Origin of the sequence: Calditerrivibrio sp. (genome assembly GCF_049968475.1) — a bacterium.
GTDB lineage: Bacteria > Chrysiogenota > Deferribacteres > Deferribacterales > Calditerrivibrionaceae > Calditerrivibrio > Calditerrivibrio nitroreducens_A.
Window position 1 is genome coordinate 1 of record NZ_JBMFQS010000009.1, and the last position, 57,671, is coordinate 57,671.

General features: G+C 35.8%; 58 protein-coding genes, 1 tRNA gene and 1 pseudogene (1 of these 60 running past the window's edge). 20 read left to right on the plus strand and 40 right to left on the minus strand.

What is annotated here, in order from left to right; genetic code table 11:
* From ACP5Q2_RS07915 to ACP5Q2_RS07965, 11 genes are all read right to left on the minus strand, one after another.
* Window positions 1-343: GTP-binding protein (locus ACP5Q2_RS07915; protein WP_428098960.1), on the minus strand; the 343-nt coding region annotated here is incomplete at its 3' end.
* A gap of 28 nt (window positions 344-371) precedes the next feature.
* Window positions 372-445, minus strand: a tRNA-Thr gene (locus ACP5Q2_RS07920).
* Window positions 446-584: 139 nt separating this feature from the next.
* A complete protein-coding gene (locus ACP5Q2_RS07925) occupies window positions 585-959 on the minus strand; it encodes a response regulator (RefSeq protein WP_428098963.1) in 375 nt (124 codons plus the stop codon).
* A 5-nt stretch (window positions 960-964) separates the two neighbouring features.
* Complete coding sequence (gene hfq, locus ACP5Q2_RS07930) at window positions 965-1,465, minus strand: RNA chaperone Hfq (protein ID WP_428098966.1); 501 nt, start codon at window positions 1,463-1,465, stop codon at window positions 965-967.
* A 60-nt stretch (window positions 1,466-1,525) separates the two neighbouring features.
* A complete protein-coding gene (locus ACP5Q2_RS07935; RefSeq protein WP_428098969.1) occupies window positions 1,526-1,819 on the minus strand; it encodes an ArsR/SmtB family transcription factor in 294 nt (97 codons plus the stop codon).
* An 8-nt stretch (window positions 1,820-1,827) separates the two neighbouring features.
* Window positions 1,828-2,616, minus strand: coding sequence for an SDR family NAD(P)-dependent oxidoreductase (locus ACP5Q2_RS07940; RefSeq protein WP_424605756.1), 789 nt, complete (start codon window positions 2,614-2,616; stop codon window positions 1,828-1,830).
* Between the two features lie 16 nt (window positions 2,617-2,632).
* On the minus strand, window positions 2,633-2,896 hold the full coding sequence (locus ACP5Q2_RS07945; protein ID WP_428098972.1) for an EscU/YscU/HrcU family type III secretion system export apparatus switch protein: 264 nt from the start codon (window positions 2,894-2,896) through the stop codon (window positions 2,633-2,635).
* Entirely contained in the window at window positions 2,889-4,160 is a 1,272-nt protein-coding gene (locus ACP5Q2_RS07950) for an aspartate aminotransferase family protein (RefSeq protein ID WP_424605758.1), read from the minus strand. The genes ACP5Q2_RS07945 and ACP5Q2_RS07950 overlap by 8 nt, the downstream gene beginning before the upstream one ends.
* Window positions 4,160-4,930 carry a DUF72 domain-containing protein gene (locus ACP5Q2_RS07955; protein ID WP_424605759.1) on the minus strand — a complete coding sequence of 257 codons (771 nt, stop codon included), beginning with the start codon at window positions 4,928-4,930 and terminating at the stop codon, window positions 4,160-4,162. Before ACP5Q2_RS07955 ends, ACP5Q2_RS07950 begins: the two co-directional genes overlap by 1 nt.
* Window positions 4,931-5,009: 79 nt before the next feature.
* Window positions 5,010-8,354, minus strand: coding sequence for a sensor domain-containing protein (locus tag ACP5Q2_RS07960; protein ID WP_428098976.1), 3,345 nt, complete (start codon window positions 8,352-8,354; stop codon window positions 5,010-5,012).
* Window positions 8,335-9,180, minus strand: coding sequence for a phosphate/phosphite/phosphonate ABC transporter substrate-binding protein (locus tag ACP5Q2_RS07965; protein ID WP_428098979.1), 846 nt, complete (start codon window positions 9,178-9,180; stop codon window positions 8,335-8,337). Before ACP5Q2_RS07965 ends, ACP5Q2_RS07960 begins: the two co-directional genes overlap by 20 nt.
* Window positions 9,181-9,333: 153 nt before the next feature.
* On the opposite strand from ACP5Q2_RS07965, the gene ACP5Q2_RS07970 reads away from it, so the two are divergent.
* The 8 genes and pseudogenes from ACP5Q2_RS07970 to ACP5Q2_RS08005 all read left to right on the plus strand — a co-directional run bounded on the left by ACP5Q2_RS07970 (window position 9,334) and on the right by ACP5Q2_RS08005 (window position 18,684).
* Window positions 9,334-10,149, plus strand: a complete 816-nt coding sequence (locus ACP5Q2_RS07970; RefSeq protein ID WP_428098982.1) for a PhnD/SsuA/transferrin family substrate-binding protein — start codon at window positions 9,334-9,336, stop codon at window positions 10,147-10,149.
* Complete coding sequence (locus ACP5Q2_RS07975) at window positions 10,142-13,447, plus strand: ATP-binding protein (RefSeq protein ID WP_428098985.1); 3,306 nt, start codon at window positions 10,142-10,144, stop codon at window positions 13,445-13,447. The genes ACP5Q2_RS07970 and ACP5Q2_RS07975 overlap by 8 nt, the downstream gene beginning before the upstream one ends.
* A 70-nt stretch (window positions 13,448-13,517) precedes the next feature.
* The gene (gene hoxE, locus ACP5Q2_RS07980; protein WP_424605763.1) at window positions 13,518-14,012 is read left to right on the plus strand and encodes a bidirectional hydrogenase complex protein HoxE; all 495 of its coding nucleotides are present in this window, start codon (window positions 13,518-13,520) and stop codon (window positions 14,010-14,012) included.
* Window positions 14,002-15,611 (plus strand): annotated as a pseudogene (locus tag ACP5Q2_RS07985) (NuoF family protein). The gene hoxE and the pseudogene ACP5Q2_RS07985 overlap by 11 nt, the downstream one beginning before the upstream one ends.
* Window positions 15,608-16,303, plus strand: a complete 696-nt coding sequence (gene hoxU / locus ACP5Q2_RS07990; protein ID WP_428098988.1) for a bidirectional hydrogenase complex protein HoxU — start codon at window positions 15,608-15,610, stop codon at window positions 16,301-16,303. Before ACP5Q2_RS07985 ends, hoxU begins: the two are co-directional and overlap by 4 nt.
* Window positions 16,300-16,833, plus strand: coding sequence for an NADP oxidoreductase (locus ACP5Q2_RS07995; protein WP_428098991.1), 534 nt, complete (start codon window positions 16,300-16,302; stop codon window positions 16,831-16,833). The genes hoxU and ACP5Q2_RS07995 overlap by 4 nt, the downstream gene beginning before the upstream one ends.
* A gap of 7 nt (window positions 16,834-16,840) precedes the next feature.
* On the plus strand, window positions 16,841-18,253 hold the full coding sequence (locus ACP5Q2_RS08000; RefSeq protein WP_428098994.1) for a Ni/Fe hydrogenase subunit alpha: 1,413 nt from the start codon (window positions 16,841-16,843) through the stop codon (window positions 18,251-18,253).
* Window positions 18,157-18,684 carry a hydrogenase maturation protease gene (locus tag ACP5Q2_RS08005; protein ID WP_428098996.1) on the plus strand — a complete coding sequence of 176 codons (528 nt, stop codon included), beginning with the start codon at window positions 18,157-18,159 and terminating at the stop codon, window positions 18,682-18,684. The genes ACP5Q2_RS08000 and ACP5Q2_RS08005 overlap by 97 nt, the downstream gene beginning before the upstream one ends.
* Here ACP5Q2_RS08005 and recO read toward each other — a convergent pair.
* Complete coding sequence (recO, locus tag ACP5Q2_RS08010) at window positions 18,673-19,338, minus strand: DNA repair protein RecO (protein ID WP_428098999.1); 666 nt, start codon at window positions 19,336-19,338, stop codon at window positions 18,673-18,675. The genes ACP5Q2_RS08005 and recO overlap by 12 nt on opposite strands.
* A 10-nt stretch (window positions 19,339-19,348) precedes the next feature.
* Window positions 19,349-20,305, minus strand: a complete 957-nt coding sequence (gene corA / locus ACP5Q2_RS08015) for a magnesium/cobalt transporter CorA (RefSeq protein WP_428099002.1) — start codon at window positions 20,303-20,305, stop codon at window positions 19,349-19,351.
* Between the two features lie 128 nt (window positions 20,306-20,433).
* Here corA and ACP5Q2_RS08020 point away from each other — a divergent pair, with 128 nt between their 5' ends.
* The gene (locus tag ACP5Q2_RS08020) at window positions 20,434-20,772 is read left to right on the plus strand and encodes a cytochrome c3 family protein (protein ID WP_424605771.1); all 339 of its coding nucleotides are present in this window, start codon (window positions 20,434-20,436) and stop codon (window positions 20,770-20,772) included.
* Window positions 20,773-20,792: 20 nt separating this feature from the next.
* On the opposite strand, the gene ACP5Q2_RS08025 is transcribed toward ACP5Q2_RS08020, so the two are convergent.
* From ACP5Q2_RS08025 to ACP5Q2_RS08080, 12 genes are read right to left on the minus strand one after another with little or no spacing between them, the layout of a single operon-like run.
* Entirely contained in the window at window positions 20,793-21,284 is a 492-nt protein-coding gene (locus ACP5Q2_RS08025; RefSeq protein ID WP_428099004.1) for a hypothetical protein, read from the minus strand.
* Window positions 21,274-22,650, minus strand: coding sequence for a sigma-54-dependent transcriptional regulator (locus ACP5Q2_RS08030; RefSeq protein ID WP_428099007.1), 1,377 nt, complete (start codon window positions 22,648-22,650; stop codon window positions 21,274-21,276). The genes ACP5Q2_RS08025 and ACP5Q2_RS08030 overlap by 11 nt, the downstream gene beginning before the upstream one ends.
* The gene (locus tag ACP5Q2_RS08035; RefSeq protein WP_428099009.1) at window positions 22,631-24,784 is read right to left on the minus strand and encodes an ATP-binding protein; all 2,154 of its coding nucleotides are present in this window, start codon (window positions 24,782-24,784) and stop codon (window positions 22,631-22,633) included. The genes ACP5Q2_RS08030 and ACP5Q2_RS08035 overlap by 20 nt, the downstream gene beginning before the upstream one ends.
* Window positions 24,781-25,596 (minus strand): ExeA family protein, encoded by an 816-nt coding sequence (locus ACP5Q2_RS08040; RefSeq protein ID WP_428099012.1) that lies wholly within the window; start codon window positions 25,594-25,596, stop codon window positions 24,781-24,783. Before ACP5Q2_RS08040 ends, ACP5Q2_RS08035 begins: the two co-directional genes overlap by 4 nt.
* A gap of 9 nt (window positions 25,597-25,605) precedes the next feature.
* Entirely contained in the window at window positions 25,606-27,801 is a 2,196-nt protein-coding gene (locus tag ACP5Q2_RS08045; protein ID WP_428099015.1) for a tetratricopeptide repeat protein, read from the minus strand.
* Window positions 27,798-28,511, minus strand: a complete 714-nt coding sequence (locus tag ACP5Q2_RS08050) for a 7-carboxy-7-deazaguanine synthase QueE (protein ID WP_428099017.1) — start codon at window positions 28,509-28,511, stop codon at window positions 27,798-27,800. The genes ACP5Q2_RS08045 and ACP5Q2_RS08050 overlap by 4 nt, the downstream gene beginning before the upstream one ends.
* A complete protein-coding gene (gene queD / locus ACP5Q2_RS08055) occupies window positions 28,486-28,845 on the minus strand; it encodes a 6-carboxytetrahydropterin synthase QueD (protein ID WP_424605778.1) in 360 nt (119 codons plus the stop codon). Before queD ends, ACP5Q2_RS08050 begins: the two co-directional genes overlap by 26 nt.
* Window positions 28,827-29,528 (minus strand): pseudouridine synthase, encoded by a 702-nt coding sequence (locus tag ACP5Q2_RS08060; RefSeq protein ID WP_428099020.1) that lies wholly within the window; start codon window positions 29,526-29,528, stop codon window positions 28,827-28,829. The genes queD and ACP5Q2_RS08060 overlap by 19 nt, the downstream gene beginning before the upstream one ends.
* A gap of 51 nt (window positions 29,529-29,579) precedes the next feature.
* The gene (gene scpB, locus ACP5Q2_RS08065) at window positions 29,580-30,092 is read right to left on the minus strand and encodes an SMC-Scp complex subunit ScpB (protein ID WP_424605780.1); all 513 of its coding nucleotides are present in this window, start codon (window positions 30,090-30,092) and stop codon (window positions 29,580-29,582) included.
* Window positions 30,085-30,786 carry a segregation and condensation protein A gene (locus ACP5Q2_RS08070; RefSeq protein WP_424605781.1) on the minus strand — a complete coding sequence of 234 codons (702 nt, stop codon included), beginning with the start codon at window positions 30,784-30,786 and terminating at the stop codon, window positions 30,085-30,087. The genes scpB and ACP5Q2_RS08070 overlap by 8 nt, the downstream gene beginning before the upstream one ends.
* Window position 30,787: 1 nt before the next feature.
* Window positions 30,788-31,768 (minus strand): tryptophan--tRNA ligase, encoded by a 981-nt coding sequence (gene trpS / locus ACP5Q2_RS08075; RefSeq protein WP_424605782.1) that lies wholly within the window; start codon window positions 31,766-31,768, stop codon window positions 30,788-30,790.
* Between the two features lie 7 nt (window positions 31,769-31,775).
* A complete protein-coding gene (locus ACP5Q2_RS08080) occupies window positions 31,776-32,405 on the minus strand; it encodes a site-2 protease family protein (RefSeq protein WP_424605783.1) in 630 nt (209 codons plus the stop codon).
* Window positions 32,406-32,576: 171 nt separating this feature from the next.
* Here ACP5Q2_RS08080 and phoU point away from each other — a divergent pair, with 171 nt between their 5' ends.
* The 3 genes from phoU to ACP5Q2_RS08095 are packed head-to-tail and all read left to right on the plus strand — an operon-like array spanning window position 32,577 to window position 35,598.
* Window positions 32,577-33,257 carry a phosphate signaling complex protein PhoU gene (phoU, locus tag ACP5Q2_RS08085; protein ID WP_424605784.1) on the plus strand — a complete coding sequence of 227 codons (681 nt, stop codon included), beginning with the start codon at window positions 32,577-32,579 and terminating at the stop codon, window positions 33,255-33,257.
* Window positions 33,250-33,918 carry a response regulator gene (locus ACP5Q2_RS08090; protein WP_424605785.1) on the plus strand — a complete coding sequence of 223 codons (669 nt, stop codon included), beginning with the start codon at window positions 33,250-33,252 and terminating at the stop codon, window positions 33,916-33,918. Before phoU ends, ACP5Q2_RS08090 begins: the two co-directional genes overlap by 8 nt.
* A gap of 3 nt (window positions 33,919-33,921) precedes the next feature.
* Window positions 33,922-35,598: an ATP-binding protein gene (locus tag ACP5Q2_RS08095; protein WP_428099026.1), complete on the plus strand. Its 1,677-nt coding sequence runs from the start codon at window positions 33,922-33,924 to the stop codon at window positions 35,596-35,598.
* 270 nt (window positions 35,599-35,868) lie between these two features.
* On the opposite strand, the gene ACP5Q2_RS08100 is transcribed toward ACP5Q2_RS08095, so the two are convergent.
* From ACP5Q2_RS08100 to ACP5Q2_RS08125, 6 genes are all read right to left on the minus strand, one after another.
* A complete protein-coding gene (locus ACP5Q2_RS08100; protein ID WP_428099028.1) occupies window positions 35,869-36,444 on the minus strand; it encodes a hypothetical protein in 576 nt (191 codons plus the stop codon).
* A gap of 21 nt (window positions 36,445-36,465) precedes the next feature.
* Window positions 36,466-37,290, minus strand: a complete 825-nt coding sequence (pstB, locus tag ACP5Q2_RS08105) for a phosphate ABC transporter ATP-binding protein PstB (RefSeq protein ID WP_424605788.1) — start codon at window positions 37,288-37,290, stop codon at window positions 36,466-36,468.
* Window positions 37,291-37,300: 10 nt separating this feature from the next.
* Window positions 37,301-39,037, minus strand: coding sequence for a phosphate ABC transporter permease PstA (gene pstA / locus ACP5Q2_RS08110; RefSeq protein ID WP_428099030.1), 1,737 nt, complete (start codon window positions 39,035-39,037; stop codon window positions 37,301-37,303).
* Between the two features lie 10 nt (window positions 39,038-39,047).
* Window positions 39,048-41,585, minus strand: coding sequence for an ABC transporter permease subunit (locus tag ACP5Q2_RS08115; protein ID WP_428099033.1), 2,538 nt, complete (start codon window positions 41,583-41,585; stop codon window positions 39,048-39,050).
* 53 nt (window positions 41,586-41,638) lie between these two features.
* Window positions 41,639-42,607 carry a PstS family phosphate ABC transporter substrate-binding protein gene (locus tag ACP5Q2_RS08120; RefSeq protein ID WP_428099036.1) on the minus strand — a complete coding sequence of 323 codons (969 nt, stop codon included), beginning with the start codon at window positions 42,605-42,607 and terminating at the stop codon, window positions 41,639-41,641.
* A 92-nt stretch (window positions 42,608-42,699) separates the two neighbouring features.
* Complete coding sequence (locus ACP5Q2_RS08125) at window positions 42,700-42,954, minus strand: DUF167 domain-containing protein (RefSeq protein ID WP_424605792.1); 255 nt, start codon at window positions 42,952-42,954, stop codon at window positions 42,700-42,702.
* A gap of 81 nt (window positions 42,955-43,035) precedes the next feature.
* Here ACP5Q2_RS08125 and argC point away from each other — a divergent pair, with 81 nt between their 5' ends.
* From argC to glnA, 8 genes are all read left to right on the plus strand, one after another.
* Window positions 43,036-44,037 (plus strand): N-acetyl-gamma-glutamyl-phosphate reductase, encoded by a 1,002-nt coding sequence (gene argC, locus ACP5Q2_RS08130; protein ID WP_424605793.1) that lies wholly within the window; start codon window positions 43,036-43,038, stop codon window positions 44,035-44,037.
* 7 nt (window positions 44,038-44,044) lie between these two features.
* Window positions 44,045-45,253 (plus strand): bifunctional glutamate N-acetyltransferase/amino-acid acetyltransferase ArgJ, encoded by a 1,209-nt coding sequence (argJ, locus tag ACP5Q2_RS08135; RefSeq protein WP_428099039.1) that lies wholly within the window; start codon window positions 44,045-44,047, stop codon window positions 45,251-45,253.
* On the plus strand, window positions 45,253-46,029 hold the full coding sequence (locus ACP5Q2_RS08140) for an ABC transporter permease (RefSeq protein WP_428099041.1): 777 nt from the start codon (window positions 45,253-45,255) through the stop codon (window positions 46,027-46,029). Before argJ ends, ACP5Q2_RS08140 begins: the two co-directional genes overlap by 1 nt.
* Window positions 46,026-46,535, plus strand: a complete 510-nt coding sequence (locus ACP5Q2_RS08145) for a hypothetical protein (protein ID WP_428099044.1) — start codon at window positions 46,026-46,028, stop codon at window positions 46,533-46,535. Before ACP5Q2_RS08140 ends, ACP5Q2_RS08145 begins: the two co-directional genes overlap by 4 nt.
* On the plus strand, window positions 46,508-47,503 hold the full coding sequence (locus tag ACP5Q2_RS08150) for an MlaD family protein (RefSeq protein WP_428099047.1): 996 nt from the start codon (window positions 46,508-46,510) through the stop codon (window positions 47,501-47,503). The genes ACP5Q2_RS08145 and ACP5Q2_RS08150 overlap by 28 nt, the downstream gene beginning before the upstream one ends.
* A gap of 10 nt (window positions 47,504-47,513) precedes the next feature.
* Entirely contained in the window at window positions 47,514-48,185 is a 672-nt protein-coding gene (locus ACP5Q2_RS08155; protein ID WP_428099050.1) for a hypothetical protein, read from the plus strand.
* 78 nt (window positions 48,186-48,263) lie between these two features.
* Window positions 48,264-48,602, plus strand: a complete 339-nt coding sequence (locus ACP5Q2_RS08160) for a P-II family nitrogen regulator (protein WP_428099053.1) — start codon at window positions 48,264-48,266, stop codon at window positions 48,600-48,602.
* Between the two features lie 23 nt (window positions 48,603-48,625).
* Window positions 48,626-50,038 (plus strand): type I glutamate--ammonia ligase, encoded by a 1,413-nt coding sequence (glnA, locus tag ACP5Q2_RS08165; RefSeq protein ID WP_424605800.1) that lies wholly within the window; start codon window positions 48,626-48,628, stop codon window positions 50,036-50,038.
* Window positions 50,039-50,117: 79 nt separating this feature from the next.
* On the opposite strand, the gene ACP5Q2_RS08170 is transcribed toward glnA, so the two are convergent.
* From ACP5Q2_RS08170 to gap, 9 genes are all read right to left on the minus strand, one after another.
* Window positions 50,118-50,534: a F0F1 ATP synthase subunit epsilon gene (locus ACP5Q2_RS08170; RefSeq protein WP_424605801.1), complete on the minus strand. Its 417-nt coding sequence runs from the start codon at window positions 50,532-50,534 to the stop codon at window positions 50,118-50,120.
* Between the two features lie 2 nt (window positions 50,535-50,536).
* Window positions 50,537-51,943, minus strand: a complete 1,407-nt coding sequence (atpD, locus tag ACP5Q2_RS08175) for a F0F1 ATP synthase subunit beta (RefSeq protein ID WP_428099057.1) — start codon at window positions 51,941-51,943, stop codon at window positions 50,537-50,539.
* 25 nt (window positions 51,944-51,968) lie between these two features.
* Window positions 51,969-52,826 (minus strand): ATP synthase F1 subunit gamma, encoded by an 858-nt coding sequence (atpG, locus tag ACP5Q2_RS08180; protein WP_428099060.1) that lies wholly within the window; start codon window positions 52,824-52,826, stop codon window positions 51,969-51,971.
* Window positions 52,827-52,839: 13 nt separating this feature from the next.
* Entirely contained in the window at window positions 52,840-54,348 is a 1,509-nt protein-coding gene (gene atpA / locus ACP5Q2_RS08185; RefSeq protein WP_424605804.1) for a F0F1 ATP synthase subunit alpha, read from the minus strand.
* 25 nt (window positions 54,349-54,373) lie between these two features.
* The gene (atpH, locus tag ACP5Q2_RS08190) at window positions 54,374-54,916 is read right to left on the minus strand and encodes an ATP synthase F1 subunit delta (RefSeq protein WP_424605805.1); all 543 of its coding nucleotides are present in this window, start codon (window positions 54,914-54,916) and stop codon (window positions 54,374-54,376) included.
* Complete coding sequence (locus ACP5Q2_RS08195) at window positions 54,913-55,470, minus strand: hypothetical protein (RefSeq protein WP_424605806.1); 558 nt, start codon at window positions 55,468-55,470, stop codon at window positions 54,913-54,915. Before ACP5Q2_RS08195 ends, atpH begins: the two co-directional genes overlap by 4 nt.
* A 10-nt stretch (window positions 55,471-55,480) precedes the next feature.
* Window positions 55,481-55,906, minus strand: coding sequence for an ATP synthase F0 subunit B (locus ACP5Q2_RS08200; RefSeq protein ID WP_424605807.1), 426 nt, complete (start codon window positions 55,904-55,906; stop codon window positions 55,481-55,483).
* Between the two features lie 167 nt (window positions 55,907-56,073).
* Window positions 56,074-57,240: a phosphoglycerate kinase gene (locus ACP5Q2_RS08205; protein ID WP_428099064.1), complete on the minus strand. Its 1,167-nt coding sequence runs from the start codon at window positions 57,238-57,240 to the stop codon at window positions 56,074-56,076.
* Between the two features lie 49 nt (window positions 57,241-57,289).
* Window positions 57,290-57,671: the final stretch of a type I glyceraldehyde-3-phosphate dehydrogenase gene (gene gap, locus ACP5Q2_RS08210; RefSeq protein WP_424605809.1), read on the minus strand. 617 nt of this gene lie beyond the right edge of the window; only the last 382 of its 999 coding nucleotides appear in the window; its start codon lies beyond the right edge, outside the window — the gene reads right to left on this strand; it ends in the stop codon at window positions 57,290-57,292.

The following is a 57,671-nucleotide window of genomic DNA, read 5'->3' on the forward strand; positions in this document are numbered from 1 at the left end:
GAGGCATAGGACCATCTGCAGCACTTACAACAAGTATAGCCCCATCCATCTGGGCTGCACCTGTGATCATGTTCTTTACATAGTCTGCGTGACCAGGACAATCCACATGTGCATAGTGCCTTGTGGGGCTCTCATACTCTACGTGGGCTGTGGCTATCGTAATACCTCGCTCCCTCTCTTCCGGAGCCTTGTCAATATTGGAATAATCCACAAAATCTGCCAAACCCTTAGTCGACAATACTCTGGTAATAGCAGCTGTCAAAGTAGTCTTACCATGGTCTACGTGACCTATCGTACCTACGTTAACGTGAGGTTTCTTCCTCTCGAACTTCTGTTTTCCCATAAAAGTTCTCCCTCTTTTTTTTATATTAAGCCCATGACCGGAATCGAACCGGTGACCTCGTCCTTACCAAGGACGCGCTCTAACCGACTGAGCCACATGGGCTATTTTCCATACATATCTACAATACAAAATGAACTGTATAAATATAATTAAATTAGAGCTATGTCAAGTATTTTTTTTGCATAATACGATTTTCCCTTCTTCACACAATAAAACTAAAAAAATATTCAATATGGAATATTTACTGTTTCTTTAATATCTGAATTATTGCCTCTTTTAAATCCTTAGCCCTCACTGGCTTATTCAAAAACATTGTTATACCTGCATCTTTTGCCTGCTTGTAGGTTTTGAATGTACCAAATGCAGTGATAATTATGATTTTCTGATTTTCTTTTAACTGCCTGATCCGATCGATCAGCCCCATACCATCAAGCTCCGGCATTCTAAGGTCTGTGACCACAACATCAAAATCCATTTCTTGAAGCTTAAAAAATGCTTCTCTACCATTTTCCGCCGTATCCACAACATAGCCTTCAAGCCTCAATACCTCAGCATAACCCAATCTTGTATGTTCTTCATCATCCACAATCAATATTTTGATTTCTGAATTTTCCATAATCTCTATTCCCCATCATATTTTATAATTTCTCCATCCTGATAAATAGGATGGACAGTAGAAACAGAAGATTTATAAACCAACTGTTGTTTATCTTCGTAAGAAAGCAGAATAGTATAATCATCAAAACCTATAAGATTACCTTTTATTTTTACACCATTGCGGAGATAAATCGTGACAGGTGACTTAGACTTTCTCACTTCGTTCAGAAATATATCCTGCATCGGTGGCTTTAAATGTTTAGGCCTTTTCCCAAGATTAGACTGATAATAAATTTTGCTGATATATTCTATATCTATAATATTCTTCACTGATGCGATAGTGGCAATATCCTTTTTACTATGAGAAAGCTTATAACCAAGGTCATCAGAGATAATAGTGTACTGGTCAAAATCCACAATTTTACCTCTGAACCTCTCTTTGTTGTTCATAATAAACAGCAGAGGTACTGATTTAATGGATGCATTTTGCAAATAAACAAACTCTAACTGAGCATATAAGGACATATTTCCCCCATTATTTTAGAATCTATACTAAAATTATCTTTTAAAGTCAAGGTATTTGTTTTAGCATTCAAATTTTGTGTTTGTGACCTCAAGCAGTCTCCTTAAAATCTCCTTTATGGCTTCATCCTTTACTCTATAGCATACTGTGGTACCATCCCTCACACTTTCCAATATACCTTTATTTTTTAAAATTGCAAGATGCTGACTGGTTGTAGCCTGTGGAATCTTTAAACCATCACATATTTTTGTTACATTACACTCATTATGCATCAGTCCAAGCACAATTTTAAGCCTTATTGGATGTCCCAGAGCTTTCAATTTTTCAGAATATTCATCCAACCATGCACTGTCCATTTTATACCTCACTCATTTTCTCTAAAAATCACCATAGAATTCGATTGATGAAGGGGGGTCACGGTAAGCTCTCCAATCTGGACATGCTCCGGCAATTTTGCCGTAAAAAGTACTATCTCTGCGATATCCTCCGCTGAAAGAGGTTTAATCCCTTTATAAACCTTCTTAGCCCTATCATTATCACCGTGGAATCTCGTATTACTGAAGTTTGTTTCCGTCATACCCGGAGCAATATTTGAAACTTTTATCGGCTTATCAACCAGATCGATCCTCATACCATCTGTCAAAATCCTAACGGCTGCCTTTGTGGCACAGTAGACTGCTCCCCCAGGATAGGCCCCCTGCCCAGCGATGGATCCAATATTTATTATGTGTCCATGTGTGTTATTTTTTAGCATAATATTAGCTACATTTTTTGAAAAATAGAGCAACCCTTTTATGTTGGTATCAATCATTGTATCCCAATCCTCCACATCTCCTTCATAAAACTTTTCAAGCCCAAGGGCAAGTCCGGCATTATTTACAAGGATATCGATTTTAGACAATTCATCCGGAATAGAAGATAGAAAATAATTCACATGCTCCAGCAAACGAACATCCACTTTTCCAATAAAAGTTTTTACACGGTATGTCTCTTTTATTTCATTTTCTAAATATTTTAATTTTTCAATATTTCGGGCACAAAAAATAAGATTTGCACCTTCCCGAGCAAAAGCCTTTACACAGGCTTCCCCTATACCACTTGATGCCCCTGTAACCAAAACATTTTTCCCTCTCAAGCTTCTGAAATAATCCATATATCCCCCATTTTAACTAAGAAAGTTTCTTATTAATCCTGTATACCTCACTTAAGATTTCCGCCACTACACGATACAAATTTTCCGGTATCTCCTGGTATATATCCAATCTATAAAGAGCCTCCAACAGATCTGGATCCTCTTTTATCAATACATTGTACTCTTTTGCTTTTTCTAAAATCTTTTCGGCAATTATCCCTCTACCCTTTGCAACCACCTTTGGTGCAGAATCTTTTTCATGATCGTACCTGAGAACCGTTACCTTCTTAGCCTTATCCATTATACAACTGCTCTAACGATTTTTTGTACGCAGCTAAAATATTTCTAAAATCTTCATCACTATGTGCAAAAGTGAGGCATCCACCCGAATGCATCGTAAATACACCATTTAATATCATCAATATCTTAAAAAGGCTCTCCCTATCTGAGTCAATTTTTGTCAAAAAAGTTGAAGGTCTTTTGCTATCCACATCATCAAAGGATTTATGAAAATGCAATGCTGTCATAGATCCAAATCCACTTACTATAATATTAGAATCCTCGTTTAAAAGAGATGAGATATTTTCTCTTAATTTTTCACCCATTAGATTAAGATGATTATAGTCATGCTTTTCAAGTAATTCAAGTGTTTTCAACCCTGCAGCCATTGTAACCGGATGCTCTGAAAAGGTACCCCCACCGGTGATTATATCCCCCTTTTCTATGATCTGCATAACATCTTTTCTTCCACCGTAAACCCCTATAGCAAAACCACCACCGATTATCTTCCCCATTGTAAACAGATCCGGCTTTACACCAAAAATCGGCCATGTACTACCAAATCTGAACCTAAAACCTGTAATGGTTTCATCAAATATCAAAAGAGAACCATCTTCATCGCAAAATCTTCTTATACCCCTTAAAAAATCAACTTCCGCCGCCACTCCTCCTCCGGCACCTAATACAGGCTCAAGAATAACCGCAGCCACTTTATCTTTGTGGGAATGCAAAATTTCAAGCGAAGTTTCAAGATCGTTATAAGGTATTGACAAAACATCATTTTTAATTCTACTATATGGTGGTTTCACATCGAAGGATAGGTCTGTATTGCCACCATGCCATCCCCCTTCTATCTTGGCAATTACTCCTCTACGGGTAAACTTTTTTGAGATCCTTGTGGCATACATCGTAGCTTCTGTGCCGGATGTACAAAACCTCATCATCTCCATCTCAGGCACAGCATCCCTGATCTTTTCCGCCAATTGCAATTGATATCTGTTTAAAATACCGATCTGCACACCTTCTTTTGATACTCTATAGATCTCCTCCACAATATCTCTATTGGTATGTCCTAATATATTGGCATAATGCCCCATCCACATATCGATAAGCTCAATACCATCGATTGTGAGTATTTTAGACCCATAAGCCCTTTCCACCACAAATGGAAAAGGTGCAAAAAAACGGATGTCGTGGCTTACACCTTTGGGAAAGGAATTTTTAAAGCGATCAAATATATCACCTGAGCTTTTAAACCTCTTGCTGTAAATATCAAAATAGTTCATTAATTACCCAGAATATCTCTTAGCTTCAGAGCATTTTTCGGTGCATATCCATCTATTACATTACAAAAGGAGACCGCCAGATTTGATCCCTCACTGATACGCCTGATTTCTATGGATAGTTCTTTAAGCTCTTCTAAAGAATAGTTATAGTTTAACTCTTTAGTTTCCGGCGTAAGCCAGAGCTTACTTCTGCCATATAATCTAATGTAAGATTTCCCCTCAATTGGTGAAAGGTAAAAAGGGGCAAAACCTGAAACCATAGGAAGATCAAGGGCAATCAAGCCGATTTTATTGTTTTTTAATTCAGTAAGATACCTCTCTTTGTACCATGTCCTATTTGGAAGCTCCACAAAAAGAGTATTATCTTTAAAAATAGTTTTAAGATAGATAAGATATTCAAGATTTTTTTTACATGCGGAAAACCTATAATTAAAATCCACAAATAGGGCATAGAGTCTACCTGATTCCTGTATTGGAGATAATGCAATAAAAAGGTTTTTAACATCATCCTCATTAAATTTATTTTTCTGGAAAAAATGTGGTAACCTTACGGTAAAAACTGTATTCCCGCCACTTCTATCGAAAATATTTTTTATCTCTCCGTAAGAGGGTAGCTTATAATAAGTATAAGTCAACTCCAATAGGTTAAAATGCTGAACATAATACTCAAGCATCTCCATCTTTTTCACATTTGATGGATAAAAGCTTCCAACCCAATCATCGAACTTGTATCCACTGGTACCTAAATAAACTGAAAAATCTTTCCCCATAAAGCCTCTCTGTATTCATTATGATGAATAGTATGTTTTGGAAAATAAATCAACTAAAAAATAGTTAATCGTTTATCTATTATGTTTGCTCATTACATATCTTCTTATAAGTTCCTTTTAATTTTTCCATAAGCTTGTTTAACTCCTGTATAAAATCGTAGAGCATATCTTTTGGATAATTATTTTTTAAAACTTTTTCAATATGATCTTTTATATTCAACATCTCATCTATGATCTGAACGAACATCTCTTTCTTCTTGTAATAGGATACACCTTTGTTTCTAAGCCAAGACATAAGATTGAAATACAACCTATCGAAACTATTTTGATCAAAATCGTGACTTCCATAATTGATTAATAAATCTATTATTCTTGAAAAAGCGTTTACAGCAGAATAAATTTCGATTTCTTCTTTAGTTTTAAAATGGGTATCAATAAGTTGTGAAATAGATATATCATTAAACCTATGATACATATTTACAAATTCCTCTATCGGAAGTGGTTTTGAAATTAAATACCCCTGAAATATATTGCAACCCAATTTGTATAAAGCAGATGCAGTTTCTACGGTCTCCACCCCTTCCGCAACAATCTCTTTGTTAAAAGCCTTTGCAAGCAATATGATCACTTCTGTAATATTAAGATTCGTTGGATCAGATAACATATCCACCACAAATGTCCTATCTATCTTAACCGTGTCTATGGGAAGGGCTTTAATATAATCCAATGAGGCATAGCCTGTTCCAAAATCATCCACAGAGATGCCGAAACCGATTTTGCTAAATTCATTTAAGATCTCAGATGCTTTATCGAGATTTGTTATCGATGTGGATTCAATAATCTCTATTTCTATTATACTACTTTTTTCTTTCACATCAGTTAATAGAGTTTCCCTGATGAAATCAATCAATTCTTCATTGAGTAATGCATTAGGGGAAACATTTATACTCAGCTTAACTTTCAGCCCTCTACTATAAAGATAATCTATGCACTCAAAAGCTCTTGACACAATATACTTATCAAACTCCACCTCAATATCAGAATTGCTGATATATGGTATAAATTCAGATGGTGGTATCAACCCGTGTAGGGGATGTACCCATCTTACCAGCACCTCAGCCCCAACCACCTCTTTCTTTTCTACATTGAATTTTGGCTGCAAATACAAGATAAATTCCTTATTTTTGAGTCCCCTTTCAATCATGGCCAGTTTTTCTTTTTTTATGGCCAATTGTTTACTCATAATTGGATCAAAAAATAATATGCGATTTTTACCTCTACTCTTAGCCTGAAACATAGCCTGTTGGGCATGTCTCACAAGCTCAGAGGGGATCTCATTGTCCTCTGGATATATAGTAACACCTACAGAGCAGGTGAATTTCCAGACAACACCATCCACAGTAATCGGCCTGTATATGGCAAACTGGATCTTTTCAAGATAATCTTCAAGCTCTTTCGTATCATCAACAATTGTGGCAATTACAAATATATCTTCATCAAAATGAGCTATGATATCATTTTTTTTAAGAATCGGCATTATCCTATTTGATATCTGATTGATAACTTTGTTTGAAACTTCAAGACCATACTTATCTAAAAATTGTTTAAAGCCATCTAAGTCAAGATAACATACAGCCACATCTTTACCTGGATTATCATGAATAAATTTTCTAACTTTTTCAATGAAAAACCTTTTATTAGGTAATTTTGTGACTTCATTGTAATACGCCAGAAATTCGAGCTTTTCTTCATATCTTTTTATTTCTGATATCTCTATGAAACTACCAACATAATATTTCGGTCTTCCTTGTTCATCATTTATTGTAAATATCGAAAGGTATTCTGGATATATCTCGTTGTTTTTTCTTTTGTTCCATATTTCACCTTCCCAAACCCCACGTTTAGATAAATTTTCCCAAATATTTTCATAAAATTTTTCATCGTGAATACCTGATTTTAAAATAGATGGTTTTTTACCGATCACGTCATCTCTATCATAACCAGTGATCCTTAAAAATGCATCATTTACATCTATTATTATGCCGTTGATATCTGTAATTACTATACCACTTAAATTGTGCTTTACAATTTCGTAAGCCAATTTAAACTTCTCCGAAAGAGTTATCTTTTCAGTAATATCAAATAACAAAACAACCGTAGCCTCTTTTTTACCTGATACGATCACGTCATTTTTATGCACATAAAAAATTTTACTTTCTCCATCCAGTTCTATGGTTATTTGCTGATCGTTGGAGGATAAAATATATTCAATTTTTTTAGTAAGATTAGCGATGTCTCTAAAGAATTTTATTACCGATGGATTGTAATATATGATTTTGCCATTGTTATCTAAAATGACAAGGGAATCTTTTAGTGATTGGCTGATCTCTCGTGTAAGCTTTTCTGTTTTTGTCATTTTTTCGTAAAACTTGAAACTTAAGAATAGTCCAGTAAATATGATTATATTAAAAACTATCCCTAATACTCCCTGAGTAATATATCTTCTTATCATAGTACTTATGAAAGGTGCTTTTGTTACAGACACGAGATAGATATGGGTAGTACCTTCCGGAAGGATCTGTTTGAAAAGCATAAGATAGTATTCATTATCAAACTTATAGTAAAGGAAAAAGTCTTTACCAGAATCAAGTTTACCTGATAGCTCTTTTTTATCAGGATAATTTGAAATAATCTTTTTGGCAAACTCAAGCGAATCACTTCTTTCTTTTAGAAGAAGATCATGTTCATAAAAACAGTCCAGATTATCGCTTAGTTTAACCAAAAATTTATCGTTCTCTTTCTCATTTCCTGCTATTAAAATTATATGTTGTACACCTTCAATTTGGTTTAAATCCTCCTGTATAGCACTCAAGCTAAATCCAAATACAATCACGCCATATATATTGCCATCCATTATTATCGGGTAGTTATATGCATATACCAACCTGTCGTAGTATGTTTCATAACCTATAACAACCTCTTTTTTTTCTATAGCCTGATAAGCAAGGCTCTTTCTATATAAGATGGCTCCACTTAATTCAGGCTGATTAAAATTCAAGAAAATCGAGTTTGTATCGCATATATTAAAAATCACAATCCCCTTTTCTTTATAAAGTTTATAGTTTTTGTAAAGTTTTTTAAATAATAATCTCCTGTATTCCACCACTGATTTATTCATATTGATATTTTTAATGGCATCAACAATCTCCGGATCGTTCAGGATTGTTCTTACTTCTGTTCTCAAAAATACATCGTATTTATCCCTGTTGTTATTGAAGCTACTTTCTAAGTTAGAAATGGAAAAAGTATATACAGACTTAATCTCATTTGAAAAAGTGAATATTAAAAACGAGGTAATAAATATTGAAGTAATTACAAAAAGTACTAAAATATACAATCTATAATTATCTAATATCCTTTGCACTTAAATTACCCTCCATAGGGATTTTGACGGGCATCATTTTTCTTATAATGTCATAGTCAGTATCGGTTGCAGAAGAGATTCCGAATGGGCTGACCCTTTTAATTTCCTCATGTTCAAAAATATTCTTTATGATTTTTTTCAATCTATTCAATTTCTCATCACCAATTAGCTTTCTGTTTACAACAATGACAAAACCAGGTAAGTCCGGTGTTTCATCCACCTTTTCAATACCAAGAGCTTTGTATTTTTCAAAAACTATACTGTTTGTACCACCAAAATCAAAATCTCCAGCAATCACATGCTCCACTACACTATTGTGGCTATCCAAATAGACAAATCGCTCTGCCGTAAGTTGTTTGCCTGTATATTTTTGATATAGATAGTTCATAGAAAGAAAACCACACGTTGCATAAGGGCTCACAAGAGCATATCTTGCACCATTTAAGTTTTTCACACTTAACTTTTTATCGCCAGATTTGAAAAGTACACATCTATATTTACTCCCTCCCGAAGAAACATTTATGGCATAAAGTGGATAAATATCATTATTTCTCTGCTTTGTCATCACATAGGTCAAAGGGCATAGATATGCCAAATGAGCTTGATTTTTAGCTATCATCTCAATTAATTCATTATAACTCTTAGCGTGCTTAAATACCACCTTTTCCCCTGTTTCCTTTTCAAGAAGAGCCATAAAAGGCTTCCATTTTTCATACTCTCTATCCGCAGTTTCCATCTGGATAGGGGCAAAACTTATCTCGGAATAAATAAGGATCGGCACAAAAATAATCATCATAATAACCAGAAAAATATTCTTATATAACATTTTGAATCTCCAATTGTGTATATTCTATTTGTTATAATTCAATAATAGCATATAAATTCTATTTATCAACAAAAAAATCAACTTTTATATATAAAATTCCAGTTGATAATCTTCTTTTTTTATTTTATAATAATTTCAGAAGAGGTTGAGTATATGAGAAAATTGATATTTATTTTATTGTTATTTCTTCCACTAACAATACTTTCTAAAGAACAATACATCTACTCCGCCGTTTCTGTTGGTAATAAAGAATCCACCATAGCACAACACAAGCCATTGTTGAATTATGTCACAGATAAAACAAATAAGAAAATTATAATAACATACTATGAAAATCACAAAGAACTTGTGGAGATGTTTATAAAAGGAGATGTGGATATAGCTTATCTTGGACCAATCCCTTTTCTGGCACTAAAAAGAAAGTACAGCAATTACGAACCTTTAGTTATGGTAAGGGAAAAAGATGGGAAAAGCTCCTACAGATGTGTGCTTTTTGCTCCCATCGACCAGATGGATCCATTAAAAAACATCAAAAACATCGCCATGACAAACCCTCTATCCACCTGCGGGTATACTTTTGTGCATTCAGCACTGAAAAAAAAAGGTGCGGATCTTGAGTCGATACCCTATAGTTATGTTGGAAACCATGAAGAGGTTGCCAAAAAAGTAATTGCAGGATTGTTCAGTATCGGTGCCACAAAGGAGGATATCTTTGAAAAATACAAAAATCTGGGGTTAAAAGCTATTATCTCTTCAGATGAACTGCCTGCCTTTATTATCGTGGCAAATAAAAAAACTATGTCCCAAAATGATATCGATCTTATAAGAAATTCATTGCTAAAAATACCAAATAACACTCTATCAATATTGAAGATAGGAAAAAATGGCTTTGATCGCTTTGATGAATCAAAATATATTAATTTTGAAAAGCTACTTGATAGCAACATATTAAAGAGAATATATGAGTAATTTAAGAAAAAGAACACTTACCTTCATACTATCATTTTTGATTCTTTTCACCCCTTTTTCAGTAATGATCTATTACAATAATAAAAGAACACTTGAAGTTTTCTTTCATAATAATTCCAATTTGCAGGAAATAGTCTGGAAATCTGTAACTATAGCCCATAATAATGTAGCCGACTTATATTTTGATACTTATGTAATGAATACTGACGTTTTAGAGATCTTAAAAGATTACAAACATGCTGACAACAAAAATCGAGATCTATTAAGACTAAAGCTTTACCGCCTGCTATACCCTAAGTATGAAATTCTAAAGAAAAAAGGTGTAAGACAGTTCCATTTCCATAGCACAAATGCGGAGAGCATCCTGCGGATGCATGCCCCTGATAAGTTTGGGGATAGCTTAAAAATCGAACGACCTGATGTCTGGCTGGCCAACAAAAATCTCCAGATAGTAAGAACTTTTGAAATGGGAAAGGTTGCCTCTGGTTTTAGAAATGTATATCCGATTATATGGAAAGATGAACATATAGGGAGTGTGGAGATATCTTTTCCTTTTGAATCATTGAGGAAAATGATGTCGGATCTTTTTGAAAAGATAGAAATTATCGCCCTAATTAAAAAAGATAACCTCAATAAATTATTTGATGACCAAAAAGAGTTATACAAAGAATTTACACCGGGCTGGATGGTAGAAGATCCCAACAGAGAGCTTTACGACTCATTAAAAGATATCCCATCAGAATATAAACAGGTTTTGGAATCGTCCAAAGAAGATAAAGATTTTATCAGACTTTTAAATCAAAAAAACTCAGGCGGCACATATGTTAAATACAACGGTAAGAACTACCTGATTTTAAAAACCACTATCCTTGACACATATCAAACTCAAACCGCATTAATAATATCTATCTCAAAGTCAGAGGAATTGAATAATATTTTAAAAAAATTTCAATTTGATATTTTTACATTAGTACTACTAACATTCTTACTCTCCACACTTTTTACAATGGTGAGTGCTAAAAATGATAAGGTACTAGAAAATGAAAAATTTATAGAAAATATTCTATCCAGCATTCATACTGGGCTCTATATTATGGACCAGGATGGCAATACCATAAGAATAAATGAATCCCTGACACGCATTCTTGGTTACACAGAAGATGATCTCCTAGGGAAATCAGCCCACGATATTTTTCACGTCCATCACTTGGATAAAGAAAATTGTCCAGTATTCAAGGTATTGACAAACAATACTGAATACAAAGGAATTGAAATTTTTAAGTCCAAAAATGGTAGTTTTCTTCACGTAAACCTAAAATCAAAAAGGTTTGAATATCAGGGACAAAGTTATGCACTCGTTACTTTCGTAGACATCTCAGAACTTGTTGAAAGGGAAAATGAACTTAATAAGACAAACTTTATTCTGAATACCATCATAGAAAACTTTAATGATGCCGTGATGCTGACGGATGATAACACTATTGTTCAGATAAACGATAAAATGGTAAAAGATTTCTGTGTGCCACTTGATTTAGTTCCAAAAGGGATCGATAAAGTGATCTCTTTTATCTGTCTTAATTTTAAAGATCAGTCAGAGTTTATAAACTTTGCATACTCCAATAAAAATAATATTATTTTGAATACAGTGGATGAAAAACATATAGAAATCAGAAAAGTCCCATTAAATACCTTTAAATTTTCAGGAACATTGTGGATATTCTCCGATCGTACTGAAAGTATAAATAACATAAAAAGGATGGAGATTCTAAAAGAACAGGCAGAAGCTGCAAATAAAGCAAAAAGCCTGTTCCTATCAAGTATGAGTCATGAAATCAGAACACCAATAAATGGTATAATAGGTGCCCTCGAGTTGATACCAAAACAGAATCTGCCAGAGGAAATATCAAGTTATCTACATATCATTAAAAGTAGCAGTGAACATCTTTTAATGCTCATCAACGATATTCTGGATCTTTCAAAAATCGAAAGTGGATACCTAAAACTTGAAAAAATCCCCTTCATGCCCATTAAGGTATTAAAAAGAGTACGATCCATCATCTACCCCACCACCATCCAAAAAGGGTTGTCCTTTAATATCGATTATCCGGATAGGGAGATCTGTGTCTACGGAGATCCGCATAGACTCAGTCAGGTATTGATCAATTTGGCAGGAAATGCTGTGAAATTCACAGAAAAAGGTGAGGTGGAAGTAAAAATGGAAATCATATCAGATTCTGAAACTGAGATAAGACTAAAATTTTCCGTAAGAGATACCGGGATAGGGATTCCGGAAGACAAAATGAATAAACTTTTTAAACCTTTTTCACAGATAGATGATACTCATACGAGGAAATTTGGAGGTACAGGCCTTGGTCTTGCCATCTCCCAAAATCTAATAAAAATGTTTGGGGGTGAAATAAAAGTAGAGAGTAGGGTCGGTGAGGGGTCTATTTTCAGTTTTGAAATAGATTTCAAAAAAGCAGATATCAAAGAATGCGAAAATTCAGGAGAGGTTTATTATATTATGGATGAAACTATTGATATTGAACAACTCAAAGTTCTCCTCGTGGAGGACAATAAAGTAAACAGCATCATCGCCACCAATTTGCTAAAAAAACTCGGCATAACCCATATTGACACTGCCTATAACGGTCTTGAAGCTGTAGAAAAAGTAAAAACTAAAAGGTATGATCTGATCTTTATGGATATGTCAATGCCGGAAATGGACGGTATAACCGCCACAAAGATAATAAGAACTGATCCAGAAGTTATTGATAACAACACTCCAATTATTGCAATGACAGCCAACGCTTTTGAAGAAGATAAACAGCTATGCATCAATGCTGGGATGAACGATTTTATTTCAAAGCCTATCTCAATTGGCAGTATTAAAAGATCGATCTTTTCTGTTTTGCACAAATCCATAAATTCTGATGACGCTGCGGAAGATACCATAGATGAGGAGCTTTTTGACGCTGAAAGACTAAAAAATTCTGTAAATGACATAGAATGTATAAAACAAATATTGGAAATTTACGTTGCGGATACCGAACAATCGATAAATGAATTGAGAACTCTGAAAAAATCTGATTCATATGAAAAGATAACTAAAATTGCCCATCAGATAAAGGGTTCTTCCTACAACGTGGGAGCGGATAAAATAGGTAATATTGCAAAAGAGATAGAGATCTCCGCAAAATCTGGCAAGTATGAAATTATTGATCAACTTACCGAAACATTGAAGAATGAATTTGACAAACTTCAGGTTTATTTGAATAAGAAAAATTTTATTGTATAATTCAAATGTAAAAGTTTTAGTATAGCATCACTCTAAAACTGAAATAAAAAATAGTATAATGAGGGGTTATATGTTTGGTAAACCTAAACTTCCATCGGAAGATAAAAGGTGGAAAATTATCCAGAATACCATGAAAAAAAATGGCTACAATCCGGATTCACTGATTGAAGTACTTCATACCGTTCAGGAATATTTCGGATTTATTGATGAAGATGCCCTCAAGTTTGTCTCTGAATCTTTGAATATTCCATACAGCAGAGCCTACAGTGTTGTAACATTTTACCATTATTTTACATTAAAACCAAAAGGAGAACATATCTGTGTGGTATGTACCGGTACGGCATGCTACATAAAAGGGGCAAACAACTTACTTGCACATTTAAAAAACCATCACGATCTATCAGATGGTGACACTACAAATGACGGTAAAGTTTCCCTTCTAACTGCCAGATGTGTGGGAGCCTGCAGCCTTGCCCCTGTGGTGGTGGTGGACAATAAAATTTTAGGGGAAGTAAACAGCGAAAAGCTTGATGAAGTCATAAAGAGGTGTAGAGATGCTGTATGAGGAATTGCTGGAAAAGATAGATGATCAGTTTTTAAGTAAAGATAAGCAGAGTACCATCTCAGTGTGTGTTGCGGCAGGGTGTCTTGCCCTTGGTAGCGATAAAGTGCTGGAAGAACTAAAGAGGATATTCCCTGACAGGAAGGTAAAAGGTGTGGGTTGTCTTGGTTTGTGCAGTAGAGGAACATTGGTGAGAATCGAACCAGAAGGGTTTGTGATAGAGCATGCCAAACCAGACAATATTGATGAGATAGTTAATTTTATACAAAATCCAGAAAAAATTGGTGATGAAAACAAAAAATTTTATGAAAAACAGCAGAAAATAGTACTAAAAAATTGTGGTAAAATAGATCCGGAATCGATTGAAGAATATATTTTAAATGAAGGGTATAAAGCTTTTCTCAAATGCCTAAATGAGCTCTCCCCCGATGAAATCATCAATGAAGTGATAAAATCTGGACTTAGAGGAAGGGGGGTGGTGGCTATCCCACAGGGCTTAAGTGGAGTACTGTGGCAAAAATGCAGTCCCCAATAAAGTATCTGGTTTGCAATGCAGATGAAGGGGATCCCGGTGCATTTATGGATAGAGCCATACTGGAAAGTGATCCCCACAGGGTTATTGAAGGGATGCTCATAGCAGCCTATGCAATAGGTGCAAACAGAGGATATGTATACGTCAGAGCCGAATACCCCCTTGCCATAAAAAGGCTAAAAAATGCCATTAAAAATGCAGAAAGATTCAACCTTCTGGGGACAAATATCGCAGGCACCACTTTTAACTTTAACCTTGAGGTAAGACTTGGTGCCGGAGCCTACGTATGTGGGGAAGAGACAGCATTGATTGCATCTATAGAGGGGAAAAAGGGAACCCCAAGACCAAGACCACCATACCCTGCGGAATCCGGAATAAAAAATTATCCCACACTGATAAACAATGTGGAAACTTACGCCAATATTTCCACCATAATAAATAATGGGTCTGGTTGGTTTGCCTCAATAGGTACTGATAAGAGTAAAGGTACAAAGGTTTTTGCCCTTTCCGGCAATATAAAAAATACAGGACTGGTGGAAGTTCCGATGGGGATCAAGCTTTACGATTTAATATTTGAGATTGGGGGTGGTATACCTAATGACAAGGAGTTCAAAGCAGTTCAAACTGGTGGCCCCTCCGGAGGCTGCATCCCTTCAGAATATCTAAATACTCCGGTTGATTACGAATCTTTGGTACACTTAGGTTCCATAATGGGTTCAGGTGGTATGATCGTTATGGATGAAGACACCTGCATGGTGGATATGGCTAAATTTTTTATAGACTTTTGCAAATCAGAATCCTGCGGAAAATGTGCCCCATGTAGAAATGGTACCGTTCAGCTTTACGAAATACTTGATAAGATAACAAAAGGTGAAGGTAACGAAAGAGATCTAACTACAATGGTCAAAATAGCCAATACAATGAAAAAAACAAGCCTTTGCGGATTGGGACAGTCTGCCCCAAATCCTGTGCTTAGCGCTTTTAAATACTTTAAGGATGAATTCTACGAACATGTTTTACACAGGTACTGCCCTGCTGGTGTATGTAAGTTTAACGGAGGGAACCGATGAAAATAAAAACCTTTACAATAGATGGAGTGGAACTATCCGGAAGGGAAGATCAGACAATTTTAGAGGTAGCCAGAGAACATGGCATAAAGATTCCAACCCTCTGTCATCTGGAGGGGCTCACGCCGATAGGTTCTTGTAGAATCTGCATCGTAGAGATAGATGGTAAAAGATTTGCACCATCATGTATCACAAAAGTTGAAGATGGAATGAAAATTGTCACCAATAATTCAGAAATAACAGAATACAGGAAAACCATTCTGGAAATGATATTCGCAGAGAGAAATCATATATGCTCTATTTGTATTGCCAATGGTAATTGTGAACTTCAGAATCTTAGCATAGAATTAGGGATGGATCATTTCGAAATAAAAAACCAGTATCCCAGATGCGAAGTAGACCTGAGCCATGAAAAATACGGCATAGACCATAATAGATGTGTATTATGTGCAAGGTACGTGAGGGTATGCGCCAAGATAGAAGGGGCCCACACCAAAGATATAAGCGGAAGAGGTCACAATGCAAGGATCATAACAGATTTTGCCAGAGGCTGGGGGGAAGCTGAAACCTGCACAGGCTGTGGAAAATGTGTTCAGGTGTGCCCCACAGGTGCTCTATTTGAAAAAGGTAAACCTGTTGGAGCCAGAAAGAAGAGAGATTTTTTAAACTATCTTAAAATAATGAGGGGTCAATGATGAAAAAGAAGCTTGCCACCGTCTGGCTGGATGGCTGCTCCGGCTGCCATATGTCCTTTCTTGACATAGATGAAAGGCTATTGGAGGTATTGCAGTTTTTCGATATAGTCTACAGTCCTCTTGTGGATTTCAAAGAATTTCCGGAATCTGTAGATGTTACCTTTGTGGAAGGAGCAGTCAGTACCACAGAGGATATAAAAAAGATCAAGGAGATCAGAAAAAAAAGCAGTATTATAGTAGCAATGGGGGATTGCGCCATAACCGGTAATGTCCCATCCATGAGAAATAGCTTTAAACTAAATTCAGTCATTGATAGAGGCTATGCGGAAAATAGCGATAAGCATAATAAAGTGGAATTCTTTGATGTTCCGCCTCTTCTTACAAATGTATTACCTGTAAATGCTATAATTCATGTTAACTACTATTTACCTGGATGTCCTCCACCTGCAGATGCTTTTTATAATCTTATTAAATCTATATTAAATCAAGAAAAATTCGATGTATTTCAGCATACAAGATTTGGAAAATGAGGTGAATATGAAGAAGATAACCATAGATCCAGTAACAAGAATTGAAGGGCATGCAAAAATAAGCATATATCTGGATGATTCTGGTGAAGTAAGTGATGCAAGATTTCATGTAACCCAATATAGGGGGTTTGAAAAGCTTTGCGAAGGTAGACCGTTTACAGAGATGCCAAGACTTATGGCACGCACCTGCGGAATTTGTCCGGTTAGTCACCTTATTGCCGCTTCAAAAGCGTGTGATGAAATAATGGGTGTAAAGGTACCCATTGCTGGTGTGAATATAAGAAAGATCATAAACTACGCACAGATTCTCCAATCCCATGCCTTAAGTTTCTTTTATCTATCAAGCCCAGATCTACTTTTAGGTATGGATGCCCCAATAGAAGAAAGAAATATCGTCGGAGTTTTAAACAGAAAAAAAGACTTCATCGAAAATGGGATTTTTTTGAGAAAGTTTGGTCAGATGCTCATCGAAAAATTAGGAAGAAAAAGGATACACCCTGACTACATAGTCCCGGGGGGAGTTGAATCACCGGTGGAAGAATCCATAAAAGATGAGATAAACGAAAATGCCAGGCTTTGTATAGACAAAGCACTTTACACTATAGATACTTTTAGATCAGTTCTACCAGCATTTGAAGAAGAGATTCGATATTTTTCACATATCCCCACATACCATATGGCCCTATCAAAAGATGGAAAAATTGAGTATTACGATGGAGATATCTACATAATAGATCCAGAAGGAAGAATAGAATTGAAATTCAAACCTGAGGAATATAATAATTATATTTCCGAAAGGGTGGAGGGATTTAGCTATCTAAAATCACCTTATTTAAAAATAAAAGGTTACCCTGATGGGATATACAGGGTGGGACCCCTTTCAAGGTTAAATATTGCTGAAAGTTGTGGAGCTGAGGTGGCAGATAGGGAATTATCAATCTACAGGGAAGTTGCAGGCAGAATTTCAAATGCAGCATTTTTAAACCATTATGCAAGACTTGTGGAGATCATATTCTGCGCCGAAAAGATCATTGAGCTTCTAAATGACGACGCTACCTTTGATAGACATACAAAAGCCAATGCCGGGGTAAATTTTGAAGAGGGGGTGGGGGTATCGGAGGCCCCAAGGGGTACATTAATACACCATTATAAAGTTGATAGAAACGGTATAGTACAATGGGCAAACCTCATAATTGCCACTGGACATAATAATCTTGCCATGAATAAGGGGATACTGCAGGCTGCAAAAAGATTTGTGAAGGGTGATGATATAAAAGAAGGTTTCCTAAATAGAGTCGAAGCGGTTATAAGATGTTATGACCCTTGTTTGAGCTGCTCCACCCATGCTGTGGGGAAAATGCCAATGATGGTGGAAATAGTAAACAACAAAGGGGAAAGATTAAAGGAGGTAAGAAGATAGATAAACTGGTCATATCCATAGGTAATAGCTTGAGGACAGATGATGGCATAGCCCACTTAATTGTGGATAATCTATCAGGTAAAATTGAAGACTGTGATTTCATAAAAGCCACACAGTTATTGCCGGAGCACATTGATATAATTATAAAATACAAAAAAACCATTATAATCGATGCGGAAATAAACAAATATTATGGGCTTGTAAAGCTGAAAAAACTTCATAAAGAAGATAAAATCCCTTTTTATGCGAGTCATAACATAGATTTTTTTGATATACTCTCCCTGTTAAACAAACAAAAAAACGAAGTAGATATCTTTCTTTTAACAATAACGGTGGAAAATTTGGGCTTTATGGATCATATCTCAGAAAAGTTATACAATTATATGTCAATAATCAATAAACAGGTTTTTGAGATTGTATCAAATGTTTAGATCCTTTATCAGCTTGAGAGACTTTGGGAATATCTGATGTTTTTTCAATATGTCAAAAATTAAATTAATAATATATGAATCATCCTTCATAAAAAACTTTTTAAAGCTTCCTCTATCCTCCAGAGCTTTTACAAATCTTTTTAATTCACCATCAACATTCAAATACTCACATCTTTCACATATAAAAGAATATTTTTCCATTTCTGCACCACAGAAAATACACACCCTCCTGTTTATAATTCCAGAAGTTTCAAGAATATAAAAAAGTATATACGATACACCTTTTATATAGTTTTCTCTGTTTAAACTGATTAAATATCTCCACAATTCATCCAGATTTGACCCCAGTGGAAAGAGATCTTCGATTATCTCAAAGATAAGATTGAGTCTAAGGTAAAGGGGTGTTTCAGTCTGAAAAAAGCTATATTCAGTCAGATACTCAATTGCAGTAATCTTGTGGAGATCGGTATTATCTTTATAAACGTATCTGATTTCAGCCGGAAGTATCTTCTGTATTGATCTATTCTTACCAAAAGCATTGGACACAAAAAACTTCAATCTTCCCCTTTGCTCTGTATAACCAAAGCAGATTGCAGATCTATCCGAATATTTTATAACCCTGTAGATTATCCCCTTGGTTACTTCTGAATTCATTCAGATAGATTTACATCCAACCTTTCTTTTTGAATATATAAACAGGTAGTATCGCAGAAGCAATCATCAAAAACCACGCAAAAAGGTATCCATACCTCCAATGGAGTTCCGGAAAAAACTCAAAATTCATTCCATATACACTCGCCACAAGAGTGGGTGGTAGGAATATCACATTCACAACTGTAAAAATTTTAATAACCTTGTTTTGCTCAATATTCAGCAATCCTAAAAATATATTCTGAATGTAGTCCAGCCTGTCAAAATTATACCTTGTGAAGTCAATAAGTGAATTGACATCTTTTATCATGATTCTGAAATTATCTTTTATGACGTCAGACAACTTTCTTGATTTCAAAAGTGAAGATATTATCCTCTGTTTGTCAATCAAACTGTCTCTTATGTTTGTGTTGAGGTTTTCGTAGTGATAAATAGACTCAAGTATATCTTCATCAGCTATATCATTTGCAAAAAGCTTTTTTCTCAAATTTGAAACATTCCTTGATAGATTCTCAAGGATATCAGCATCAAGATCTATCCTTGCCTCAAAGATAGACGACATGATATATGATCCATCTTTAAAAGAACTGGGATTTGCAATCATCTTTCTGAGACATTCACCAAAAGTCTTAAGCTCTCTATACCTTATCGTAACCAAAAAATTATCCTGCAATATAAACGTCACCGTCTCGTTGTGTCCAGCATCACCATCCACCACCAGGAAATAGCTATTTATGGTAATATCCTTATCCGATTCCCAGTATCTGGAACTGATCTCGATCTCTTCCGTCTCCTGCTTTGTGGGGAACTCAATTTCATAGTATTTCTCAAGAAACCTGAACTCATCTGAAGAAGGTGAAAACATATCCACCCATATCAACTCATCCTTTGATGGGATATCATCAATGTTATCTTCACTTAAATTAAATACTTTAAAGTGAGAATTTACAAAAGCGTATATCTTTACCATATTTACCTCTAAAAAAATTTTATAAAGTATTATCTCTTTTTTGTCAACCGACAACAATTGTTATTGACAAATATATCACATTGATATATTCAAGTAATGGAAAATTAGTATACAAGAAGGAGGATAAAATGAAAAAATTATTAGTTGCTCTCTCACTGCTTGCCTTTGCTGCTATAGCTTTTGCTAATGGCCCTGAAACAATTGATCTTTCCAAGGCTTTCAATGTCAAAAGCCCCACTAAAAAAGCTGTGATGTTCCCACATGCCATTCACCAGAAAAACAGCCAGTGTACAGACTGCCATATGGATGCAAAAGGTGGCAAAGATCTTAAAGGCGCAGATGGTAAAAAATTAGTTGTTGGTGAAGTAAAAGGTACTGCAAACGCTCTACACAAAAATTTCTGCTGGCCATGCCATGAGAAAAAACAGGTAAAAGCTGGCAAATCCTGTACGACCTGCCACAAATAATCAATTAAAAATAAAGGGGGTTAATCCCCCTTTTCATTTATAAGTTTTTCCACAATCAGCATCTGTTTGTCCACCACATTATCGTTTATATATTTAGAAAACTCCTCTAAATGATTCTTTATATCGATAAGCACCCTGTCATCTAAAACTTCTTCATTATACCTTTTCATGAGGCGGTAGCTTCTTATGAGCAAATCATTGGAAAAAAACCTTATCTGTCTTGCTTTGTCTATCTTAAGAGCAACCCTTAATAAAATTGCTGAGACTATCAACACCACAACCCAGACCCAAAACGATGCATTTAATTTTACCATACCCATCAATATCACCGATATAATAGTGGCCATGATTGCCACAAACAAGCCAGGAGTACCAATGAAATATACTGGAACCTGAGTGCCATTAACATCTTTATGAAATTTAAACGGGTTAAAACTACTCCCCTTATACTTTACATCCAAGCTTTCCACAAGCTTCTGGAAATCCTCTGTGATCTCAAGTCTATTTACCATTATCTTCGTACCCCCTGAGCGATTCAAGATTGTAGAATTTTATTTTTTTGTGTAAATATGTCCGCTCTATCTCAAGAATCCTTGCAGCTTTTGAAATATTCCAATCGGTTTTTTTCAATACATTCAGGATGTAATACTTCTCAAAATTCTCTTTGGCAGACTTCAACGACCATTCAGTATCGGTAAAGAATCCATCATATACGGATCCTTTTTTTAAAATCATCTCTGGAGCATCCACCACATCTAATGTATCACCACTTGACAACACCACCATCCTCTCAATGATATTTTTGAGTTGTCTTACATTACCTGGCCAATCATAATTGATAAAAACCTCCATCAGAGAATCCGATACAGATTTTGGGGAGAGACCGTTCATAATCGAAATCTCTTTTACAAAATGTCTGACAAGTATCGGAATATCTTCCCTCCTTTTTCTCAAAGGCTCCACATAAATCGGCACAACACTAATTCTGTAGTAAAGATCTTCCCTGAAATTGTTGTTTTCAATCTCTGTTTGAAGATCCCTATTTGTGGCGGATATTAATCTAAAATCAGATTTTATAATCTCATTTCCCCCCACCCTTGAAAATTCACCACTTTCAAGCACCCTTAACAATTTTGCCTGAACGGAAAGATCCATATCCCCAATTTCATCCAGAAAAATAGTACCTTTATCAGCCAGTTCAAATTTACCTATCTTCTGAGCCACAGCACCGGTAAAAGCCCCTTTTTCATATCCAAAAAGCTCACTTTCAATCAGCTCAGAAGGAATTGCAGCACAGTTTACAGGGATAAATTTTTGATTAGCCCTTTTACTCAAAAGATGTATAAGCCTTGCCACATGCTCTTTACCAGTACCATTCTCTCCTGTAATAAGTACCCATGCATTTGTAACAGCTACTTTTTCTATCGTAGCTTTCAAATCTTTGATATATTTGCTCTCACCTATCAGCTGATACTTAGCGATTTCGGAGCTTTTAAGCTCTTTTATATCATTTTTTAGACTTATCTTTTCATTTAAATGCTTTAATATTACCACAATTCTTTCAAGAGATAGTGGTTTTTCAAGGAAATCGTATGCCCCAAGCTTCACTGAATCAACGGCATTTTCGATGTTCCCATGTCCACTTATCATGATAACTTCCACATTGGGATAACTCTTCTTAATCTCTTTCAGCCCATCCATCCCATCTTTGTCAGGTAGCCATATATCCAGAAAGGTCACATCAACATCATATATCTTCAATTTATCCAGCCCTTCACTATAGGTCATGGCATAAAAAGCCTCAAAACCTTCATCTTCCACTATATTTTTTATAGATGTGCAAATATTTTTTTCATCATCAATTATCAATACTTTCATTCTCTTCACCTTTTGGCAATTCTATAATAATTTTTGTCCATTCACCTTCAACACTGTTAGCATATATTTTTCCATTATGTTCATCAATGATTTTCTTCACTATGGCAAGTCCCAAACCTGTCCCATCGGGCTTCTTGCTATAATATGGCAGAAAAATTTTTCCAAGCTCTTCCTGAGGGATGCCGTAGCCATTATCAGCCACAACTATTTCATAATAGGTTTCAAATTCTGACACATTTATACTTATGAGACCCTTACCCTTTACGGCGTGTATAGCATTTGTAATCAGATTTATCAATACCCTTTTGATCTGAGATTTATCGGCATTTATTTTGAAACTATCTTCACAATTTATCGCAAAAACCACTTCAGGATGAGCATCTTTATACATATTTATCAAAGATTTTATAAGTTCACAGAGGCAAAATACCTCTTTTTTTAGTGAAGGTAAACGGGCAAAATCGTTAAATTCTGTAACCAGTTTGTGGAGTTCACTAACCTCATTTATAATGGTCTGCATCCCTTCTAAAATGATAGACCTGAGTTTCTCATCTTCCAGATCTCTACATTTTTTATATATCCTTTCGGCATTTAATTTAATCGGAGTAAGGGGGTTTTTTATTTCATGCGCCATCCTTGTGGCAATATCACGCCATATATTAACCCTCTGGATGTAAACCACATCAGAGATATCATCGATAACCACAATAATATTCTCCAGACGATTTTCATCTCCAAAAAGTTTTGTCATCCCTATACTGTATGTTTTAAGTTCGTTTTCGATATTAATCTCCACCTGAATAATCTTTTCATTTAGGGATGATCTGGTAAAATCACGTATATGTGTGGCAATTTTTTCATTAAGTCTATTCTTTTCGTCAATAAAGATCTTTGCCGCCTGATTTATTTTCAAAGCCTTAAGCTTCTTATCAAAGAGGAATATGGCTGCTCCAACATTTTTGAAAATTGTATCGATGTATTGATTATCTTTGGAGATCTGTACAAACATTTCCGAAAGAACTCTATTCTTTGCATTAAGTTCCTCTGTATGCTCCCTCAACCTTACCACCATTTCATTAAACGATTCTATAAGCTTTGCCACCTCGTCATCTCCGGTTTTCTCAAGAGATATGTTTAAATTACCATTCTCCACCTCTCTATATGCATACAAAAGCTTTTCAAGAGGTGTTGTTATACTTCTGGCGTATACAATACTTCCCCATATACCAGCAAAAGAAACAAGCATAGTCATCAAAAAAAGTAGTATCTTATATGAATGCTTAATCGGTTGGGAGAATACCTTAAGCTGCTTATAGTTATCATAGGATTCAAGTATTTTCGATGCTTTATATAGCTGATTATAGGGTATCTTTTTATATATAAAAATAGCCCCCACCACATTGTTGTTAACAGTAAGAGGATAGCCAGAGATATACACCTGTTCATATTCACTGGAAATAACCTTTTTGAATGGTTCACTATTTGCCAATATTCGATCTATATCTTTGTCAACTATATTCTTAAAGAGGATGTCGGAAGTATCATCATTTAAAACAACTATTTTCAAGGCATTGTATATCAATATACCATCAACTCTTTTTGAGCTAATCGCTTCCCTGGCAAAATTTTTTAGCTGTGGAAAATTTTCATTGTAAATATAACCCTTTGAAGTTATAAGCTGAGATAATATTTTACCTTGCTGTACAACTTCATTTTCTATCTGAACCTGGTAATCCTTATACAATTCCACAGAGCTTTTAAGAGCTAATTCTATCTGCGCGTCAAACCATTTATCTATTGTTTTGTTTATAATACTATTTGATATCAAAAAAACAACAGCCACAGGCAAAATAGATAAAAGTGCAGCGAATAAGACCAACTTTGTTTTTAATTTCGCACCATAGATACTGCTTTTTCTTTCAAGGAAAAGCTTACCTAAATTCCTAAAAATAACAACAAACAGAATTAAAAGCAGAAGTAAATTTAAATTGATTATAACGAAAATGGCAATATTGGAATACCAGGGGAAATTACTATTTACAAGATGATTGCTGACAGATACATTGGAAAATAAGAGAAGTAAAAACAGGAATATATATATAAAAAGTCTCTTGCTGTGCTTTGAAGGTATCATTTCAAACCAAGGTTATCTATCACCTGAGATACGATCCCCCCATTGATCTGTTTCTGTTTTAAAAGATATGCTTCAAACATGGCATTATCACAGATGGTATTTATCAAACGAGGAATCCCTTTTGAATAGTTGAAAATAACCTCAAAAGCATCAGCGGTAAAAAAATTCACTTCGGCACCTGCAACTTTCAATCTGAAAATTATATACTTTTTCATCGTCTCAAAATCTAAAGGAACCAATGAATATTTAACCGCAACCCTCTGCTTCAAAGATTCATCAAGGGCAAGGGTATCTTCAATCGAAGGTAAACCAAATAATACAAAAGTAATCAATTTACCTTTCTCATCTTCAAAATTCAGAGTCCCCCTGATCTCCTCCATAACCTGCTTATCCTTAATCATCTGGGCTTCATCTATAATAATTACAACCTTTTTTCCGCTCTCGTTTAATTTCTCAAGAGATCTGTAGATTGAAGCTATTATCTCCGTTTTAACGTTTGATGCTTCACTCGCTCCCAACTGCTGACTTACTCTTTTCAAAAACCACTCAGAATTTATTTCAGAATGAACCACCACCACAAGGGCTGATACATATTCGTTTTCATCTAAAGAAGCCAGAAAAAGCCTTGACAATAATGTCTTACCCATACCAATATTACCCTTGATAACGGCAAGCCCCTTCCTATTCTCCACGGCATATTTTAATCTTACTAAGGCTTCTTCATGGCTGGAGGACTTGAAGAAGTATTTTGAATCTGGTGTGTTTGTGAAAGGTAAATCTTCAATTTCGAAAAAATCTTTTATATTTTGCATCTTCATACCTTACATAAAAGATATTTTTTTCTTTTTCTTCGGTTCAACTGGTAAAGAATCATCGCCTTTATCCCGTTTAGCTTCAAAATCCGTATCTGCCATTTTATCCTTCACATCTCTGAAATTTTGATCGATACTATAAAGCTTTGCATAATGGCTCTTAGCAGCAGCATAGTCCCCCATCAATTCGTAAATAGATCCAAGCTCATATAAAGAATTTTTAAAGACATCGTTATTTTTACCAAAATCAAGAATTATAAGCTTTACAATGTCAATCGCCTCATTAAATTTTTTGAGTCTCTTGTAACACTCAACCATCAAAATTAAACTTTTATATCTAAAATCACCATATGCCGATTTCTTTAATTCATCTATAGCCTCTTCAAGTAAGTCCATCTCCATATAAGCTTGAGCAAGGTCATAATGCATTTCATAGTCATCTGGACTTACATTCTTTGCTATACTATCTTTTATAGCTTTTATTACCTTTTTAGTCTCATTATCAAAGCTTATTATATCAGGTCTCGGGCTATCCTTCAATTCTGACTCATCGAATGAGGATACAGAGTATATTTTGACGGCAAGATCTTTTAATTCATCATTTTCTGGATCTAACAGAATAAGCTCTTCCAGCTTTATTTTTGCATACTCATATCTCCCCTTTTGCACAAACTCTTTGATCTCCTTGATCTGCTGACTAAAATCAACTTTTATGACATCATCCTCAGGTTCTTTATGATGAGTATCACCAAAAAAATCTAATGAAAGATCCTCAAAGCTTTCATCTGAGATTCTAGAATCGACATTTCCCTTGTCTACAGTCAAGCTGTCGGTATGCTCGGTAAGATCGATTTCAAACATATCAACAACATCAAGCTTAGAAGCTGCCACCTTCTCATTTTTATCAAAAGAGATATCCCCTTCACCTTTTTTATCCTCAAACTCTGATAAATCCAGCTCAATATCAAAATCATCTTTTTCTGAAATGCTCTTATGTTCCACTTTGATCTCATTTTCCTCAATGGGAGTGTCAAGAGAAAAATCGCTTTTGTAAGAATTATGCTCCAGAAGGTCAAAAACAGTTTTATCATCTTTCTTTGAAAGATCATTTTCAAGCAGATCAAGATTAAGTACTGAAGACTGCTTAACATCTACCATATCTGCAAATTTACCTGCAGCACTTACAATTTTACATTTTAGTTCATCATGATCTGTAAGCTTGGCAAGCAACAATAGGTTGTCATAAAATCTATACACAGGCAATTGATCTAAATATTTATTAAATATTTCAGCATATTTCCTATCTATATTCTTATCCCTGATATCTTTTATCTTATCAAACATTATTGATATTTTATCGACATTCTCCTTTATAAAAAAGGGTAACAAAAATTCAAAAAGAGAGCTATCTGTATATTTCACAAACAATTCATTATAAAATTCCCTGTTTTCAGCATAAGGCAGGATAGCTGTTAACTCTTTGAATAGTTCTTCATCAAATTCATTTAGAAGATAGTTTTCAGATTCTTTGATAAATATAGATATTTTATCAGGATTGTTTTTGAAATAACTTACAGTGTATTTTATCGTCTTACCAAAAATGCATCTATTCGAGATTCCAAGCTCCACAAGCCTTTCCAATAATTTAACATCATTATTATGTCTGGCAAGCTCAATAGATTCCTGCAAATATTTACATATATCTTTATCCCTTTTATAAAAAATAAGCTTATCTATTACATACTTAATAAAGCCATAGTTGTATCTATCAATAGAAAAAATTTCTTGAAGTGTACTGAAAAATTTATCCATCTCTCCAATTTTTTCATATGAAGCGGCAAGCTCTTTTAATATACCTATCTGGTCTGCAGTTAATCCCTTTGTTGCAAATATCTTTGCAAGATACTTGTAGAAATCATAGTAATCCGGATAATATTTGATCCCTTTTCTTAAAACAGCGGCAGCTTTTTCGTAAAACTTATCATCCTCTAACTTTTTGACAACATCCAAAATCATACTAATAGCTTTATTCTTATCACCTGAGGTATAATACATCTCAGTTAAAAGTATCTTCGAATCAAAATCTTCAGGATTTTTCCTAGTGTAATCTTCACATAGAGATATCGCCTTTTTTATCTGACCTTTGATAAAAAGCTCTTTGATATCTTTTAATGAACTTTCCTTCTTCCCGAAAAATCCTATCATTTAATCTCCAATAATTTATGAAGCTGTGGGACATAAAAAACATCAACACCGTTAGAGTAAAAATAATTCATTATAACTTTATTTATTTTAATACAGTTATCAAAAAAATGCAAGTAAAATTCTGTTTTACCAAGCAGAGCTAACCCATCCAATATCTTCCTGCCAACCACAAAATCGAAACTATCTTTTAATACTATTTTAACATAAATTTTATCCTTTATCTCATCTTTAATCTTTCCAATTTCATCAAGAGAAAATTCCACCCCAAAACTCTCACCTAACTTGAAATCAAGACTTATAATATCCACCATATCCCCCACCTCATTAAGCCTATCTATAAAAAAACCTGACGTCTCCAGAAATATTCTATATCCATACCCCTTTAAATAAAAAATTAATTCCTTTAAAAAATCTTTTTGTAAAAGTGGCTCACCGCCGGTGATCGATATGGAATGTATTGAGTTTGGCTTGATATGATCGTAAATAATATAAGAAAGTTTTTCAGCTGTTATTGGGTTTGACAAAACGGATATACCATCTAAATCAAAGCTATCTGAAAAGCTATAATCTGTATCACACCCTTTGCAACCAATGCTACATCCAGACAATCTCACAAAAAGCTGCAGTGCCCCCACATATTTCCCCTCCCCTTGAATGGAGGTAAAGACCTCTTTGATAAATCCTTCACTCGAAGTATTCTGCAACGGCATTGTGACTTTCCCATACAGCCACTTTATAGACAAAAGTTCCAAAATCCTCTTTTAATCTCAAAAATATATATTTAGCCATATTTTCACTTGTGGGATTGACATCTTTAAAATAGGGATGTTCATTCAGATAGGTGTGATCAAGTTCATCAATTATCTTTTTCAAACTTTTTTTGAGGACTTTAAAATCCACAAGCATACCAATATTATCCAACCTATCTCCCATCAATTCCACTTCAACCTTCCAGTTGTGTCCGTGAAGCCTTTCACAGTTACCTTCATACCCTCTTAAATTATGAGCAGAGGAGAAGTGATCAATTACTCTAACCTTAAACATTCTTTTAACCCCTTTATCTCATCTTTTGTAAGAAATTTAAAATCCCCCGGCTTTAATTCACCTAAGGTAATATTTGCTATCCTTATGCGCACAAGTCTTTCCACCTCTATATTAAAATGTTTAAACATATTTCTGATCTGTCTTTTTTTACCCTCTGTTATGATTACTCGATACTTATTTCTCCCTATCTTTTCCACACTACATTTCTTAAATCTATACCCATCTATTTCAAGCCCATTTTCCATCGCCAGCTTTTCTTCATCCCCCAAAGGCCTTTTGGTGTATACGATATACTCCTTTTCCACATCATATTTCGGGGTTTGCATTCTATGGATGATTCTACCATCATTTGAAAAAAATATTAACCCCTCGCTGTCATTATCAAGCCTCCCTGAATATGCCAACTTAGTCTTTTTAAAAAATTCAAAATCATTAAGATTCTTCCTACCGTACGGATCACCGTATGACGTTAAAAAACCCCTTGGTTTATAAAATTTCACATATAAAAAATCACTTCTATCGATAACTTTCCCTAAAACAGATACATTATCATCATCTTTCACATCATATCCAGGCACAAGAACCGGCTTACCATTCACAGTCACATGTCCGTTAAAAATCAACTCATCTGCTTCCCGCCTCGAGTAATTACTGTTAAACGCTATAAATCTATTTAGCCTCATTTTCACCCCTTCTACAATGTAAGCCTAATTATAACATCCACATACCTGGCACTAATTTTTCAACTCCTGCCACTCTCTTAATGTAGGCAAATCCGCAAGATCTACAATACCAAAATACTCCAGAAAGTAATTTGTGGTAACGTACATCAGAGGTTTCCCCGGCACATCCTTTCTTCCAGCCACACGAATAAGGTTCCTATCTAGAAGTGCTTTGACAGCGGAAGATGAGTTTACGCCCCGCACTTCATCTATTTCCATCCGGGTAATGGGCTGTTTGTATGCGATAACGGCAAGGGTTTCCAGCATAGCTTTACTCAATGTTTCAGACCTATCTCCAAAAAATTTCACAAGCTCTTCATACATTTCATCATCGCTTACCATCTGAAAACCTTCCCCAACCCTGCGTATCTTGATACCAAGATTCAATTCGTTAAACTGCTCCATATAGGTAATAAGCCTATTTTCAAGATTAATGGGATCCATTGTCTTTATGTAAAAAGACAAACCTATTACATTACCTGAAAGAAACAATGATGAGTAGAAAAACTGTTTCTCCTTATCCATTATACCTCACCAAAAAATTTTCAAAATTATCACTTTGGAATATATCCACTATTTTCTGTTTTACAAGCTCGAGGACAGCAAGAAAGTATACCACCATTTCTCTTCTGGAATTACACATATTTAGCAATCTATCCCAGAACACCTCTTTTTCATCCTTGAAAAATTCTCTTAGATTTTCCACAGTTTCTTCCAGATCGATGGTATCCTTCTTTATGGTTACAATCTTTTCTTTTTCCCTATCGATTAGCTTATAGAAGCTTGAAGCAAGCTTATAGAGATCCCCTTTTAACCCTTCTATGGGTAGATGTATCTCGCTATTTCTCACGATATATCTCTGGCTGAAAAACTCTTTCTCTTTTAGATAATTTGCCACATCTTTGTAAAAGGAATATTCAATAAGTCTCTGAGTAAACAGAAACTTCTCCTCTTCCGGATCCACACCCTCGTCCAGAGCAACCTGATGGGGTAAAAGCATCTTTGATTTCAAATATATCAGATATGATGCCATCTGGATGAAATCCGCCGCCGCTTCCATATCCACTTCATCTATCCCCTTTATAGATTCGATAAATTGATCTGCTATTAATGAAATGGGGATATCGTACAGATCGAGTTCATTTTTATAAATAAGATGAAGTAAAAGATCTAAAGGTCCTTCAAAATTGGAAAGCTTGATATCAAGAAGGTCTTTCATGCTAGATTTTCAACACTTCCCTCACCTTTTCCATCATTTTAGATGCAACTATACAAGCCTTTTCCTGAGTGTTTTTAAGATATTGATCAATATCGTCTATCTCTTTTTCGAGTTGTTTTCTTTTTAACTGTATAGGCTCTAGAAACTCTATTATATGCTTTATAAGTATCCGTTTACAGTCGATACAACCGATCCTGGCACCTTTACAACCGTCCACAATCTCATCCCTTTCGGATTCTAAAGAAAACACTTTATGGTAATCAAAAACTGGGCATACAGAAGGATCACCCGGATCAGATCTTCTTTTTCTATTTGTATCTGTAACCATCTTTAAAATATTAGATTCCACTGTTTTTAAATCATCGGTAAGCATTATGGCATTACCATAAGATTTGCTCATTTTCCTACCGTCCAGACCCAGAAGCTTTGGCACATCCGTCAGAAGCCCTTCCGGCTCCACAAATATATTACATCCGTAAAGATGATGAAATCTCCGGACAATCTCACGGCTAATCTCGATATGAGGCAGTTGATCCACCCCCACAGGCACATATTTTGCGCTGTACATTATGATATCTGCGGTTTGTAACACTGGATACCCCAAAAAACCCAAACATGATAGATCCCTATCGGTAATTTCCGACTTAAGCTCTTTATATGTGGGGCATCGTTCCAGCCAACCCACCGGAGTAATCATACTTAGAAGTAAAAAAAGCTCCGCATGGTATATATTTTTTGACTGTATAAAAAGAGTTGATCGATTTATGTCTATCCCCACAGATAGCCAATCCAGCAACATCTCCCTTCTAAGCTCTTTTATATTTTCGGGATTCTCAAAGTTTGTGGTAAGTGCATGCCAATCAGCAATGAAATAATAGCAATCGTAGCTATCCTGAAGCTTAACCCAATTTTTCAATGCTCCAAAATAGTGTCCTATATGCAATCGACCTGTTGGGCGCATTCCGCTTAAAACCTTTTCCATATACACCTCATAACAATATCTTCATAAAAAAGTCTATTACTGGATATATAACATACCTTACAGCACCAGTCACAACAAGGATCAAAATTATAATAAAACCATACCTCTCCGTCTGGGCAAAACTGTATGCCATTCTGTATGGCAAAAATGACTGCAATATCCTGCCACCATCAAGGGGAAGGATAGGGATCATATTAAAAATCCCCAACACTATATTAATTTGAACGGAATAAAAAAGCATGTAGCTAATTGGCTCTAAAATAAATCTGTTATATTCAATAAGATGAAAATTTACAAAAACCTTTAACAGAATAGCTGAAGCTATAGCAAGTGCAAAGTTTGAAAAAGGGCCAGCAAAAGCAACTATTGCGGGGCCATATTTTCTATTTTTCAATTTTGAAAAATCCACAGGAATAGGTTTAGCCCATCCAAAAAGCTGAGTGATCAACAAGAAAAGCAATCCAAATATATCGATATGAGCAAAAGGGTTTAATGTAAGTCTTCCCATATCCTTAGCTGTCCTATCCCCCAGGAAATAAGCAGCATACCCATGAGATACCTCATGTACCGTAACAGCAAGGAAAAATGGCACTAAAGTTACTGAAATCTGCTTTAAAATCACATTTATATCAAACATAAGAAGGAAAATAACAAATATATAAAAATATGTCAAACGTTAAATGAACAGCCTTATAATTAATCTTATACCCCTTCCATAAATCATTTTTTACAATTTTATTACAAAAACATAAAACTTGTGTTACAATTAAATTATATCTACCTTAAAAAATGAAGATAGAGGTAATTTATGAAGCCTTTGGATACCTTGATAAATGAGATTAAAGTATTGCTTGCAGAAATGACAGACAAAGTGACATGCATGATTTCTGATGTTATTGAATCTCTTGTGGAAAGAGAAAACGAAATAGCCGAAAATGTCATCGGAATGGATGAAGAGGTTGATCAACTGGACAACAGAATAGAGGAATTATGCTTCAACGCCCTTGCCCTTTACGAACCAAAAGCAATTGATTTAAGATTTATTGTCACCACTTTAAGAATTATAGTTGATCTGGAAAGAATCGGTGATTACTGTGTAGATATAGCAGAAGAGGTGATAAAACTAAATCAGATACCTCCCATAAAGCCTTACATAGATCTACCAAAGATGGCAAACTATTCATCTGTGATGGTAAAGGAAGCAATTAACGGTTTTTTTGCAAAAGATCATAAAGTAGCTCTGAAAGTAATAAAAGATGATGATTTTATAGATAATTTAAATAATCAAATTTTAAGGGAACTTTTAACATATATAGTGGAAGATTTTAGAAAAACAAAAGGATGTCTATCGTTGATTTTCATCTCAAAAAATCTTGAAAGGATAGCCGACCACGCCACAAATATTGCAGAGATGGTTTATTTTATTTCAAAAGGGGAAAATATAAGACATAAGAACTATAATGAAATAGGTGAAAACGGCAATGAATAAGATTCTGATAGTGGAGGATGAGGATGCTTTAAGAGAGCTTATCGCTTTTAATCTGACAAAAGCAGGCTACGACGTCATAGAATCGGAAAATGCCAATGATGCGTTGATCTTCATAGAGGAGATCACTCCGGATCTCATAATACTTGACATAATGATGCCTGGACTTAAAGGCACACAACTTTTACAATTATTGAAAAGATCCCCAAAATTTTCCCATATCCCTGTGATAATAATATCCGCCAGAAGTAGCGAATCAGACATAGTGGAGGGGCTTGAGCTTGGTGCAGATGATTACATTACAAAGCCGTTCAGCATGAAAGTGTTGGTCGCAAAAATCAAGATACTACTAAGAAAAAAACAGGAAAAAACAGAGAATATCATAGAATACAAAGGGATAATCGTGGATTTAGAAAAATACAAAGTATTCCTGAACAATAAAGAGATAACGCTCACCTACAAAGAATTTGAATTACTTGTTTTCTTCTTAAAGCATCCTAAGAAAGTTTTTTCAAGATCACAGCTTTTAAGCAACATATGGGGTTACGATGCAGATATTTTCACCAGAACCGTAGACTCACATGTATCCTCCTTGAGAAAAAAACTTGAAGACAAAGGTAACCTCATAAAATCCTTACCTAAAGTTGGATATGTACTGGATTAAGCTATGAAACTGTTTGTTAAGTATTTCCTCATAATTTTTTCCACTATTTCATCAGTATTGATAATAGGGTTAATAGCCATAAGCACAATTTTATCAGACGACTACCTTGAGGAAAGAAAAGAGACACTTCTTAAATACATTGATATGATTAATAGCATGTATAAAAAAGATGATTTAAATTACTCAAATATACAACTAAAGTCCATTGCAGAAAATCTTGGTATAAGGATAACTGCAATAGCAAAAGATGGGAAAGTATTTTACGATTCCACATTCCTCAGGTTTGACGATTTAAAAGCAGTTGAAAATCATGCAGGCAGAAAAGAGGTAAAAGAGGCTTTAAACAATAACATAGGGTTTGATTTAAGAGTTTCAGCCACCGTAAATGTAAAACATCTCTACGTGGCAAAGCTTATAGATTCCAGCTACGTATTAAGGGGATCATTCCCATATAAGGGGATAGATAAATATCTATCTATATTGAAGAATCATATACTCATTATTTTTGCATTCCTTGTATTTACTATACTTGCCATATCTTATTACTTCTCAAGAAAACTTTTAATTCCACTGGAAAACCTCACCGATATGTTGCAAAAGGTGGAAAAAAATGAAAAGATAAATATTGAGGATTACAAACAGGCGGATGACACTATCTCCAGGTTATTTTATTCCCTCTATAAACATATGATTTCAAAACAACAGATCCTGAATGATGAAAGAAATAAAATGCAATTAATATTATCTTCCCTGACTGATGGGGTTATACTTTTTGATCAAAATTGGGAAATCATATATGCAAATGATAAAGTTTTTGATATAATAGGAGTAAAATTTACAAATCCATTTGAGGATTTAAGATCATACGAATCTATAAAAATTTTCAATGATATCAAGCTTAAAAACGATGGTAAGCATTTCACAAAATACAACGGCAGATTTTATGAAATCATTTTTAGGACATTTGATAGATATAAGATATTGGTATTTCATGACTCCACTGATCAAATGAGATACCACGCTTTTAAAAGTGAGATCGTTGCCAACATAAGTCACGAACTTAAAACACCTGTATCTATAATTATGGGATACTCAGAAACTTTAAACAACGACGAATTGGATGATGAAACCAGAAAAAAATTTGCTAAAAAGCTTTACGACTCATCCGTAAGGCTTGATAATCTAATAAATGACATCATTCAACTACATTCCCTTGAAAGCCAGGATAGAAACATTTTGGTGGATAAAAGTACACACACATCTGAAATACTTCAGGAATTACAGGAAATTTACAAAGACTGCTCTAAAAAACTTGAATTCTTCATAGATGATGACTATCTAAAAGTATACAAAGAGCATCTACTTTCCATTTTAAAAAATCTAATAGATAATGCAATCGTTTACTCTGCCGGAAACACTGTAACAATAGGACTTAAAAAAATTGATAAAAAAATAGTAATTTCGGTGGATGATGAAGGTCCAATAATCCCCGATGATGAAAAAAATAAAATATTCGAAAGATTTTACACCAGTTCTAAATCCAGAAACAAGAAAAGTTCCGGCACAGGTCTTGGTCTATCCATAGTAAAACACACAGCAGAGCTGTATGGCGGATATGTGGAATTATTAAAAAATGTCAAAAACGGAAATTGCTTTAAAGTGGTGCTGATAGAAAAGTAACTTCCTGATATCGAATATATTTAAAGTAATTATTTTCCTTGAGTTGAGCTTGTAAGATCCAAATGATATTACAAAAATAGTTATATTCAGTTCATCCCAAACTAACAACAAACAGGTTTTTATAATCGTAGATAAGTATTCCTAAAATTAATATAGATCTTTGGAAACTACATCACCGAATAACTGGTGTAAGATAGATGCTCTAACATACGACGTAGAATAATAAAAAAGGTGGGTTTCCCCACCTGAATCGAATTATAACAATGGTATCTATTTCGTGGCAAGATACTCATCAATTGTGGCTTTATCAGGAGCTTTTAGAGTAATACCTTCGGGGCCAGCACCTGGTAATGTTACATGCTTTGCCAACTCACCATCTTTTTCAAATTGTTCTAAATGTTTATCCCCCACCTTGAAAACCCAGACCCTTCCATCAACTATTTTAGTCACAAATCCTGGCTTATCAATCTTAATTTTTGAGAAATCCAGCTTCGCATCATCCAGATCACCATACGCTTTCAGATATTCGTCGATAGTTTCCCTATCTGGAGACTTTAAAGTCACCTTAAGGGGCCCAGCACCTGGTAATGTTACATGCTTTGCCAACTCACCATCTTTTATAAACTTGTCATATTCCTTGTCCCCTTCCTTAAAAACCCACAATCTGTTATCCACAACTTTCGTCACAAAACCTGGTCTGCTGAAATCATACTTTGAATAGTCTCTCTGAACCATTTCGATTTCGTCGTCGGAATTCTGGTCATGACTCATAGAAAGCTCTGTTTTTGTTACACACCCAATCCCTAATAGAGATGTTAAGGCTATCAATGCCATAATTTTTTTCATCTTTACCTCCACTTTTTATTTTTAACCAAATCTTCCCGTTATATAATCTTCTGTATCTTTTACTTTTGGTTTCTTAAAAATATTTATCGTGTTTCCATACTCGACGAGAAATCCCATATACATAAAAGCGGTAAAATCACTAACCCTTGCCGCCTGTTGCATGTTATGTGTCACAATGACGACAGTGAATTTTTCTCTGAGGGATAGAATCAATTCCTCAATTTTATAAGTGGCAATTGGATCCAATGCAGAGCAGGGTTCGTCCATCAGGATTACTTCAGGCTCCGGAGCGATTGCCCTTGCAATGCACAACCTTTGCTGCTGACCACCTGAAAGTCCAAAGGCATTCTCTTTCAGCCTATCTTTCACCTCGTCCCACAACCCGGCATATGAGAGTGAACGTTCGCAAACTTCATCCAGAATAGATTTCTTTTTCACACCGTTTATCTTAAGTGGATAGACAACGTTGTCATATATACTCATCGGAAATGGATTAGGTTTCTGGGCAACCATCCCCATCTTTTTCCTCAATTCCGATAGATCCACTGACCTGTCATAAACACTTTCACCATCCAGCAGTATGTCCCCTTCCACCCTCACATAATCCAGCAAATCGTTCAGTCTGTTTATAGATCGCAATAGAGTGGATTTACCACATCCTGATGGACCTATAAGAGCAGTAACTTTCCCCTTCGGAATCTGCATGTTGATTTTAAATAACGCCTGTTTATTACCATAGTACAGGTTAAAATCTTTGATATCGATGATGATATTTTCATCTTTGAGCAATGGGTCATAGACCGTTTTCTTTTCATTATTTTTTAATTCTTCCAAAAGCTCTGTCATAATCTCTCCCTTAAAAAACACTTCCTATGAATTTTTTTCTCAATCTATTCCTTATGTATATAGCCACTACATTTAGCAAAACAACGATACCTATTAACAACAAAGTTGTGGTATATACCATAGGTATAGCCGCATCACTATTTTGGCTCTGAAATCCCAAATCATAAATATGAAATCCGAGGTGCATAAAGCTTCTTTCCAGATGCACAAATGGATATATCGAGTCCACCGGCATTTCAGGTGCCAGCTTAACCGCCCCCACAAGCATCAAAGGAGCCACTTCACCAGCCCCTCTGGACATAGCAAGTATAAATCCTGTCATGATGCCCGGCATAGCCCTTGGGAGCACTACATGTCTTACAGTTTGCCATTTTGTGGCTCCACAAGCGTACGACCCCTCCCTTAAAGAATTGGGGACCGCATTAATCGCCTCTTCTGTGGACACAATCACAACCGGTAAGGTCAAAAGTGCCAATGTGAGGGATGACCATAAGATCCCACCTGTACCAAATGTTGGATTTGGTAATTTTGCTGCATAAAAAAGCTGATCTATAGATGCTCCTAATGTATATGCAAAAAAACCTAATCCGAAAACCCCATAAACTATCGACGGAACTCCAGCAAGGTTGTTAATGGCAATCCTCAAGATACTTATTATCTTTCCACTCTTGGCATACTCTTTCATATAGATTGCCGCCACCACACCGAACGGAACCACAAACAAACTCATCAGTACAGTCATAACCACTGTACCAAAAATTGCCGGAAATACCCCACCCTCACTATTCGCCTCTCTGGGCTCATCGGTCAAAAATTCGATCCATCTGTTTAAATATATCCCCATCTTGTTGCCAAAACTCAATGTATTGGCCGTATACCCTCTTACGATTTCATACAACTTTACCTCTTTTTCTTTGCCATCCGCTGTTAAGAATTTTATCCCATATTTTTCATAATTAGCTTTCAACTTATTAATCTCATTCATAAGCTTGTCGTACTCATTTTTAGTCAATTTGTTAAACTCTTCAAACTCTAATGATATCTTTTTATATCTCCTTTCAGCCTCATTTATTTTCTCATTGTTCTTACTGAGATATGCTTTCTCCAGTTCAAGTTTTGCCTCTTTGAGCTTTAATCTTTCTTTTTCTATCTTATGATTAAGCTTACCAATTTCACCCTTTTCAATAGAAACTTTTTTCCTCCAGAGTTTCCGAACATCGTTGTGGTATCTATCGTAATTTTTTAAAATCCCTTTTAAATCACTTGCAACAGGTCTTCCATCTACTATAAATTCTTTTGGGAATCCATAAAATCTCCCCCATTCAAGTCGCTCAAGCACAATAGCCTCAGCAGGATAGTCCTGTTTGGATATTTCATGTAAACTTACCCATTCAAAGTGTTTATTTGATAACTCAAAATTACCCACCCTCACAAGAAAACGCTTTTCTTTGCCGTTGTTCTTAAGCACTCTCTTTTTATCTTCATCGTTCAGGGTATTTATTTTATCATCTGGTAATTTATAATATTCGGTTTTAGTGATCTCCCCCATAATAGCTTCGCCATTTTTGAGCTTAAAATACACTATTCCCCCCGGCCAATAATTCCCCATCCCATTTTTTAAAACCAACAGAAGCAATAAAGTGATCATCAGAAGGGATATCACGAGCCCCCCACCGGTCAACCACAACATCGGCTCCCCTTTTGACTTAAAAAATATCTTGAAATTTTTCCTGGCAAACTTATTCATCCAATACCTCTTATAACTGACTCGATTTTTTCCTGTACTTTATCCTAATCATCTCAGCAAACGTATTTATAATAAAAGTCATCAGAAATAGTACTAAAGCTGCAAGGTATAAAACACTATAATGTGTACTATTTATGACAGCTTCTGGCAGTTCCACCGCAATATTTGCCGATAACGTTCTGAAACCGGAAAAGATATTCATATCAATTATGGGAGTATTACCAGCCGCCATAAGGACTATCATGGTTTCCCCAATGGCTCTACCAAATCCAATCATAATTGCAGAAAAGATCCCACTCATAGCAACCGGAAGAATAATATTAACCACCGTTTGCCACTGAGTAGCACCTGCGGCCAGGGAAGCTGACCTCAAATGCTCCGGAACAGCATTTAGTGCATCCTCAGATACGGTATAGATAATAGGTATAACGGCAAATCCCATAATAAAACCAACTATCAAAGCATTCCTTTGAACGTAGGTATTCATGATCGATTCTATAATTGGAAGATCGTATCTTAAATCTATTCCTGCTTTTGTTATTAAAAATGCGACAAAAAAGGTTATTATAACAGAACAGATGGTCAATACGAAGAACTTTACAAGCTCGAATACTCCGGCCTGATGATAGCTTTTATTCTCCAGCAGAGACTCATAAAATTCATATAAAAATCTTCTATAGAGATATATGGTAATACCAACACCAAATGGAAGTAAGATCAAAGCCCATCCACCCAACGGGGAATAGTTGTAATTGTGAAGCCAGTATTTAAAATCTCCATAAAATAATAGTTTTTCCACAAAAGAAGATATAATTACACCAAGATACAATCCAAGTGGTAGAGCCACCAGCAGTATAATCCAGATTCTATACTTACCCATAGAATTCAGCAATTCTTTTGGCAATAATTGCACCAAATGCCCCATAAATATAAGTGAGAATGGTATCATGATAAACGAAAATATAGTTGCCAGCACCACATTCTCCACAAAAGGAGAAACTATGAGAGCTGCTATAAAACCTAAAACAACTGATGGTAAAGACGCCATAATTTCAATGGTTGATTTTATAGAGTTCCTGATTTTTTTTGAAGCAAATTCACTCGTATAAATAGCCGACATAATCGCCACTGGTATAGCAAATAGCATCGCCACAATAGTGGCTTTTATCGTTCCAAATATAAGCGGTATAAGGCTAAACTTCGGTTCAAAATCATCACTACCACTGGAGGACTGCCATACGTATTCAGGTTTGCTCGTCAGCTCATATTGTATTTTACCAAATACTGACCTGAAGGTTATCTCCGGATGAGGAATCTTAAGATCATAAGTCTCTATTTTATCCCCTTTGTTTCCAAAAATTGCGATCTTGTTGTTTTTCTGGTTTAAAAGTGCTATTTTAGGTTTAGTAAGATTACTAACTATATCCACCAGATGCTTTCCCGAAGTCATATGATACATCGACACTCTACCCTTTTCATTCAGAATAACAAAAGACTTATCCCTTTTAGATGGAGATATAAATCTGACGGGTGAATCATCCCCGCTGTAGAAGGAATAGATTTGGGAAAAGACCAGATTGTTTTTATTCAGCTGATCTTCTATAGGCCACCAGGCTGTGACGTACCCTTTATCATCACCAACCAATATTGTATTTCTACCGATAAGAAAATCCAGATAAGTTATTTTTCTCCCATCAGAGAATATTTTTTTGTTTTCCAATATCTTTGGAGATTCGAATATTTTTGTATCAATACTTATATATTCGCCATCTTTAAAAAATATCATTACGGTAGTTTTGCTGGAATTTATTTTTAAATAATCGGGATTTCTACCATTAAGAACTTTTTTTAAATCTATATTTGATTCATTAACCTGTGTTGAAATCTCACCAGTTAAAATATTTTCCTTAGTTATCACTTCATTTAAATGAAGAACTTTATCATCCGTCAAATACGCTACAAAATTGTCATTATCGTTCCTTATTTCATCTATATTTGTGATTTTCTTACCATCTTGAACTTTTATCAGGTCTTTAATTTTAATCCCTGCATAATAGCTATTTTCTTGATCTCCAATCTTTTCCATCAATCGGCCATCGGTTACACTGTATCTGGCCTTACCTTCTGCAACTCCCTGGTTAATATTATCTTTTTTAAACTCAAAGTCTACTTCCAGGATTCCACCATCTTCGGTGGCAAAGATATAGCTATTCCTCTTCTCATTGTAACCAAAAGATGTCCATTTAAATTTAAGAGGCATCCTATCAATAACATCACCCGTGGGAAGGGATACTATCTCAAATGCTTCCCCATCAAAAACAGCTGCTATCAGTCCATATTCATCCACAATACCATGCCTGACATCTGACAGCTCTGATTTAGCCAAACTATTCTGCGATACCTCCCCAGATTTAAATAATGGGATAGTTGTCCAGAGAAGGAATAAAAATACAAGTAAAACAGCCAGTATCGTTCCTATACCACCCACTGTTATAAGGTATTTGGCAATTTTATCCGCTAATTTTTTACGAACATTCTTTTTCATCATTTATTCACCGTCTACAAAAAATGGGGGGTTACCCCCCATATTAATCTGATACTCTATTTTAAACCAACTTTCGCAAGCTCTGCCTCAGCAACTTTGTTTGTGATAGGAAAATATCCATCTTTCACAACCACTTCTTGCCCCTGTTTACTAAATACCAGCCTCAAAAATTCCGCCCTTAGAGGATCAAGTTTACTACCTGGCTTGTAATTTACATATATATAAAGAAATCTTGCTAATGGATATTCACCGGTGTACGCATGGGCGGCATCCGGATTTATACATTTTCCACCTTTTTTTTCAGACAAAGCCACAGCTTTTACTCCGGCAGTTTTATAACCAATACCGCTATATCCTATAGCATACCTATCGCTTGTAACCCCCTGAACCACAGAAGAACTGCCCGGCTGCTCTTTCACAGTATCCTTGTAGTCACCATTTTTAAACACATGCTCCTTAAAATAGCCATATGTTCCTGATGCAGAGTTCCTACCATAAAGGCTTATAGGTTTATCTGCCCATTCACCAGTAAGCCCCAGATCCCCCCAGGTAACTATATCCTTTTGGTATCCACGTTTTCTCGTTTTGGAAAAGATAGCATCCACCTCTTCAAGAGATAAACATTGGATGGGATTATCCTTATTTACATACACCGAAAGCATATCTATGCTTGTTTTCAACCCTGTGGGCTTGTAACCATATTTCTTTTCAAAATCATCCATCTCTTTTGCTTTCATCTCCCTACTCATCGGACCAAAGTGCGAAGTCCCGGATATCAAAGCAGCTGGAGCAGTGGAAGAGCCTTTCCCTTCAATCTCAATCTTTACATTCGGATAGTAGCTCATGAACTTTTCTGCCCACAGAGTCATAAGATTGTTCATCGTATCTGAACCAACACTTTTTAAGTTACCTGATACCCCCTTCACCTTCTTGTAATTTGGGAGATTGCTATCAACCATACTTGATGCAAAGAGATTAACGGCTGCAATAGAAACTATTGCAATAGACAATATAAGCTTTTTCATAGAAAAACCTCCATTTTTTAGTCACCACAAAAATAGGAGGGTTTTGTTATGAAACGTTCGTAAAGTTTTAAAATTTTTGTAAAATGTTCAAATCAACTCTTCAACTTTTCTTTTATGACTTCCATATCGCAATTTCCTGGAACTTCGATTATCTTATACCTTGATTTTTCACCTGAGATAATAATAACCTCTTTTTTACTGACATCAAGAGACTGTGAAATAAAGTTTATCAACTCCTCATTAGCCTTACCATCTGTTGCGGGTGATTTTATTTTTATCTTGATGCACCCGTTGAACTCTCCATCATAGGCTGTCTTTTTGGCACCAGGCTGGACGTATATATTCATTTTCATGATAAAAAACTCTTTTTTTTTTAATAAAAATGCATTAAAATCTACTTAAATTCAATACTTTTTTTCGGAGAGAAGATGAAAATAGCAATTGTAGGATCCACAGGTTACACAGGTTTTGAGCTGATTAAGATAGCATTAAGGCATCCACATCTAAAATTAAAGTTTCTCACCAGCGATTCAAGTGCAGGTAAAAAGATATCCGATATCTACCCGCATCTAAAAGGGTTGTGCGATATAACCCTAATACCAAATGATTTTAATTTAATAGTTTCCGATATAGATGCGGTATTTTTATGTTTACCCCATGGGGCCTCCATGGATGCCGCCAAATTTTTTGCCGACTATAACAAAATAGTAATAGACCTCAGTGCAGATTTCAGGATATCAGATAGAGAAATCTACGAATCTACTTACAGAGAAACCCACAAATATCCAGATTTATTAAAAAAATTCATATATGGTATCCCAGAACTTTTTTGGGATGATATACGAAAAACTAAACTTATCGCAAACCCCGGCTGCTATCCCACATCTATAATTTTACCCATCTATCCTTTGATAAAAAATGAACTTATAGATACTGATTTCATAATTGCAGATTCAAAATCCGGAGTCAGCGGAGCGGGTAAAAATCCCACAGAAAAAACTCATTTTTGTGAAGTAAACGAGGATTTTAAACCGTACGGGATATTCAATCACAGACATAATCCCGAAATAGATTTTATACTTTCTGGAGCTAACAAAAGTATACATGTGACATTTACCCCCCATCTTTTACCAATTAATAGAGGTATTTTATCAACCATATACACAAAATCAAAATCAAGTTTGAATCTAATCATAAAATGCCTCAAAGATACATACGCAGACAAACCATTTGTACGTATTTATGAAAATGATATACCATCGATAAAAAATGTTGCAAATACAAATTTTATTGATATAGGCATATACAAAGATAAGGATAATGTAATAATCGTTTCAACCCTGGATAACCTGATAAAAGGTGCCAGTGGACAGGCGGTACAGAATCTTAACGTATTATCAGGTTTTAAAGAAACCGATGGTCTTCTGTGAGGTGTGTATGAAAATAGTAGAAAATGGTGGAGTTTGCACCCCTCTGGGGTTTTCTTCAGCTGCAGTAGTGGCAGATATAAAAGGTAACGGATCAGGTAAGCTGGATCTTGCCGTCCTTACATCTGAAATTCCATGTGAGGTGGCGGCTGTCTTTACAAAAAATAGGGTAAAAGCCGCTCCAATTATTGCAGCAATGGATCAACTCAAAAAAGTATCCAGGTTTTCTGGAATAATTGTAAATAGTGGTAATGCCAATGCCTGTACAGGTAAACAGGGTATTGAGGATTATAAAACCATCACAAACAGCTTTGCCCAAAAATTTGGCCATCCGGCAGATACATTCCTAATGTCTTCCACCGGCGTGATCGGTGTTAGATTACCGGTGGATAAAATTTTAAAATCATTTGATGAATTAATCGATAAGATAGACGACGAAGATGATGAGTTTACCAGAGCAATAATGACCACAGACACAAAACCTAAAAAGCTTGCTGTGCTTGTGGAAACCTCAAAAGGAGTATACGTAATAGGTGCCGCCGCAAAAGGTGCCGGTATGATAGCACCATCGATGGCCACCATGCTTTCTTTTATCACAACAGATGTATCGATAGAAAAAGATAAAATGCAGGATATATTATCAAAAGTAGTGGAAAAATCGTTTAATTCTATCACTGTTGACGGTGATATGAGCACAAATGACTCTGTATTTCTGTTTTCAAATGGGTTAAGTGGAATAGTATTGACGAATGATGAGGAGATTAAACAGTTTGAAGAAGCCCTTCTTTATATTTGTAGATATCTTGCAAAAGAGATTGTTTTAGATGGGGAGGGTGCCACCAAATTGGTACACATAACCGTAAAAAATGCGAAATCCAGTGAAGATGCAAAAACCTGTGCCTTCAAAATTGCCAATTCACCCCTTGTAAAAACTATGTTTTTCGGTTCCGACCCAAATTGGGGAAGGCTGATGGCTTCAATAGGTGCATCATTAATAGATATAAATCCCGATACCATTGATATCTATTTCAATGATCTAAAATATGTGGAAAACAGTAGCCTCATCGACCCCTCATTAGAAAAAAATGTACACAATATCATGCTACAAAATGAGTATGAAATCGTCATCGACCTTAAATTAGGTAAAGGTGCATCATCGGTAATGACCTGCGACTTCAGCTATGATTATGTAAAGATAAATGCCGATTATAGAAGTTGATGGTTAGAATAATCTACCACTTAGGAAAATTTTTTGTAGATGGTTTCAGTGTTTTAAAAGATTATCTATTATTTTGTAATAAGGTATTATCAAGATTTCTAACCTTTAAAATTCTAAATCCAGCCATTTTCATGGTTACATTAAGGCAGATCTACTTCACCGGTGTTCAGATAATTAGAGTTGTAGTAATAATAGCCATTATATTTGGTCTGGGGCTTGTGGGGACATTGGGAAAGTTTCTGATGAATATAGGCGCTTACCAGAGGATTGGAACAATTTTTGTAATCGTAGTGATAAGGGAGGTTGCTCCATTTCTAACTGCACTACTTCTGTCCCTCAGAAGTGCCACAGCTGTGGGGGCAGAGATTTCGATGATGAAATTAGGTTCAGAGATAAGATCCATCAAAATACATGGAATTGACGAGTATAGTTATCTTTTTCTCCCAAGAATATTTGCAGGTATGGTTTGTTCCTTCTCACTTGCCGTTATATTTTCGGCAGTATCCATAACAATAGGGTATTTTCTTTTGAGTTTTCAACTTAACATAACTTTTGATTACATGGTCTTACTCATTTTCGATGCTTTAAATATAAATGACATCTTTTGTTTTATCTATAAAACGACACTTTTTGGTTTTACACTAATGACTTTACCAATTTTCACATCCATGGGTGTGGGTAAAGCAACCACAGATGTCCCCATCGCTTTATTAAAAGGGATGATGCGGGTATTTTATGGGCTAATTTTTGTTGAAATTACAGGTTTTTTTATATGAAAAGATTTATCAGCATAGACAATTACAATATTGATGATCTAATTGATAAGTTAGGAGATTTAAATCTATACGAACTTAAATATTACGTAATATATAGATACCTACCATTGGTGGGCAACCTCTCAGTGTTAGAAAATATCACTTTACCAACATCATATTTTAAAAGAATCGGTATTAAAAATATTATTCATTCCGTCGAAAGAGAGTTAAGGTTATTTGGCATAGAAGATAAAATTCACTATAGGAGGGATCAGCTTTCCGAGTTTGAAATCCTACTGGTAAAATATCTATCTGCAAAGATATTTGGAGTAAAAGAGATCGTCTTTATCAGGCCCCTCGATCACTCAGGAGTAGGGATGACTAATCATCTTATTGAATTTTTGAAAAATTGTGATGAAAATTATACAATTTTAGACTATAATGAAACTTACGATGACTACAAACAGATAGATGGTATAAGAAAGATGGAGATGAATGAATGGCTGATCCAAGATTTAAAGGGATAGAATTTAAAGTCGGTTTATTTATTATACTATCTATTCTTACTGTTTTAGTTGCTTTAGGACTTATAGCCTTTAATAAAAAAGTTTTGACACCAAAGGTTAAAATTAAAATCTTATCAGATACCGGCGATGATCTCAACAATGGAATGCCTGTTATATTTTCGGGTTTCCAGATTGGTAGAGTCCAGGATCTAAACTTGGAAGATAATGGTAAAGTAATTATGGTGGTTAAAATCCCAAAAGATTATGTTAAATGGATAAAAGTGGATTCTGAGTGTAAATTGGAATCAAAGAATTTTCTTGGAGCCACCTCAATAGTTTTTTCAGGTGGAAAGGGAAGAGTTATACAGGAGGGGGATAAATTTCATCTCAAAAGAAGTAGAGGTCTCGATGAATTGATTGAAAAGGCAAAACCCGTTCTGGACGATGCCAAGCAAATAGTGGCAAATGTACGTGATATCACTGATACCCTCAATGATCCTGATGGTGATCTTGCCAAACTGATGAGAGGACTTGGAAATCTCGGGGATGATCTCAGCTATAAGAGGGGTTCCCTTGGCAAAATCTTAAGAACCGACGAGCTAAACGACAAGATCTCCAGAATCACCGATGATATTATTGTTTTACAAAAAAATCTCAATGACATCTCCCTAAAAGTATCAAAGATATTGGATAAAGTGGATGATCGTGTAACAGCTACAGATGAAACATTAAAAGAGGTCAATAACCTCGTTAAGAAATCTAATGACCTAATCACCGATGTAAATAAAAGGGTAAAAGAAATTGAGCCCATATTGAAAAATACAGAGCATATCTCAAAAAATTTAGCGGAAACATCTGATAACCTCACTCAGATTAAGAAAGAAGCAGAAGAGATTTTAAATTCTTCAAACCGTTTGCTAATAAATTTAGAACAACGCTGGCCCTTTAGCAGCGGCAAAAAAACAGAAGGAACTATAAAAATACCATAAAGGTGAAGCAGTGAAAAAAATTTTACTACTATTAATATCTTCCTTTTTTTTGATCAATTGTTCATCCAAAAAACCTTCCGATACCTTTTTAATGTCAGAGAGATATTTTGAAAACTATATCAAATACTATTTCCAGGGTAACTTTACACTTGCTGAAATAAATTTTTTAAAAGCCGTTGATCTTTTCCAGAAATCAGATGACCAGTGTAACCTTTCAAAATTATATATAAGCAAAAATCTTATCGAGAATGACAACAGTTCTCTTGAATATGCCAAAAGATATGCATTAATGGGGTATTGTGACGAAGAGATAAACACAATCGATTTTCTTTTGGGCAAACCATATATATATGACAAATTACCATCAAGCCTTAAAATACAAGCACAGGCATTTAAATCGGCCGATGAATTGATAAAAATTTTATCAAAAGATGATTTTTCTGACTGGACAAGGTCGAGATTATCCAGAGATTTTGCCCACAGATTCATCAATAGGTCTGATACCAATAATTCAGACAAGTTAATTGAATACGCTTTAAAAATAGACAGATACAATGGATGGACTTACAATATCCAGAAAGATCTTCTACTAAAAAAAGAGATATGTCTTATAAAAAATGAATACTGTAAATTTATTGATGAAAGATTAGACATCATAAACAAAAAAATGATTAAAAAATAACCAATAACAATAAAAATTACACCACTAACGCCATATAATAAATGGCATAAAAATTGTTTATATACCATAGGAGGCCATATGAAAAAAGTCGAGGCTATAATAAAACCTTTTAAACTGGATGAAGTAAAAGAAAAACTTACAGAGATTGGTATTAGAGGCATTACGATTACAGAAGTCAAAGGTTTTGGCAGGCAGAAGGGGCATACTGAGCTTTATAGAGGTGCCGAATATGTGATCGATTTTATACCGAAGATCAAAATCGAGGTTATCCTGCCTGATGAAATGGTTGATGATGCCATTAAGGTAATTTCGGAAGCTGCAAAGACTGGACGTATAGGAGATGGTAAAATTTTTGTCATTCCAGTTGAATCTGTCATAAGAATCAGAACAGGTGAAACTGATGAAAATGCATTATAAGCAAATAACAAGATGGAGGATATATGACACCTAAAGAAGTTTTGAAGCTTATTGAAGAGCAAAATATCAAGTTTGTGGATTTAAGGTTTGTAGATTTTTTCGGTTTGTGGCAACACTGTTCCTATCCAGTATCTATGTTTGATGAGGATACTTTTGAGGATGGACTTGGTTTTGATGGCTCAAGTATTAGAGGTTGGCAAGCCATAAACAACAGCGACATGCTTATTATACCTGATCCAACCACAGCAAAAATCGATCCTTTCACGCAGATTCCCACATTGATAATGCTCTGTAAAATAGTAGATCCGATAACAAAAGAGCCTTATTCAAGAGATCCAAGAAACATCGCCATTAAAGCAACAAATTATCTTAGAGGTACTGGTATTGCTGATACAGCTTTTTTCGGGCCTGAACCTGAATTTTTTATATTTGATGATGTCAGATATGCTTGTACTCCAAATGAGAGTTTTTACTCATTCGATTCCATAGAGGGGATCTGGAATTCTGGTAGAGATGAAGCCCCAAACCTTGGTTATAAAATTAGACACAAAGAAGGGTATTTCCCTGTACCACCACACGACTCACTTATGGATTTGAGAACTGAGATGTCTCTTGCACTTATGAAATTTGGTATTGAAGTGGAAGCCCATCATCATGAAGTAGCCACCGCCGGTCAGGTGGAGATTGATATCAAGTTTGCCCCAATGGTGGAGCAGGCGGATAATTTGATGTTTTATAAGTATGCTATAAAAAATGTTGCAAAGCTTCACAACAAAGTAGTTACTTTTATGCCTAAACCTATGTTTGGGGATAACGGAAGCGGTTTACATTGCCACCAATCTCTCTGGAAAGATGGGAAACCACTTTTTGCCGGTGATGAATACGCCGGTTTGAGCGAAATTGCCCTATATTATATAGGTGGTATTATAAAACATGCCAAGGCTTTAGCAGCCTTTACCAATCCCATCACAAACTCCTACAAAAGATTGGTACCCGGTTATGAAGCCCCTGTAAACCTGGCCTATTCATCAAGAAATAGAAGTGCCTCCATTAGAATCCCAATGTACTCTGCTTCTCCAAAATCCAAAAGGATTGAAGTGAGATTCCCAGATCCATCCTGCAATCCATACCTTGCATTCACTGCTATGCTTATGGCGGGGCTTGATGGTATCGAAAATAAAATAGACCCAGGTGAACCAATGGATAAAAACCTATACGATCTGGATCCAATAGAACTTTCCAATATACCAAAAATGCCAGGTTCTCTGGAAGAAGCTCTCGATTCACTTGAAAAAGATCATGAATTCCTTCTCAAAGGGGATGTGTTTACTGAAGATGTTATATCCACATGGATAGCATACAAAAGACAGCATGAAGTGGCAGCAGTAAACATGAAACCACATCCAATGGAATTTATGCTATATTTCGACTGCTAAACTGTAAGTAGCTTTAAATGTACTAAATAAAAAAGCGGGGCAAAACCCCGCTTTTTTATTTTTCATATCATAGAGTTAACTATTTCTTGTATTTTTCCGCAACAGAAACCCTCAAAAGCTCCCTACGAAGCTGAGCTTCAGCTTTTCTAAACTTAATTTCATCCTCATGTCTCATCTGTTCCAGAGCCTTTTCAGCCTCAAGCTTTCTTCTTATAGCCTCCTCAAGATCGATTTCTCGACCAAGCTCTGCACCCTCGGCTAACACTGTAACCTTATCATTTGAGACCTCGAAGAAGCCTTTTTCTATTGCTACATACTCCTCTTTTCCATTAACTTTATAAATAAGCTCGCCAATTCTTAAAGCAGTAAGAAAAGCGGTATGGCCCGGAAGTACACCAAACTCCCCTTCTACCCCTGGTGCCACAACTTCATCCACATCTATAGAAAGAAGCTGCTTTTCAGGGGACACAAGCTCCAATCTAAGCTTTTCAGCCATAATTATCCTCTTTTCTTAAGCTGTTCAGCTTTTTCGTATACTTCTTCTATTCCACCTACCATGTAAAATGCCTGCTCTGGAAGGTCATCACACTTACCAGCAATTATCTCCTTAAACCCTTTAATAGTATCAGACAATTTTACATACTTACCCTTCATACCGGTAAACTGCTCAGCTACATGGAAAGGCTGAGAAAGAAATCTCTGAATCTTTCTTGCCCTTGCAACTATCAGTTTATCCTCTTCAGTAAGCTCTTCCATACCAAGAATTGCAATAATATCCTGTAATTCTTTGTACCTCTGCAAAATCTTCTGTACTTCCCTTGCTACTGTATAATGCTCCACACCCACTATGTTAGGGTCTAATATCCTTGAAGTGGAATCGAGTGGATCCACAGCAGGATATATACCGAGCTCTGCGATCTGCCTTGATAAAACCGTCGTTGCATCAAGGTGTGCAAAGGTAGTGGCCGGAGCAGGGTCCGTAAGGTCATCTGCAGGCACGTAAACCGCCTGAACAGATGTAATAGAACCTTTTTTAGTAGAGGTAATACGCTCCTGCAATTCACCCATCTCTGTACCAAGTGTAGGCTGATAACCAACCGCTGATGGCATCCTACCCAACAATGCGGAAACCTCCGAACCAGCCTGGGTAAACCTGAATATGTTATCTATGAAGAGAAGAACATCCTGACCTTCCACATCCCTGAAATATTCAGCAATTGTAAGACCAGTAAGCCCAACCCTCATCCTTGCCCCGGGGGGCTCATTCATCTGACCATAGACCAATGCAACTTTATCAAGAACTCCAGATTCCTTCATTTCAAGATATAGGTCGTTACCTTCCCTAGTTCTTTCACCAACACCACAGAATACAGAATAGCCACCATGTTGTTTTGCGATATTGTTGATAAGCTCCATAATTAAAACCGTCTTACCAACACCTGCACCACCAAAAAGACCGGTTTTACCACCTTTAGTATATGGCTCCAAAAGGTCGATAACCTTGATACCGGTCTCAAGAATATTGCTACCTGTATCCTGGTCTTCCAATTTTGGAGCAGGTCTGTGAATTGGCCAATAATCAACCGCATCTACTGGACCTTGTTCATCAACTGGATCCCCTACTACGTTGAGAATCCTACCAAGAGCACCTTTTCCAACTGGAGCAGTAATAGCTTTTCCCGTATCTATGACTTCCATCCCTCTCACGAGACCGTCAGTGGATGTCATAGACACCGCTCTTACTGTATTTTCCCCAAGGTGCTGCTCAACCTCACAGATTACTGTGGTACCGGTTGCTTTGTTTTCAATTTTAACAGCATTGTAGATTTCAGGTAACACACCGGAATCGAACTTTATATCGACCACCGGTCCTATAACCTGTACTATTTTACCGACATTAGTCATCACAACTCTCCATGACACAGTTTATTTATTTTAATGCTTCTGCCCCGTTTACAATATCAAGTATCTCTTTTGTAATTGCAGCCTGTCTTGCCTTATTATAAGTAAGGGTAAGTTTTCTGATAAACTCACCGGCATTCCTAGTGGCATTATCCATAGCTGCCATCCTTGCTCCATGTTCACCTGCAGTTGACTCCAGTAAAACACTAAAAATATTAAAATTTAAAAATTTAGGAAGAATCTCTTTTATAAGAGAAGCAGGATTAGGCTCGAATAGGTAATCCACCGCATCCATTTCGGTACCTTCTTCAAGTGATACCGGTAAAAGTTTGATCACTTTTGGAGTCTGGTAAACGATACTTTTAAACTCATTATAAATGAGATACAACTCATCAATTTCATCAGAGATGAAATATTCGTTTACCTTTTCACCAATGGCTACCGCATCGTCGTACCTTACTCTTCCGCCGAAGGTAATATAACTATCAAGAATATTATACTTTCTCTTTCTAACATAATCGTCGATCTTTCTTCCTACGGTTATTACCTTGATCTGCTTATCGCTGTGTTGCTTTACAAAATTACTAAAAGTCTTGATAATATTATTATTAAATGCACCACACAGCCCCCTATCAGAGCTAACAACAATCACCCCAATAGATTTAACCTCTTCTTTAGGCTGCAAAAATGGATGCATCTCTTTTGACACACGGCTACCTATACTATTAACCAATTCTGTCAATTTTCTTGCGTAAGGCTTGGCCGCATTCATAGCATCCTGAGCCTTTCTCATCTTTGCAGCAGATACCATTTTCATCGCTTTGGTTATTTTCTGCGTGTTTTTGACAGAATTTATCTTCCGTTTTATATCCCTCATTCCAGGCATCTTATCTTCCTACTTACGCAGTAAACTGCTTTTTAAATTCTTCCACAGTTGCCTTTATCTTAGCCGTAAGCTCGTCAGAAAGAGCTTTTTTATCAACTATCTCATTGATAATTTCAGGTTTATTTATTTTAACATAGTTTATAAACTCAGACTCAAATTTAGAGATACTCTTTGTGGGGATATCGTCTAAATATCCATTTACACCGCAGAATATTGCAAGCACCTGTTCTTCAACTGGTACAGGCTTGTATTGTCCCTGTTTCAAGAGTTCCACCAATTTTTCACCTCTATTGAGCTGAGCCTGTGTGGCAGCATCAAGATCGCTACCAAACTGAGCAAATGCCGCAAGCTCTCTGTACTGTGCAAGCTCAAGACGTAGCCTACCAGCAACCTGTTTCATAGCTTTTATCTGAGCAGCACCACCAACCCTTGATACAGAAAGACCAACGTTAACGGCAGGTCTTATACCAGAGTAAAACAGGTCACTCTCAAGGTATATCTGACCATCCGTAATAGAAATAACGTTTGTTGGGATGTACGCTGATACGTCCCCCGCCTGAGTTTCAATGATTGGAAGAGCCGTAAGAGAACCAGCACCATATTCATCGTTGAGTTTTGCAGCCCTTTCAAGCAACCTTGAATGCAGGTAAAAAACATCACCAGGATAAGCTTCACGTCCGGGTGGCCTTCTTAGAAGAAGCGAAAGCTGCCTGTATGCAGTTGCCTGTTTGGAAAGATCATCATATATCAAAAGTGCGTGTTTACCTCTATCCCTAAAGTACTCACCCATTGTACATCCAGCAAATGGAGCAATAAATTGGAGTGGTGCAGGGTCACTAGCAGTAGCAGATACTATTATCGTATACTCCATCGCCCCATGCTTCTCCAGAGTATCTATTATCCTCGCTACTGTTGATCTCTTTTGACCAATAGCAACATATACGCAGATGACACCTTTTCCTTTCTGATTGATTATTGTATCTATAACTATAGCCGTTTTACCTGTCTGCCTATCACCAATGATAAGCTCCCTTTGACCTCTACCAATAGGGATCATTGAGTCGATTGCTTTAATACCTGTCTGTAGTGGCTCATGAACAGGCTTTCTCTTAATAATACCTGGAGCGATCTTTTCAATAACGTCATATTCAGTTGTATTAAGGGGCCCCTTTCCATCTATCGGAACGCCAAGAGGGTTCACAACCCTTCCAATAAGTGCCTCACCGACAGGAACGGATGCAATTCTGCCAGTCCTTTTTACCACATCACCTTCTTTGATATGCTCATAATCACCCATTACAACAATACCGACATTGTCCTCTTCAAGGTTGAAGACAATTCCGTATACGCCACCTGGAAACTCCACAAGCTCTCCAGACATGGCATTATCAAGGCCATACACCTTAGCAATACCATCACCAGCACTAAGGACAGTCCCAATCTCTTCCATTTGAACTTTCTGTTCAAAATTCTGAATTTGATCCCTTATAATTTTACTAATCTCTTCAGCTCTAATCTGCATTAGCATAACTCCTTGGTATATATATTTATACTTCCAACATTTTTTCCGAAAGTTTATCCAGCTGCCCTTTTATACTTGCATCATAAAGGCTGCTTTTTACTTTAGCAACAAACCCGCCGATGATAGCACTATCGATCTTTGGATTTGCTGTTACTTTTTTACCTGTCACTCTACTTAAAGTATCCTCTATCTCTTTTAACAAGGAATCTTTGACTTCCACAGCAAGCACCACCTCTGCCTCAGTGACCCCCATATCCTCGTTGTAAAGCTGGATTAATGCATCGTATATACTCATAAAAAGCGATAACCTATTTTTATTCACAAGCAAAAGCAGAAAATCTTTTACAGTTTTAGAAAGAGAAAGAGCATTGGAAATTGCATCAATAGCCTTTAGCTTGTCAGATTTTTTTATTATGGGGCTTTTAATAAGCTTCATCATTTCAGAAGAGTTTTCAATACTACCCTTAATCCTTTTAAAATCACCCACCACATTATTCTTCTCTTCAAGAGAGGCCAAAGATCCGTACAATGCTGAAGCGTATCTTTTGGAAACAACTATATCTTTCAACTTACTTCTCCTATCTTTTTGATGTAATTATTTATAACAACTTCATGCTTACTCATATCAAAACTGGACTTCAGCTTTTCCTCTGCTGTCTTTTTAGCTAAAGAAAACGCATAGCTTTTAAGCTCCGCTTTTGCCCTGATAAGATCAGAAGCAATCAAAGACTCAGAAAACTCTTTGAGTCTTTCGACAGTATTTTCAGCCTCCGCAATAATCTTAGCTTTTTCAGCTTCTGCAGCTTTAAAAGCCTTCTCCTTCATCTCCTCAAGCTCTTTATTCATCGAAGCAAGTTTACTTTTATATTCATTAAGCTCTTGCTGTGCTTCATCTCTAGCTTTCACTGCTTCATCAAGGGCATTCTTGATGTCATCCGTTCTTTTATCAAGGCTATTTAATAATGGATCTTTTAGTAGCTTGTAAAGGATAAAAGCAAACACAACAAAAACAACAACTCTCCAAACAAAACCCATCACAAGGTTACCACCTTCGCCATGCCCTTCAGAGGCAAAAAGAGCAGAAGGTAAAATGAGTGCCAAAATTAATATCAATCGCTTCACCATACACCCCTTAAGCAGCTTTCCCGATTATTTTATCAACAATCAAATCCGCAAGAGCTTTGGACTCTTCAGATAAAACAACTTTCGATTTTTCCACCTGAATTTCTATCTCTTTTCTTGCATTTGCAATTTTAGCATCGATCTCTGCCTTTGCTTTTCCCACCATTTCGTTAGCAACAGCCACAGCCTCATCCCTCATCTTTTTCTGATAATCAGCCACTTCAGCTTTCACATCGGCAAGCTTTTCTTCGTACTCTTTCTTAAGTGTAGCAACTTCGTTTCTGAGACCTTGAGCTTCTTTTAACAGTCCCTGAATCTTCCCGTTCCTACTATGAATCGTTGCAGAGACTGGCTCGTAAATAAGCTTCTTCCCAATAAACAGGATTATCAAAAACTGGATCATCTGCAACAGCAACGTAAAGTCAATACTAATCATTTTTCACACCCCAAATGTATACTGTACACAATTTCGCTTTTTCTACCAAAAACAACATAATTTGTCAATAATAAAATGATGTTTATTTTTAATTAAACATTCTACTCGCTTTTATCACCTTTTAATCCCTAATATTTTAATGTAAATCAAACCAAAACCCATCATCTTCATTTAAGTATCTCTATACCAGGCAGTGAACCAAACTCTATATATTCCAGAGAAGCTCCACCACCGGTGGATATATGGGAAATCTTATCTGATACTCCAGCCTTTTTGATGGCGCTGACAGAATCACCACCACCCACCAGGGTAACTGCACCGGATGAGGCAAGAGCATTGGCTATTGCAAATGTCCCTTTGTTGTAATTATCATTCTCAAATACCCCCATTGGTCCGTTCCAGAGTATCGTTTTAGCTTTCAATACCTCTTTTTCAAAAAGCTCTATGGTTGCTGGACCGATATCGAGCCCCATCAAATCATCCGGTATATCAACGCTATTTACATATTTAGGTTCACCATCAAAAACATCAGAACATACATGGTCGACGGGCAATAAAATCTTCACCCCTTTTTCTTCCGAAAGCTTCATTGTTTCATCTACGACACCAAGAAACTCATTTTCCACCATAGACTTACCTATATTTTTCCCTAAAAACTTCAAAAATGTATAGGCCATCGCACCACCGATGATAATCTCATCCACAAGATTAATTAAGCTTTTGATTACACCAATCTTATCACTCACCTTGGCACCACCAAGTATTGCGACAAAAGGTTTTTCCGGAGATTTCAAAAGCTTTTCAAAATATTCAACCTCTTTTTTTACAAGAAAACCCGCTCCTTTATCCCCGACTAACTCCGGAAGCCCAAATACTGAAGCATGTTTTCTATGACAAGTGCCAAAGGCATCATTCACATAAACATCAGTAAATTCTTTTAAAGCAGCAGAAAATTCTGGCAGATTTTTCTCTTCCCCCTTATAAAATCTTAGATTTTCCAGTAAAATAACATCACCATCTTTCATACCATTTACAGTGGAATGTACCTTTTCACCTATACAATCATCCACAAATTTTATTGGGAAAAATTTTGCTGAAAAGTATTCAGCAACTGGTTTTAATGAATATTCCAGATTAAACTCCCCCTTAGGTCTACCAAGATGGGAAGCCATAATAACTTTCGCACCCTTTTCTCTTAAGTAATTGATAGTTTTGAGTGCCTCAACAATCCTCGTGTCATCTTTAACTATACCATTTTTTATCGGTACATTAAAATCTACCCTTAAAAAAACCCGTCTGCCTCTAACATCTAGGGACTCAACACTTCTAATCACAGAATCCTCCTTAATATAAAAAATGGGCACACAAGGTGCCCTTCGTTATTTAAAATAGTTTCGTTAAAAGTTCAGCCACCCTATTTGAATAACCCCACTCGTTATCATACCAGCTAAATACCTTCACACAGGTTCCATCTATTACCTTTGTCAGAGGGGCATCAAAAATAGATGAATGTGGGTTACCATTGAAATCAGTAGACACAAGCTCAGAATCTACATATTGAAGTATCCCTTTCATTTCACCCTCTGCAGCTTCTTTTATTGCCGCATTAACTTCTTCTTTGGTAACAGTTTTTGAAACATTACAAGTAAGATCCACTAAAGAGACGTTTGGAGTAGGAACTCTGATGGCAAGACCATCCAGCTTCCCTTTAAGCTCAGGTAAAACTAATCCCACAGCTTTTGCGGCACCTGTTGATGTAGGGATC

What these genes read in the sequence shown, in the direction of transcription:
- ACP5Q2_RS07925 (WP_428098963.1), bottom strand. Translation starts at nt 959, where the DNA reads ATGGAAAATTCAGAAATCAAAATATTGATTGTGGATGATGAAGAACAT.
- hfq (WP_428098966.1), bottom strand. Translation starts at nt 1,465, where the DNA reads ATGTCCTTATATGCTCAGTTAGAGTTTGTTTATTTGCAAAATGCATCC.
- ACP5Q2_RS07935 (WP_428098969.1), bottom strand. Translation starts at nt 1,819, where the DNA reads ATGGACAGTGCATGGTTGGATGAATATTCTGAAAAATTGAAAGCTCTG.
- ACP5Q2_RS07940 (WP_424605756.1), bottom strand. Translation starts at nt 2,616, where the DNA reads ATGGATTATTTCAGAAGCTTGAGAGGGAAAAATGTTTTGGTTACAGGG.
- ACP5Q2_RS07945 (WP_428098972.1), bottom strand. Translation starts at nt 2,896, where the DNA reads ATGGATAAGGCTAAGAAGGTAACGGTTCTCAGGTACGATCATGAAAAA.
- ACP5Q2_RS07950 (WP_424605758.1), bottom strand. Translation starts at nt 4,160, where the DNA reads ATGAACTATTTTGATATTTACAGCAAGAGGTTTAAAAGCTCAGGTGAT.
- ACP5Q2_RS07955 (WP_424605759.1), bottom strand. Translation starts at nt 4,930, where the DNA reads ATGGGGAAAGATTTTTCAGTTTATTTAGGTACCAGTGGATACAAGTTC.
- ACP5Q2_RS07965 (WP_428098979.1), bottom strand. Translation starts at nt 9,180, where the DNA reads ATGTTATATAAGAATATTTTTCTGGTTATTATGATGATTATTTTTGTG.
- ACP5Q2_RS07970 (WP_428098982.1), top strand. Translation starts at nt 9,334, where the DNA reads ATGAGAAAATTGATATTTATTTTATTGTTATTTCTTCCACTAACAATA.
- ACP5Q2_RS07975 (WP_428098985.1), top strand. Translation starts at nt 10,142, where the DNA reads ATGAGTAATTTAAGAAAAAGAACACTTACCTTCATACTATCATTTTTG.
- hoxE (WP_424605763.1), top strand. Translation starts at nt 13,518, where the DNA reads ATGTTTGGTAAACCTAAACTTCCATCGGAAGATAAAAGGTGGAAAATT.
- hoxU (WP_428098988.1), top strand. Translation starts at nt 15,608, where the DNA reads ATGAAAATAAAAACCTTTACAATAGATGGAGTGGAACTATCCGGAAGG.
- ACP5Q2_RS07995 (WP_428098991.1), top strand. Translation starts at nt 16,300, where the DNA reads ATGATGAAAAAGAAGCTTGCCACCGTCTGGCTGGATGGCTGCTCCGGC.
- ACP5Q2_RS08000 (WP_428098994.1), top strand. Translation starts at nt 16,841, where the DNA reads ATGAAGAAGATAACCATAGATCCAGTAACAAGAATTGAAGGGCATGCA.
- recO (WP_428098999.1), bottom strand. Translation starts at nt 19,338, where the DNA reads ATGAATTCAGAAGTAACCAAGGGGATAATCTACAGGGTTATAAAATAT.
- corA (WP_428099002.1), bottom strand. Translation starts at nt 20,305, where the DNA reads ATGGTAAAGATATACGCTTTTGTAAATTCTCACTTTAAAGTATTTAAT.
- ACP5Q2_RS08020 (WP_424605771.1), top strand. Translation starts at nt 20,434, where the DNA reads ATGAAAAAATTATTAGTTGCTCTCTCACTGCTTGCCTTTGCTGCTATA.
- ACP5Q2_RS08025 (WP_428099004.1), bottom strand. Translation starts at nt 21,284, where the DNA reads ATGGTAAATAGACTTGAGATCACAGAGGATTTCCAGAAGCTTGTGGAA.
- ACP5Q2_RS08030 (WP_428099007.1), bottom strand. Translation starts at nt 22,650, where the DNA reads ATGAAAGTATTGATAATTGATGATGAAAAAAATATTTGCACATCTATA.
- ACP5Q2_RS08035 (WP_428099009.1), bottom strand. Translation starts at nt 24,784, where the DNA reads ATGATACCTTCAAAGCACAGCAAGAGACTTTTTATATATATATTCCTG.
- ACP5Q2_RS08040 (WP_428099012.1), bottom strand. Translation starts at nt 25,596, where the DNA reads ATGCAAAATATAAAAGATTTTTTCGAAATTGAAGATTTACCTTTCACA.
- ACP5Q2_RS08045 (WP_428099015.1), bottom strand. Translation starts at nt 27,801, where the DNA reads ATGATAGGATTTTTCGGGAAGAAGGAAAGTTCATTAAAAGATATCAAA.
- ACP5Q2_RS08050 (WP_428099017.1), bottom strand. Translation starts at nt 28,511, where the DNA reads ATGCCGTTGCAGAATACTTCGAGTGAAGGATTTATCAAAGAGGTCTTT.
- queD (WP_424605778.1), bottom strand. Translation starts at nt 28,845, where the DNA reads ATGTTTAAGGTTAGAGTAATTGATCACTTCTCCTCTGCTCATAATTTA.
- ACP5Q2_RS08060 (WP_428099020.1), bottom strand. Translation starts at nt 29,528, where the DNA reads ATGAGGCTAAATAGATTTATAGCGTTTAACAGTAATTACTCGAGGCGG.
- scpB (WP_424605780.1), bottom strand. Translation starts at nt 30,092, where the DNA reads ATGGATAAGGAGAAACAGTTTTTCTACTCATCATTGTTTCTTTCAGGT.
- ACP5Q2_RS08070 (WP_424605781.1), bottom strand. Translation starts at nt 30,786, where the DNA reads ATGAAAGACCTTCTTGATATCAAGCTTTCCAATTTTGAAGGACCTTTA.
- trpS (WP_424605782.1), bottom strand. Translation starts at nt 31,768, where the DNA reads ATGGAAAAGGTTTTAAGCGGAATGCGCCCAACAGGTCGATTGCATATA.
- ACP5Q2_RS08080 (WP_424605783.1), bottom strand. Translation starts at nt 32,405, where the DNA reads ATGTTTGATATAAATGTGATTTTAAAGCAGATTTCAGTAACTTTAGTG.
- phoU (WP_424605784.1), top strand. Translation starts at nt 32,577, where the DNA reads ATGAAGCCTTTGGATACCTTGATAAATGAGATTAAAGTATTGCTTGCA.
- ACP5Q2_RS08090 (WP_424605785.1), top strand. Translation starts at nt 33,250, where the DNA reads ATGAATAAGATTCTGATAGTGGAGGATGAGGATGCTTTAAGAGAGCTT.
- ACP5Q2_RS08095 (WP_428099026.1), top strand. Translation starts at nt 33,922, where the DNA reads ATGAAACTGTTTGTTAAGTATTTCCTCATAATTTTTTCCACTATTTCA.
- ACP5Q2_RS08100 (WP_428099028.1), bottom strand. Translation starts at nt 36,444, where the DNA reads ATGAAAAAAATTATGGCATTGATAGCCTTAACATCTCTATTAGGGATT.
- pstB (WP_424605788.1), bottom strand. Translation starts at nt 37,290, where the DNA reads ATGACAGAGCTTTTGGAAGAATTAAAAAATAATGAAAAGAAAACGGTC.
- pstA (WP_428099030.1), bottom strand. Translation starts at nt 39,037, where the DNA reads ATGAATAAGTTTGCCAGGAAAAATTTCAAGATATTTTTTAAGTCAAAA.
- ACP5Q2_RS08115 (WP_428099033.1), bottom strand. Translation starts at nt 41,585, where the DNA reads ATGATGAAAAAGAATGTTCGTAAAAAATTAGCGGATAAAATTGCCAAA.
- ACP5Q2_RS08120 (WP_428099036.1), bottom strand. Translation starts at nt 42,607, where the DNA reads ATGAAAAAGCTTATATTGTCTATTGCAATAGTTTCTATTGCAGCCGTT.
- ACP5Q2_RS08125 (WP_424605792.1), bottom strand. Translation starts at nt 42,954, where the DNA reads ATGAATATATACGTCCAGCCTGGTGCCAAAAAGACAGCCTATGATGGA.
- argC (WP_424605793.1), top strand. Translation starts at nt 43,036, where the DNA reads ATGAAAATAGCAATTGTAGGATCCACAGGTTACACAGGTTTTGAGCTG.
- argJ (WP_428099039.1), top strand. Translation starts at nt 44,045, where the DNA reads ATGAAAATAGTAGAAAATGGTGGAGTTTGCACCCCTCTGGGGTTTTCT.
- ACP5Q2_RS08140 (WP_428099041.1), top strand. Translation starts at nt 45,253, where the DNA reads ATGGTTAGAATAATCTACCACTTAGGAAAATTTTTTGTAGATGGTTTC.
- ACP5Q2_RS08145 (WP_428099044.1), top strand. Translation starts at nt 46,026, where the DNA reads ATGAAAAGATTTATCAGCATAGACAATTACAATATTGATGATCTAATT.
- ACP5Q2_RS08150 (WP_428099047.1), top strand. Translation starts at nt 46,508, where the DNA reads ATGGCTGATCCAAGATTTAAAGGGATAGAATTTAAAGTCGGTTTATTT.
- ACP5Q2_RS08160 (WP_428099053.1), top strand. Translation starts at nt 48,264, where the DNA reads ATGAAAAAAGTCGAGGCTATAATAAAACCTTTTAAACTGGATGAAGTA.
- glnA (WP_424605800.1), top strand. Translation starts at nt 48,626, where the DNA reads ATGACACCTAAAGAAGTTTTGAAGCTTATTGAAGAGCAAAATATCAAG.
- ACP5Q2_RS08170 (WP_424605801.1), bottom strand. Translation starts at nt 50,534, where the DNA reads ATGGCTGAAAAGCTTAGATTGGAGCTTGTGTCCCCTGAAAAGCAGCTT.
- atpD (WP_428099057.1), bottom strand. Translation starts at nt 51,943, where the DNA reads ATGACTAATGTCGGTAAAATAGTACAGGTTATAGGACCGGTGGTCGAT.
- atpG (WP_428099060.1), bottom strand. Translation starts at nt 52,826, where the DNA reads ATGCCTGGAATGAGGGATATAAAACGGAAGATAAATTCTGTCAAAAAC.
- atpA (WP_424605804.1), bottom strand. Translation starts at nt 54,348, where the DNA reads ATGCAGATTAGAGCTGAAGAGATTAGTAAAATTATAAGGGATCAAATT.
- ACP5Q2_RS08200 (WP_424605807.1), bottom strand. Translation starts at nt 55,906, where the DNA reads ATGATTAGTATTGACTTTACGTTGCTGTTGCAGATGATCCAGTTTTTG.